Here is a 56,445-nt window from a genome sequence, read left to right as displayed (position 1 = left end):
GTCGATGTGCGCGATGATCGAGAAATTCCGTATATTGCTGATCTCTTTACGGTTTTCGCTATTAGTCATGCATGGAATCCGGTTCATGTACGCACCCATATACCAGCTGGGCAGGTACCCGAGCGAGCGCGAAAATCAAAGTGTTGGCATTGTACAGCGAGGAGACGGGGTTGTCGTCAGACAAGGCCACGCCCATTCTGACCACCGGTCAGAGAACCGCTGACCCAAGCAGTGTCGACCGCAAGCGCGCAGCGGCTGATGCGCAGCATGGGCTTGCCGGCATGGCGCCAGGACAGATGACCGACGGCCGCACCCCGATCACAAGCTCTATCCCTAGCTGCCGCCTGATGTGTCGGTCACGCAACCGAACCGGGTATGGAGCACGAATATGATCTGTCTTCAGCTGGCGACAGCAGCATGCCAAATCCCAGCTAAAGATATTTCTCGGCGGATCAAAAGTTGATCCCGAAGTGAGTCATATAGCTGGTATGCCAATCGTTATCCACCGGTGAACCGAAGTAGTTCAGACCGTTCTTGTTGGTCACGATATCGAACCAGGCATAGTAAGGCCCGGCCGTCAGCTTGAAACCCAAGTCGTTGAGCTGGGGATCACCCATATCGCCAAATCCGCCGTTGATGGGCGAATAGTCGCCATCCGGGCTGATATAGCTGTAATCGTTGTAGAGATAAAGGTTCTTAACCGGGCCCCAATCGACATCCATGCTGTAGGCCAGACTGGCGGAATACATCTGCCCCTTGGCTGGAATCAAGTAGTTAAAATCAAACGCCCCGACCTGGATGGCATTGTTGGAGATACCCGTTTCGGATTCGTCAGGGTTCTGTGCATGGTATGCATATGCCGTGGCCTGCAGCAGGGTGCTCCAGTTGCCATAGTTTCCACTCAGGCCCAGTGCCGTGGCCCAGTTATCGCCGCTGTCATGGGTCTGTTCGTTGTAAAGCTGGCCACCCCTGGCGGAGAAGTTGATCTCGGTGGTGTAATCGGTGTCGTAACCAAAAATGTAAGCGATGCGCGCAGCGAGCTGATTTTCGGACTTATTGCCCTGCTCACCGTAATCGGTGCCGCCAGGCGGGTTGGCACCGTAGCTATTATTGGTGCTTCCCAGCTGGTTATTCTTGAAAAATGCCAGGTCAGTGTTCCAGGCACCCGCATCGTGGTGCCACTTGAGCCCCACATTCTGGTTGTCATTGAAACCCGCCAGATAGGGCAGGTTACCATACCAGCCAAGATAGCCGTAATCCATGTTGCCGAATGGCGCCTGAACCAGACCCAGCTTGAGAGTATTGGCATCGTTGAGCTGGTAACCCAGCCAGCCATGATGCAGGAAGCGGTAGCCATCATAGAAACGATACTGGAACGAGTAGATCAGATTGTCGACCGAACCATCAGCGCCCAGAATCAACTTGCCAAATTCTATGTCACCACCGGTCTCCTTGTCGGTCTCATCCCAATCGTTGATGTTGTGCGCAAATTCAAGCGTCCCGCTGATCTGGGTCTGCTGCATCTTTTCGAGAATCGTTCTGTTCTCTTGCGCCAGGCTCTGCTCATCGCTGGCCGGCCCGCGGCCCTTCTCACCGGCGGTACTCTTGCCAGACGTCGTCTCCCCCTGCTCGACTACCCCGGCATTGCCGCTGGTTAACGGCTGACTGCCCTGCTGACTTTCCAGACGCTGCAGGCGAGCTTGTATCTCGTTGAGCTGCTGTCGCAACTGCTGAATGACCTGCTGCTGCTCGCTGCTGGTCTCCGCGAAGACGTAAGGTGCCGTGAAGGCGGTACTGGAGACACCCAGCACAATGGCCAGTGTCTTGAAGGTGATCCCATTCATGACCGTTCCCTAACATATATTGTATTGTTTAGGTGGGTATTTTTTAAGGCTTTGCGGCGATGACCCGATACCGCACGCGCCTCGGCAATCGACCGCGCGGCGCCAGCAGGCGTGGCTCGGACACGAGCAATGAGGCTCCATGCCGCCGTAGCAGGTGTGCCCACTCGACGCCGTTGCAACGTGCTGCTTCCATGTGCAATCCCCTTGGCTTCATGGACCCTTGAATGAACTGTAACATCCTAGAAGGAGAATAAACGCTCTAAAAGAGACTCTGTCAACGCCTTCGGTCACGCAACTCACGAGCGCATAACCGGCCAGCAAGCGGTGGATATTTCCAGCGACCTGGCGGGCGATTCCCTCATCATAAAGGCCGGCCTCTCCGTCAACACCGCTCGGCTGGAGCAAACAGTTACAGCTGACGCGCCATCCTTCATGCAGCAAGAAGCCAAGTTTCAAGCGGTATAAGTTGAATTGTCAGGGCGGGAAAAACTGAAGGAAGAGATGGTGCGGGAGGGTATTTTTGGCGGGTTATGGCTGGCTGTCGTCGATGGTCAATGGTCGATATGGGCGCCATGCTAGCGGGATGCGACTGCCAGATATAGCGACCCGACGGCAGGTGCCGTTGGGTCGCGCACTACGCGCACTAACAGTCGCCTGGCGCTGCGAGGCAATCAGTCGCTGGAAAGGCGCAGCGCCACGAACAGTGAGTGGCCGTCGCGGTAGAGACGCACCGGAATCGCCCGGTCCTCAGGCAGCTCGGCGACCAGCTCGGCCAGATGCTCCGGGCCCTCTACCGCACGATGGTCGATGCTGACCAGGATATCCCCGGCCCGGATGCCGGCCTCTGCCGCCGTACCGCGGGGATCGATCTCGCGTACCCGAACACCACCCTCGATACCGAGCTTGCGCTGCTCGGCGTCCGACAAGGGGCTCACTGCGATGCCCAACCGTGCCGGCGTGGGTTCTGCGTTCTGGGCGTTCGCCGAAGCATCCGCCGTGTCGGGCCAGTCACCCACGGTGACGGTCAGCTCGCGACGCTCGCCATTGCGCAGCAGCGTCAAGGTCACCTCGCTGCCCGGGCTGACTCGACCGATCAGACGCGGCAGCGTGCTGGAGCTCTCCACCGCCTCACCGTTCACCGCCAGAATGATGTCCCCGGCCTGAAGCCCGGCGCGAGCGGCCGGCCCCTGGGGATCGAGGTCGGCGATCAGCGCCCCCTCGGCAGTGTCCATGCCGAAGGATTCGGCCAGATCACGCGATACCGGCTGGATCATCACCCCCAGCCAGCCACGACGCACCTGGCCGTCACTGCGCAGCTGATCGGCCACGTCCATGGCCACGTTGATCGGGATTGCAAAGGAAAGCCCCATGAAGCCACCGCTGCGGGTGAAGATCTGGGAGTTGATGCCGACCACTTCGCCGTCCAGATTGAACAGCGGACCGCCGGAGTTGCCGGGGTTGATGGCCACATCGGTCTGGATGAAAGGCACGTAGGCGTCGCGCGGCAGGGTACGATCGATGGCACTGACGATGCCGGCCGTCACGGAGTGATCGAAGCCGAAGGGCGAGCCGATCGCGGCGACCCATTCGCCGACACGCAGCTTATCGGAGTCGCCCAAGGTGAGCGTCGACAGGTTGTTGGCGTCCACCTTGAGCAGAGCGATATCTGTCTTGGCATCGGACCCGATCAGCTCGGCCTGAAGCTCGCGCCGGTCGTTGAGGCGCACCAAGATCTCGTCCGCACCGTCCACCACGTGGGCGTTGGTCATGATGTAGCCATCCTCGTCGATGACGAAGCCCGAGCCCAGCGATTGACGCTCCTCACTACGCCCCGGGCCATTGCCAGGTGGCATCGGAATCCGGTCACCGAAGAAGTGACGAAAGATCTCGGGAATCTCCTGACCCCCAAAGTTATGAAAGGGCGACGCTTGGCGCTCCACTATCCGCGAGGTGGAGATGTTCACCACACCGGGCGCAGCCTGCTCAACCAGCTCAGTGAAGTCTGGCAGCTCACGAGCCATGGCGCTCTGCCAGCTGAGCAAGGCCGTGACGACCAGCATCCAGAGGGAAAAGTGTCGGGTCATGCGCTTCATGAAAGGCTCCTGCATCGACAAAAAATGGGAAGGTAAGCTAGGGCGCCCCCTAGATACCGCCTGGGTGACAAAAGGTTCACGGCACCTCGCCTTCACTGCCGGCGCCGTCGCTGCTTTTTCTGCCATCCTGCCACTCCACCGTATCGGCCACGCGCAGCAGAACGCCGGGCGGTAGCTCGCCCATCGCCATCACCTGGCGTAACTGGCCGCCGAGCTCCCTGTGACGAACCGCCGCATGGGAGGCGCCGAGACGATGCAGGCCCGGGATCAGCTGATCGGCGCCCTCCACGGGCTCCACGAACAGGCTGAGAGTCGCCAGGCCGTCACTGTAGACGCGGTGGGTGATGTCATCCCCCTGGCGAGCGCTGTGAGTCTCCACCGGTAGAGGGATGAAGCCGGTAGGCAGCCAGGCGGGTCGCCAGGGGTCATGCGGTCGGGGACGGCGTCGGTCGAGACCGATCTCGCCCTGGTAGAGCTGGGGTTGGTGCAGTTCGGTGATCTGGAAGGTTTCCACCACACGCCCCCGCTCGTCCAGCAGAACCTGCTTGAGCGGCAGCCCCGTGGCGGTATCAAGCCAGAAGCGATGGCCGTAGCGCAAGCCATCCAGGGATTCGATATCGAGACGGATGGTTGTGCGATTGGCCAGGCGCGCCTCACCACTCAACTGCAGGCGATAGAGACCATCAAGGTGTTCGGCGATGCCCGCCGGTGAGGCGGGGACCGGGGCATCACCCTCGGCCCAACTGAGGCGGCCGATACGCCCGCGACGTTCGAAGACTACCGGGGAACCATCCAGGAATTTAGCGACCTCGCGTTCGACCCCCTCCATGACGTCGTGGGAAAGTGCCACGGACCGTACTCCGTCGACACCGATGCGGACCGCCCGCGCCCGGAACTCATAACAGTGGTTGGCCCACAGGCTGCGCTCCAACCAACCCAGGGCGCTCTCCGGTGGCCCTTGCTCTGCGAGGCCCTGGCAGTCGAACCGCTCAGCCGCAGCGGATTGCGACTGAGCCACAGCCGCCACCGAGAGCGGCAACACGGCCGCGACCAGCATCCCGACGAAGGCGCGGGCCGGTCGACCCAGGCCCATCAGCGTTGCCCCAGGGACTCGCTGCCGGATGCACGCAGCAACGGCAACCAGGTATCACCGCTGCGATAAGCCGCACCCTGTGCATGGCGGTCCAGGTAGGATTGCAGCAACTGTGCCTGCTGCAGGTCGTCCCGAGCCGACTGGCGCGGGGAGAGGAACGGCGGTGACCGGAAATCCGCCCCTACCGTCATGGCCCCGCGGGCGTTACCCGGGGGCGTCTGCAAGAATGGCAGTTCCGGCAGGGTGGAGCGTCCCTCGAATCCCGAGGCTGCCAGCCCCGAGCCGCCGAATGCGGAAGGACTGGCGGCCTGCCGCGCATCCGCCGACGGGCCCTGCAAGGCCACCGAGGAAGGTGCCTGCTGCGAATCGAGACTGCCATTATAGAACTGCACACCGCTGATGACCATGAGGGTCACCGCCGCCGCAATGCCGGCACCGCGTGCCAGGGACACCGGCCGACCGGACGCTAGAGCGCCTTCTCCACGACGCGGCAATGGCTCGTCCTGCAGGCGTGCCATGATGCCTGCCGAAAGGTCGCTGGCGACATCGATGCCAGGTTCCCGTCGCAGCACACTACGCATCAAGTGATAGCGGCGCCAGATCTCGGCCACATCCGGAGCATCATCCAGGGACTTAAGCACTCGACGCAGCTCAAGCTCATCCCCTTCGTTATCCATCAGGGCAGAAAGCGATTCCCGTGCGTTGTGACTCATTCTTCACACCCTCATACTCGACAAGGCGACCCGAATCGGGTCATTCGACAGCCTATTGATCCGACATCGGCACTGTCGCCTTGGCCATGTCGGCATGTTGTTATCCGCCGATCGCGGATCGGCTCACCGCATATGACGTCGTGGCGGCCCGACAGTTCAGCAAATCGACAAAAAGCATGAAGATTGGCCACGACGTGTCTCATTCCGTCGTTGACTCCTGGTTGCGCGAAGTGGTCACCAGCGGGCGGATGTGCTGATCCACCGCCTCCCGGGCCCGAAATATCCGCGAGCGAACGGTACCCACCGGGCACTGCATGATGGCAGCGATGTCCTCGTAGGAGAGGCCATCGAGCTCACGCAGGGTGATCGCGGTGCGCAGATCGTCGGGCAGGTTATCGATGGCCTCGAAGATCGCTGCCTCCAACTGGTCGCGGGCCATGGCCGCCTCGGGGGTCTCGGTATCGGCCAGTCGTCCACTGTGGTCGACGATCTCGGCATCGACGATATCCAGGTCGCTGCCCGGGGGGCGGCGGCCCTTGGAGACCAGATGGTTCTTCGCGGTGTTGATGGCAATGCGATACATCCAGGTGTAGAAGGCACTGTCGGCTCGAAACTTTCCCAGCGCACGATAGGCCTTGATGAAGGCCTCCTGGGCGACATCCTGCACCTCGGCGTGGTCATGCACATAGCGGCCGATCAGGCCAATGATCTTGTGCTGATACTTCTTTACCAGCAGATCGAAGGCTCGCGTATCGCCCTGCTGGGCGCGCTCGACGAGCTGCTGATCGGTTTCCCGATTGCCCATTCAGGCCCTCCCCGAACAAAGCGACGCGAGGGGTGACCCGATGGCGAATGGTGAAGGAACTGATATGGCTAGCATGGTGTCAACCTGGGTCTTGGAGCCGCTGAAGGATCAGGATCATCAATCATGAGGGGGTCAAGTGTTCCTGTTTCTTGAACGTCCATCAAGCCACTTGCCATGCCCTGATGCCGCAGAGCCAGGCAAGCGCGGCTCGACAGGCTTTCGTGGCAATTGAATTTGCGCTCCCCGCGCGCGATAGTAGACGCCACTTGCCATCGCCATCCGCGCAGACACGACACAGGAAGCACAATGTCAGATCAGCAGGTCAATAACCTCAATGTTCTTGCCCAGGACGTCCTGATCACTCCCGAGGCCCTGAAGCGAGAGATCCCCCTTACTCAGCCCGCCGAGCGCACGGTGATCGAGGGCCGCGAGACCATCCAGGCCATTCTGGACGGTCGTGACCCTCGCCTGCTGATGGTGGTGGGTCCCTGCTCCATCCATGACGTGGACGCGGCACTCGACTACGCCCGGCGCCTGCGCCGGCTGGCCGATGAGGTCAAGGAGAGCCTGTACATCGTGATGCGCGTCTATTTCGAGAAGCCGCGCACCACCGTGGGCTGGAAGGGCCTGATCAACGACCCTCATCTCAACGGCTCCTTCGAGATCGAGGAGGGCCTGCATATCGCCCGCAGGCTGCTGGTGGAACTCGCCGAGATGGGCCTGCCGCTAGCCACCGAGGCACTGGACCCGATCTCGCCCCAGTACATCCAGGACTGCATCAGCTGGTCAGCCATCGGCGCGCGTACCACCGAGTCCCAGACCCACCGTGAGATGTCCTCGGGCCTCTCCTGCCCGGTGGGCTTCAAGAATGGCACCGATGGCAGCCTGGATGTCGCGGTCAATGCCCTGCAGTCGGTCTCTCACCCCCATAACTTCCTGGGCATCGACCAGGCCGGCCAGGTGGCGATCATTCGCACGCGCGGCAACGCCTATGGCCATGTGGTACTGCGCGGCGGCAACGGCAAGCCCAACTACGACAGCGTCAGCGTGGCGCTGGCCGAACAAGCACTCAAGAAGGCCGGCATCAAGCCCAACATCATGATCGACTGCTCCCATGCCAACTCCAACAAGGATGCGGCCCTGCAGCCGCTGGTAATGGAAAACGTCACCAACCAGATCCTCGACGGCAACCGCTCGATCATCGGCCTGATGGTCGAGTCCAATATCGGTTGGGGCAACCAGAAGATGACCGACGACCCCGCCGATCTCGCCTATGGCGTCTCGATCACCGATGCCTGCATCGACTGGGACACCACCGTCGAAGCCTTCAAGCGCATGAACGAGAAGCTTGCGCCGGTGCTGGCCGAGCGACGCCAGGCCGCTTGACCCTGTCGCCGATCCCCACCCTCACTGGCCCGCCTCTCATGGCGGGCCAGTGCGTTGCGAGCAACAAACAGCGCCGCTGATCGGGCTTCGCCCTCCCTCGTCCCAGGTCTGCCGCTCAGACCTTGCGCACGCCGTCGATCTCGCGCACGAAGGGCGGCAGCGCATCCAGCAGCGCCTGGCCATAGCGGCGGGTCAGTACCCGGCGATCGAGCAGGGTAATGCGCCCACTATCGGCCTCCTGGCGAATCAGCCTGCCACAAGCCTGGACCAGCTTGATCGAGGCGTCCGGCACGCTGATGCGCATGAAGGCATTGCCGCCCCGGCTCTCGATCCATTCGGCCAACGTCGCGCCCACCGGGTCGTCCGGCACCGCGAAGGGCAGTCGCGTGATCACCACATGGTTGAGGTAGTCGCCGGGCAGGTCGATACCCTCGGCGAAGCTCGCCAGGCCGAAGATGATGCTGCCCTCCCCCGCGTCCACCCGCGCCCGGTGGCGACTGATCAGTTCGCGCTTGGGCAGGCGGTCCTGTGCCATCACCCGCTCACGACGCCCTGTCGACAGCGCCTTCTCCACGCCGCGCAGCTGGGCGCGTGACGAGAACAGCATCAGCACCGTCTCCTGCTCACCGAGCGCCTCGACGAAGTCGACGATGGCCCGCTCGTGTCCCTCTCTGTCGGCGGGGTCGACCGCCTCGCGAGGCACGCTGAGCACCGCCCGGGAGTAGTCGAAGGGACTGGGCAGACGCTGGTAGCGATAGCGGTTGGCCAGCCCGGCACGTTCCTGAAGCCGCTCGAAGCGCCCCAGGGCAGTGAGCGTCGCCGAGGTCACCACAGCCCCGAAGGTACTGCCCCACAGAGACTTGGCGAGGGTGTGGGCGGCAGAGACCGGGCTCGCCGAGAAGCTCAGCTCGGGCTCGCCATGCAAGCGTTCCAGAGTCAGCCAGCGCGCATGCGGAGGCTCGCCGTCCGGGTCGGGCTCGGCGAAGGCCTGCCACAAGGCATCTGCCTCCAGGGCACGCCCGTGGAGCAGGGCCACTAAGGGCAGCCAGGCTTCGGCCTGCTCACGCGGCAGTCCGGTATGCTTGTCTGGGTCGAGGCTCTCGCGCAGGATGTCAGCCATCTCTTCCAAGCTGCGGGCGAGATCGGCGAAGGGCACCACCAGGGCACCAGCCTGTTCGCGCAGCGCCACGGGGACTCGTCCCATCTCCAGACGGTGATGCCGGCTCTCCTCGCCCTCGGCCAGCCCTTGGGGGCAGCGCGCCAGCTGGTGGCCCAGGGCGAAGGCCTCGCCGAGCCGGGGCTCGAGGGCATTGATCGCCTTGGGCAGCCCCGCCAGCAACCGCGCCAGGGTGGGCTGAATGGCCAGGGCTTGGTTGAGCTCGCTCAGCGAGCTTTTCAGGGTCTTCAGCCAGCGCAGCGCCCCGCCCACAGCGAAGCGATGAGTAAAGTGCTGAAGGGCCTTGTTGGGCAGGTGATGTCCTTCGTCGAAGATGTGGATGCAGTCACCCGGGGCAGGCAGCACCACGCCGCCGCCTAGTGCCAGGTCAGCCAGCACCAGGTCATGGTTGGCGACGATGATGTCAGCGCTATCGAGATGGCGACGGGCCCGGAAGAAGGCGCAGGCCCCGAAGTGGCCGCAGCGGCGGTTGGTGCATTGGCGATGGTCCACGGTGAGGCGACGCCAGTGGCCGTCCTCGATGGCCTCGGGCCAGCTATCGCGGTCGCCCTCCCAGCGGCCGTTGCCGTAGGCCTCACCCAGCTCCTTGGCCAGCGACTGAAAGTCGTCGCCGCCGCTGGCCAGGGACTGCTCGAACAGCGACAGGGTGGCATTCTCCTCCCCGCCATCCAGCGCCTGGTCGAGGCGCGCCACGCAGACATAGCGCCCGCGCCCCTTGGCCAGGGCATAGTCGAAGTCGATGCCACTATGCGTCTTGAGCGCCGGCAGATCCTGATGGAGCACCTGCTCCTGCAGCGCCACGGTGGCGGTAGCGATGACCAGCCGCTTGCCGCGGGCCTTGGCCACCGGCAGCGCGGCCAGCAGGTAGGCCAGGGTCTTGCCGGTGCCGGTACCGGCCTCGAGCACGCAGACGTGCTCGTCGCTGACGCGCTTGCCGGCCTCGTCGACCTCGATGCCCGCCAGGGTGCGGGCGATCTCGGCGATCATCAGCCGCTGGCCGTAGCGCGGGGTGAGCTTGAGACCCTCCAGCACGCGACGATAGGCGTCCTGGATCTCGGCCTTCAGCGCTTCTTCAAGCATGGGCTGTCAGAGCAGGCCTTCCGGCGGGTGCTCGCAGGGCAACTTGTTGTTGATGTAGCGCTCGATCTCGGGCAGCGAGAAGGCGTCCTCCTCGCCGACGAAGCTGATCGAGACGCCCTTGGCGCCGGCGCGACCGGTGCGCCCGATGCGGTGCACGTAGTCCTCGGGATCTTCCGGCAGGGTGTAGTTGATCACGTGGCTGACATCCTCGATATGGATGCCACGCCCTGCCACGTCGGTGGCGACCAGCACCTGGATCTGACCCTCGCGGAACTTCTCGAGGGTCTCGATGCGCTGGTTCTGTGGCACGTCGCCGGAGAGCATGGCGGCATTGATGCCGGACTTCTTGAGGAGCTCGTCGAGCTTGCGCACCAAGTCGCGACGGTTGCCGAACACCATGACACGATCGAAGCTCTCCTGCTTGAGCAGGTTGACCAGCAGCCGCGGCTTGTCCTCATCGCCAACCAGGTAGACGCGCTGGTCGATGTCGGCGGCGTTGTCGACGGTGACCTCGATCTCCACATGGGCCGGATCAAAGGTCCACTGGCTGGCCAGGTTGAGGATGTCCTGGCTGAAGGTGGCCGAGAACAGGAAGGTCTGGCGCTGCTCCTTGTTCGGCGTGTGGCGGATGATGCGCTTGACGTCAGGAATGAAGCCCATGGAGAGCATACGGTCGGCCTCGTCGAGCACCAGCACTTCCACCTGGGTGAGGTCGACGTCGCGCTTCTCGTGGAAGTCCAGCAGCCGGCCGGGAGTGGCGACTAGGATGTCGAGCTTGCCCCCCAGCGCCTCGCGCTGCTGCTGGTAGTCCATGCCGCCCACGACGCTTGCGACCTTGAGATCCGTGAAGCGGGCCAGGGCCTTGGCATCCTTCTCGATCTGCAGCGCCAGCTCGCGGGTCGGCGCCACCATCAGCGCCCGCGGCGCGCCCGGCTTCTGGGCATTGGGGGCCTGCTCCTCGAGGAAGTAGGCGATGATCGAGATCAGGAAGGCGGCGGTCTTGCCGGTGCCGGTCTGGGCCTTGCCCACCACGTCACCACCCAGCAGGCTGTGGACCAGGGTCTCGGCCTGGATGGGCGTGCAGTATTCGAAGCCCAGGGCATGGATGGCCCGCATCAACGGCAGCGGCAAGTCGAAGTCATGGAAGCGCCACTTGCCCGCCACGGCGGGAACCTGGAACTGGCGCAGATCCCAGTTCGACTGGCGACGACGCGGCTTGCGCCGGCGACGCTTGGGCTTGCGGTTCTGGGCCGGTGCTGTGGTCTGTTCCGACTCGCTCATAGGCTGTGCTGTCTTGTCCGTGTCGGTGGATGGGGTGCATCACGCAAATCGCTATTGTACCAGTCTATGACGCTAAGGGCGCGCTCTGGACACCTGGCGAAGCTTGGCCGCTGTCGGTCGGGCCGCCGCGACTGGTAGAATGGTGGCCATTCATGCTAGGAGTTGTCTCATGACACGCCGAAAGAAGACCCGTTCGCTGGCCGACAAGGTGCAGATCCGCACCGGCAAGCGCAAGGATTTCAAGAAGTGGCGCCACGAGAATCCCGACCAGGTCACCTCGTCGACCCGCTTCACCCAAAAGAAGCGCCAGCAGCGCAAGTTGCAGGCCGCCCGCAAGATGGCCCGCCAGGAGCAGGGGCAACCGATTGCCATCCATCCGCAGCAGACCGGCGACGACACCCTCCAACGAGGGGACGCTTGAAGTGCGCCTGGTCTCCTTCAACATCAATGGTATACGCGCTCGCCAGCACCAGCTCGCCGCGCTGGTCGAGACGCATCGCCCGGCGCTTATCGGCCTGCAGGAAACCAAGGTCCAGGACAGCGAGTTTCCCTCGGCGGCGGTGGAGGGGCTGGGCTATCGTGTCTTCTACCATGGCCAGAAGGGCCACTACGGTGTAGCGCTGCTGGTCGACCCTGCGCAGTGCGGCGAACCGGAGGCGGTCTTCCACGGTTTTCCCGATGACGGCGAGGACGCCCAGCGGCGCATGATCGGGGTGCGCCTGCGCCCGGGCGGCGGCAAGCCGCTGACGGTGTGGAACGGCTACTTTCCGCAGGGCGAGAACGTCGCGCACCCGGTCAAGTTCCCTTACAAGCGCGCCTTCTATGCCCAGCTGCGGCACTTGCTCGAGACCCGGCACCGCCCCGACGAGTGCCTGGCGGTGATGGGCGACTTCAACATCTCGCCCGAGGACATCGACATCGGCATCGGCGAGGCCAATCGCCAGCGCTGGCTACGCGAGGGCAAGACCAGCTTTCAGCCGGAGGAGCGCGAATGGCTCACCGGTATCAAGGCGTGGGGGCTCACCGACAGCTATCGAATCCGCTATCCAGAGGTCGACGACCGCTTCAGCTGGTTCGACTATCGCTCCCGCGGCTTCGAGCGCGAGCCGAAGCGCGGCCTGCGCATCGACCATATCCTGGTCAGCGCGCCGCTGGCCAAGAAGGTAACGGAGGCCGGCATCGACTATGACCTACGTGGCATGGAGAAGCCTTCCGATCACGCGCCAGTGTGGACCGAGCTCGCGCTGTAAGCCGGCCCGGCTGGTCCGCGGCAATGGCAATATAGGCGCCCGGTGCCGGCATGGACACCATCAGCAGCCAGCCGGTGGTGACCCCGAAGACAGGTCATGGGGGCTCCCTGTCGCAGCCTATCTGAGCTGGAACTCCAGCCGCTGCCGCGCCCGACGCAGACGGCCATCTGACTCGAAACGCCACTCCGCTACCGCCGACTCGGCGGCTGCCTCGAAGGCCCTGCGCGGCCGAGCCTCCAGCACCCGAATGCTCGAAGGATCAACGCGACCGTCCGGCTGAATCAGGAATTCCAGCTCCACATAGCCTTCCAACCCGCGTCGCAGGGCTCGCCGCGGGTAGTTTGGCGGCACCCGATTGACCGGAATGGCCTCACCCACTGCCACGGGCACGTCACTGGCCTGACTCCCCTGACTGGCCGGCTCGGCGGTGGAGACAGCCTCCAGCGCAGCATCGGCGGGCTTGCTTGCCTCGGCGGCGAGGGCCAAGGGTTCTGAAGGCGCCGCAGATACTGGCTCAGGCTGCGGTGCAGGTGCCGGATCAGGGATCGATTCCGGTTCTGGGACTGGCGTCGGTTCGGGAGTCGGTTCTGGGACAGGCTCCGGCGCTGCGGTCGGCTCGGGCTGCGGATCAGGCTCAGACAGAGCGATCGCGTCGGGTCGCTCAGACAAGGACTCGGCCTCGGCCTCGGCGAGGGAGGGAGACGGCGCCTCTTGCGGGGCCGGCGAGGCCAGCCGCAGTGGCGCAGAGACGTCCGGCCGCTCAATCGTCTGCTCCGGCGGCGCGACCAGCAATGCCAGCAGCCAGAAGAGTCCCAGCGCCATGGCGCCACCGCCCAGCGCAGCGAGCAGGGAACGAATCATGAGCCGCTCTGGGTAGCGGCTACCGCCAAGTCCTCGACTCCTGCCGCACGCAGCCGGTCCATCACCTCCAGCAGCATGCCGGTGGTAGCGGTGCGGTCGGCCTGGATCACTACCCCGCCCGCATCACCGAGCCGCTCGGCGACGCGTTGCCCGACACGATGAGCATCGACGGGCTCTCCATCTACCCAGACGGCGCCCTTGGCGGTGATTGCCACCATCAGCCGAGCATCGGGCTGGGGGCTGGCGGCGCTGGACGCGGGACGTTCGATCTCCACGCCGCTCTCCTTGACGAAGCTGGTGGTGACGATGAAGAAGATCAGCATGATGAAGACCACGTCGAGCATCGGCGTCAGGTTGACCTCGTCGGCATTGCCTGGCTCGTCGATCCGCTGGCGGCGTCTACGCATGCGACGCCTCCACGGCGCGAGCCAGGCGGTCATGCAGGCGCTGGTCCTCGCGCCGGATGATCTGTTCGAGTCGATTGACGAACAGCAGCCCCACCACCGCCACCGCCATGCCGGCCAGGGTCGGCAGGGTGGCGCGCGCCACCCCGTCGGCCATGCCTCGCGCCTGGCCGCCATCGCCCAGCGCCAGGCTGTCGAACACGGCAATCATGCCGGTGACGGTGCCCAGCAGGCCGAGCAGCGGACAGAGAGCCACCAGCAGCTTCAACCAGGGCAGAGGACGACGCAGCTGGGCGATCAGCTCACCGCTCCAGGCTTCACACAGGGTATGTGCGCTCCAGCTGTGGTGGTCGGTGCGCGCCGTCCAGCGCATGATGAGGGCACGGCGGGCATGACGATAAGTGAGACGCAAGAACAGTATCCGCTCTAGCGCCAGGCTGAACAGCAGCACCGCCACCCCGGCGATGCCGACCAGGACGATTCCGCCCGCATCGACCAGCCGCGCCAGGGGCTCAAGCCAGAGCGCTGGCATGTCGCTCGCTCCCGGCAGATGTCGAAGGAGCCGGGCGATGCTCGAGCCGCTCGGCGAGCGCCGCGCTGGCCTGGCCCTCCATCACGCGGGCCAGGTGCCGGCCATGCCCCACCAGGGCGGTATGGGCGACCAGTAACGGCACCGCGGTGATCAGGCCCAGCACAGTGGTCACCAGCGCCTGGCTGATGCCGCCAGCCATCCGCTGCGGGTCACCGGTGCCGAACACGGTGATCGCCTGGAAGGTGACGATCATGCCGGTGACCGTACCCAGCAGGCCCAGCAGGGGCGCCAACCCGGCGAGCAGCTTGACCAGCGACTGGCCACGCTCGAGGCGCGGCAGTTCGGCCAGTATTGCCTCGTCGAGGCGTGCTTCCAGGGCCTCGGGCATGGGGTCGTCAGCGAGTGCCCAAAAACGCAGCAGCACGCGGCCCAGCGGGTTGTCCTGACGCAGCCGGTTGAGGTCGCGCCGCTGGCGGCGCATTGCCACACTCACCCTGAACAGGTAACCGTACTGCAGCAGCGCCACCAGCAGGCCAATGGCACCCAGCCCCACCACGACGTAGCCCACGGCGCCGCCCTGATGGAAGCGCTCCATAAGACTCGGCCGCCGGGCAAGGGCGTCGAACACCTCGCCGCGGGTGGGATCCAGCGCCAGGCGCTCGCTTTGCCCGGCCTGGAAATCAGCGAGCAGCTTGCTGACCTTCTTCGGGGTCCGAGACATCCTGGAGAGCATGCCCTCCTCGGCACCACGCTCCAGCAACGCTCCCTGGTTGAAGGCCATCAGGTCACCCAGGCGCACTACCTCGCGGGTCGCGATCTCGCCATTGCCATCGGCCACCGGTGCCTCGAAGGCAACCGCCCGTCCGGTCTCGGCGGTCAGCGAAATCAGCGCGTCACCCAGTGCTTCCAGGTGAGCGCTACGCAGCACCTCGGCGTCATCCAAGGATGGCGGCAACTCGGCGCCACCCACCGCGATCCAGCTGTCGGCCAGCGCATCGCGCAGCTCGCGGCTGTGACGCGTCAAGGTGTTCAGCACCGCGGTAAGCGCCTCACCCTGCTCGGCCTGACGTTCATCAAGCGTATCGCGCAGGGCTTGCTGCTGCGCCTGTTGTTCCTGCAATTCCGCGAAACGTGCCTGGGCCTCGGCATGGGCCTCGCGAGCCTCATCGAGGGCCATCTGCAGGGCCTCGCGGTTCTCGACGAGCTCGGCCAGCCGCGTGGCATCGCGGGCCTTCGCCGCCTCGCGCCCGTCACTCAGGGTCGTCAGGAGTGCCTCCTGAGCGTACACGGGCAGCTCGGCGATCATCAGACCTCCCATCACCAGCCCAGCCAGAGCACAACGCACGGCTTGTATCCAGGCATGACTCACCGGCCCATCTCCGTGTCGATAGAAGGGGGTATTCGCTCCAGCGGCAAGGAGATCGGCAGGGTCAGCAGCTCCGCTGCCCGCTGATCACGGGCGATACGAAGGCCGTGACGCAGCTCGACACGTTCGGCCTTATCCAGTGTCTCCCAGTGATCTGTCTCGGCGCGCCACACGCCACCCTCGCGACCGTCGGGGGTCAGATAATAGAGACCGACCCGCCCCAGGCGCAGGAAGTCCACCTCGCGGCGGCGGGCGCTGCCCTCGTCTTTCCCTTCGCCCCCCTCGTTCAGGATGCCGCGCCATGCGTCCAGCTCACGGCCATAGTCGAGCTCGGTACGCCAGGCGGCAAGCAGTCGGTCCAGGCGTTCGGCGATCGAGGCATCGGGATCCTGCAGGCCAACCGCGAGGCCTTCGGCGCGCGCCAGGCGCTCTTGCTTCAGGAATGGCAGGTCGCGCTCCACCCAGGACAACAGGCGTGAGATCAGTGCCTGCTCCAGTCGTGGCAGCGCCTCGCGGCTCTCGGCCAGCGAATCCAGCGCAGCCTCGCGGCTGGCCAGACGCTCACCCTGATATGTCAGACGGCGCGCCAGGGCGTCGCTGCGTGTCTCCAGTTGTCGCGTCTCGGCCTCCAGCCGGCGCAACTCGCGCAGCCGCGTCCGAGTCGCGTCGTCGGCCGCAGCGAGGCGGGCCTGAAGTTCGGCTCCCGGCTCGGCCTGACTCGTCGCCTCAAGCGGAGGCGGCTGAGCCTGGGGTTGAGTGAGCGTCATCAGGCACAGAGTTATGCCAAGCGGCAATCGCAAGCGAAAGATCCTCACCATCTTGCTCCGTCGAGATCACTGACAGATGACTCACCATGCCACCAACAGGGCGATGATCAAAATGGCTACGCTCCTCCTCGCGACGGCAACCACGGCTGCAGGTGGGTTGCCCTGCACGAAGTCGTTGCCCTGCACAAAATTAGTTGCCCTGCACAAAAAAGCCGCACCCTGAGGGTGCGGCCCGTCTCTCAAGAAGAATCACGAGAAGGATCAGCCCTTAGGTCGTGGCGTTGCGATAGCGACGCTCGACGTCTTCCCAGTTGATCACGTTGAAGAAGGCCTTCAAGTAGTCCGGACGCTTGTTCTGGTACTTGAGGTAGTAAGCGTGTTCCCAGACGTCAACACCCAGAATCGGGGTATGGCCGTGGCTGATCGGGCTATCCTGGTTGAGGGTGTTCTCGACCACCAACTTGCCATCCGGCTTGACGCTGAGCCAGGCCCAACCACTGCCGAAACGACCCAAACCGGCCTTGGTCAGGGCATCCTGGAAGGCCTCATAACCACCGAGCTCATTGTCGATGGCCTGAGCCACCTGCCCCTGGGGTTGACCGCCTCCCTGGGGCGACATCATCTGCCAGAACATGCTGTGATTCGAGTGGCCACCCCCGTTGTTGATCACGGCCTGGCGCTTGTCCTCGGGCACGCGGTCCAGGTTAGCCAGCAGCTCGTCGACCGGTACATCCTCCAGACCGGTGCCTTCCAGGGCGCCGTTCAGGTTGTTGACATAGGTCTGGTGGTGCTTGGAATGGTGGATCTCCATGGTCATCGCATCGATATGCGGTTCCAGGGCATCGTAGGCGTAGGGAAGTTCTGGAAGCGTGTGTGCCATGATCGTTCCTCCTTGTTGATGTCCGATGGGAATAGTGTCCCGGTTCACTCCCATAGGATGGCAGGGAGTAGCCCGAGTTGCCAACAACAGCGCTAATTCCTTGTATAGAAGATGTTAATTGACATCTCCACACCGGCCAGCCGCCTGCCCCCCGGCCGACCAGCAGGCCCGAGGGGATAGCGCTTTGACCTATAGCTTCTGCTCGAGCTCGGGCAGCGCCTCGAAGAGGTCCGCGACGAGGCCATAGTCAGCGACCTGGAAGATCGGCGCCTCCTCGTCCTTGTTGATGGCGACGATCACCTTGGAGTCCTTCATACCCGCGAGGTGCTGGATGGCGCCACTGATACCCACAGCGATATAGAGTTCTGGCGCGACGATCTTGCCGGTTTGACCGACCTGCATGTCATTGGGCACGAAGCCGGCGTCCACCGCAGCGCGGGAGGCGCCGATGGCCGCCCCCAGCTTATCGGCGATGCCCTCGAGCAATTTGAAGTTGTCACCATTGCCCATGCCACGTCCGCCGGAGATCACCACCTTGGCTGCGCCCAGCTCGGGGCGGTCGGACTGCGCCAGCTCCTCCTTGATAAAGGTGGACTGACTGTTGTCGGCGACGAAATCGACTGCCTCGATGGACGCACTACCGTCTTCGCTGACGGCATCAAAGCCGGTGGCGCGCACGGTAATCACCTTCAGCGCATCTTCACTCTGCACGGTGGCGATGGCATTGCCGGCATAGATCGGCCGCTTGAAGGTGTCGGCACTCTCCACGGCGATGATCTCGGAGATCTGTGCCACGTCCTTGATCGCGGCGACGCGCGGCAACACGTTCTTGCCGGTGGTGGAGGCACAGGCCAGCACGTGGCTGTAGTCATCGGAAAGCTCTGCGATCAGTGCCGCGGTGGGCTCGGCGAGCAGATGGGCATAGGCGGCGTGATCGGCCACCCGAACCCTGGCGACGCCGTCGAGCTTGGCCGCGGCCTCGGCGATGGCGGAAACGCCCTCGCCCGCCACCAGCACGTCGATATCACCGCCACTCTCCTTGACGATCTGTTGGGCAGCGGCCACCACGTGGGCGGTGGCGCCGACCAGGGCGCCATCATGATGTTCGGCCAGAACCAGGGTACTCATGGAATCAGCTCCTTTCAAAGCACTGTCAAAGCGCTGTGTTCAACGTACTGTGTTCAAAGTACTTTGGCTTCGTTCTTGAGTTTGTCGATCAGCTCATCCACCGAGTCCACCTTGACGCCACCCTGGCGCTCGGCCGGCGGCTCGACCTTGAGCCGCTTGACCTTGGAGGCCACGTCGATACCCAGCTCGTCGGGGGTCTTCACGTCCATCGGCTTCTTCTTGGCCTTCATGATGTCGGGCAGCTTGGCGTAACGCGGCTCGTTAAGGCGCAGGTCGGTGGTGATGACCGCCGGCAAGGTGAGCTCCACGGTCTGCAGGCCGCCGTCGATCTCGCGGGTCACCTGCACCTTTTCACCGTCCACCACCACCTCCGAGGCGAAGGTGCCCTGGGGCAGCCCGCTCAGCGCAGCGAGCATCTGGCCGGTCTGGTTGTTGTCGGTATCGATGGCCTGCTTACCCAGGATCACCAGGCCCGGCTGCTCCTCCTCGACCAGCTTGGCCAGCGCCTTGGCGGCCCCCAGCGACTCTACGCGCTCGTCGGTCTGCACGTGAATGGCGCGGTCGGCGCCCAACGCCAAGGCGGTGCGCAGCTGCTCCTGGGCGGCCTTGGGGCCGATGGTGACGGCGACGATCTCACTGGCCACGCCGCGCTCCTTCAGGCGCACCGCCTCTTCCACGGCAATCTCGCAGAAGGGGTTCATGGCCATCTTGACGTTGGTGAGGTCGACATCGCTGTGGTCCGGCTTAACGCGGATCTTGACGTTGTAATCGATGACGCGCTTGACCGCGACGAGTACCTTCATAGTGTCCTCGCTTGGTTCACGTAGCGAACCTGATGGTGGAAGAAATGACCTCTGCCCCGGCTCGATGCATGACACGAAACATGATAGGCGGGCGCGAAAACCGGCCAGCCTATTGCCATGCGTTTAATGCATGCGTTTGATAGATGAGGCATCGCAAAACCCTTTCACTGTGCCATAGCCGCATCCTGGTCAACAATCGATGGGCTGCCCAGGTGGAGCAAGCCTCCCATCGCAAGAGTGACCCTTTGTCGATATTATGTCTATCATGAGACGCAAGTAGAAGCAAACGACCGTTTTAAATCTTTCCGGCGTGGCTCGTGCCCTGCGGCCGCGTTCCCGGGACAGCTAGGAGCGAACAGGTGGAAGAACAAATCGAACGCGATTCCATGGATGTCGATGTGGTCATTGTCGGCGCCGGTCCCTCGGGCCTCGCCGCGGCATGCCGCTTGATGCAACAGGCCAACGAGGCGGAACAGGAGCTCACGGTCTGCGTGGTAGAGAAGGGCTCCGAGGTGGGCGCCCATATCCTCTCCGGGGCGATATTCGAGCCTCGGGCCCTGGGGGAGCTGTTCCCCGACTGGCAGGAGCGCGGCGCCCCGCTGACCACGCCGGTGACCCGCGACGAGGTCTACCTGCTCAAGGATGCCGATAAGGCCCAGAAGCTGCCGGGCGCCCTGGTGCCGCCCTCCATGCACAACACCGGGGGCGACTTGACGCGCTACCTGATCAGTGCCGGCAACCTTTGTCGCTGGCTGGCCGAGCAGGCCGAGGCGTTGGGCGTGGAAATCTTCCCCGGCTTCGCGGCACAGGAGGCGATCATCGAGGAGGAGGTGGTCAAGGGGATCCTGATCGGCGACATGGGGGTGGGCGCCGATGGCCAACCCAAGGACAGCTACACGCCGGGGATGGAGTTGCGCGCCAAGTATACCTTGTTTGCCGAGGGCTCCCGCGGGCACCTGGGCAAGCGGCTGATCGAGCGCTTCAGCCTCGATGCGGGCAAGGATCCGCAGCACTACGGCATCGGCCTGAAGGAGCTGTGGGATATTCCCGCCGAGCAGCATGAACCCGGCCTGGTGCTGCATGGCTCCGGCTGGCCGCTGGACAAGCATACCCAAGGTGGCTGGTTTCTCTATCACGGCGATAACCAGCAGGTGATGGTCGGCCTGATCATGGACCTCTCCTACCAGAACCCCTGGCTGTCGCCCTTCGACGAGTTCCAGCGCATGAAGCACCACCCGACGATCGCCCGACATCTCGAAGGTGGCCAGCGCGTGGCCTATGGCGCCCGGGCCATCACCAAGGGGGGGCTGAACTGCCTGCCGAAGATGACCTTCCCCGGCGGCTTGCTGATCGGCTGCGACGCCGGCACGCTGAATTTCGCCAAGATCAAGGGCCTGCACACCGCTATGAAGTCCGGCCTGGTGGCCGCCGAGGCGGTGTTCGAGGCGGTGGCCAAGGGCGACGAGGGCGGCAGCGAACTCACCTCGTTCACCGAGAAGTGGCAGGCGAGCTGGGGCCATGCAGAACTCGAGAAGAGCGCCAGCTTCGGTCCGGCGATCCACAAGTACGGCACCGTGATGGGCGGCGCCTACAACTTCGCCGACCAGCTGCTCGGCGGCAAGCTGCCCAATATCCATGACACCACCCCCGACCATGCCACGCTCAAGCCGGCCAGTGAGTGCGAGAAGATCGATTACCCCAGGCCGGACGGCAAGCTCTCCTTCGACAAGCCCTCCTCGGTGTTCCTGTCGAACACCAACCACGAAGAGGACCAGCCCTGCCACCTGAAGCTCGACGATCCGGAATTGCCGATCCGCGACAACCTGCCCGAGTACGCCGAACCGGCCCAGCGCTACTGCCCGGCCGGGGTCTATGAGGTGATCGAGGATGACGCAGGCCAGCCCAGATTCCAGATCAATTTCCAGAACTGTGTGCACTGCAAGACCTGCGACATCAAGGACCCGGCCCAGAACATCACCTGGGTGGCCCCGGAAGGCGGCGGCGGGCCAAATTATCCGAATATGTGAGCGTCGCACCTCGAGCTCGACGCGTAAGCCGTACTCAGTCCCCGGTGGCAATGGGCCTCGCCGGGTCGCGAATCCACTCGCTCCAGGAGCCAGGGTAGAGACTCGGCAGGGGCTAGCCGGCCTCGGCCAGCGCGCTGGCCGATATCAGCGGGTGGGTCATGCGTTGACTCCCTCAAGCAATTCGATGGGGGCCCGGCGGGCGATCAGGCGACGCCGCCCGGCATGGTGGAAGCGTACCTCGATCACCGGGTTGTCCGGGTCGCCCTCCACCACGCTGATCCGGCCCTCGCCGAACACCGCATGGCGCAGGGCCTGGCCGACGCGGAAACTGGTTGACGGCGTCTCCGCGACACCCGCTTTCGCGGCAGCAGGTTGTGCCGCCACCAGCGGCAGCGTGTGGCCCAGCGCGTCCAGGTAACGCTGTACCAGGCTGGGGTCGGACACCGCCAGAGGACGCTGCTCCTCTACCGCCTGGGCGCCGTCGAGCCGGTGAGCCACCTGCTGGCCATCCTCCCATGCGGACTCGCCGATGAAGCGGCTGGGGCGGTGGTCACCGCCGTCGTGAATCAGCACCAGGCGTTCGCGCGCGCGGGTGATAGCCACATAGAAGAGCCGTCGCTCCTCCTCCAGGCGCCCCGTCGTCAGGGGATTGTCGCGGGTATAGTGGGGAAAGTCCTCCTCGTTGACGCCGGCCACCAGCACCAGCGGCCACTCCAGCCCCTTGGCCCCGTGTACCGTGCTGATCAGCACCCCGTCGTCGCGGTTCTCCACCGGTCGCGAGAGCAGCTCGATGAAGGCCTCGGTGTCGTTGCCCAGTTCGCCGGCCTGTTCGACCAGCACGTCGAGCAGACGCACGTCCTCCTCGCCCTTGTCGCGCCGGGCGGCGGCACGCTTGAGCACCTTCTCGGCGTCAACCTCGGACACCACATGCTCGAGCAGACGCGCCGGCGGCCAGGCCGATAAACGCGGCAGCTCGCAAAGCAGTGCCCAGCGCTTCTTGAGGGTGCGCCGCTGGTGGGGCCTGAGCCCATCGAGCAGCGGATCGTGGCGCTCCGGCCAGCGTTGGGTCTCGGCCAGCCGGCCGGCCAGGACAAGCAGCCGCTCGCGGGCCACGAAGGGGGTGGGCTGTGCCAGCAGCATCGCCAGGTGGCCCGGGTTCTGGAGCCGATGGGGCTCGATGGCCAGACGCAGGTAGCCGGCCAACGCCTCGACCAGCGGCAGGCGAAAGACGAAGCGATCCTCGCGGGACAGGCGGAAGGGGATGCCCTCGCGCAGCAGCGCCAGCTGCAGCGGTACCGACAGCGCCCAGCTGCGCACCAGCAGGCAGGCCTCCTCCAGCCCGCGCCCGCCGCGCCGCCAGTCGGTGAGCTCGGCCAGCAGCCCCGGGCTGCCCTGCCCCACGGCCAGGCCAGTGGCGGGGTTGCCCGGCGCGGCCAGGCAGAGCTGGTCGGGCCGCCGCCGATTGGCGGCGATGGCATGATTGGCGGTCAGCGCCAGGGCGTGGCCGTGGCGGAAGGTGGTCGAGAGCGGATAGTCACGGGCCGCCCCGAAGGTGGCGGTGAAGGTCTCCAGCATGGTGTCGGGGTGGGCCCCCCGCCACTCGTAGATGCACTGGTTGGCATCGCCTACCGCCATGACCTCGGCCTGGTTGCCAACCAGCAGCGCCAGCAGCCGCTGCTGGGCGGTATTGACGTCCTGGTACTCGTCGATAACCACGTGGTCGAGAAACCCCTGGACCCGGCCTCGCAGGCCCTCATTCGCCTCCAGCGCCCGCAGAGGCCGATAAAGCAGGTCGGCAAAGGTCATCAGTCCCTGGTCAGCCAGCAGCCACTCGGCATGCTCGAAGGCGGCCACGAAGTGGTCCGTCTCCTCGCCAAAGTCGAGCTGGCGGTGCAGCTCGGCAGGCGAGGCCATCTCCGCCTTCACCAGGCCGCAGAAGTGGGCCAGCGCCTCGAGGCGCTCGGCCTCCAGGGCCGTCTCGCGCGCCTCGGGGGCCTCGCTCAGGGCGGCCAGGGTAGCCTGGCGCAGCAATCGCTCAAGTTGCCAGTCGGCGGTGAGCAGCTGACGCGGCGCGAGCGCCCCCCAGCGGGCCAGGCTACCGGTCAGCCGGTGACCAAGGGAGTGGAAGGTGCGCACGTCGGGCAGCGCCTGGCCAGGGGGGGCCATCTGCGCCAGACGAGCCTGGAAGTCCTCCCGGGCCGAGCGGTTGAACATCAGCACTAGAATCCGCTCCGGGGGCACCCCCTGCGCGAGCAGGTGCAGCACCCGGGCAACCATGGTCGTGGTCTTGCCGGCACCGGCCACCGCCGTCACCCGGGCATGGCCATGTTCGTGGGTGACCACGGCGCGCTGCTCGGGGGTCAGCTCGCGGATCAGTGTCATGTCGACTCGCTGTCACGCCGCGCCTCGGCGTCCAGCCTCCCCAGGGGCTGCCAGCTGCCCTGGCTGGTCAGGCCCAGCTCGAGGCTGCCGTCACCGAGCTCCCGCGTTTCGGCCTGCTCTACGAGACGATAGTAGACGTTGCGGCCCAGCCGGGCGTTGAGGCCGAAACGCACCGCCACCTCCGGTACCGTCTCGCCGGACGGGGTTTCGCTGAGTTCCAGCCGACGCTCCTCGCCAAGTGCCAGGCGATCGCCGACGTTGGTGGTCAACCACCAGGTGCCGTCCTGCTCGTGCTCGGCATCCACTACCAGGAAGGGTCGATCCTCGACTCGGATCCGCTGCCACTCGGCCGGTGTCACCAGCAGGTAGCTCCCGTCGGGCTCGCGGCGCAGGATGGTCGAAAGCAGGCGCACCAGCCGCGGTCGGGCGATGGGCGTGCCTTCATGAATCCAGCGACCATCGGCAGCAATGGTGAGGTCCATCTCACCTCCATGTTCGGGATGCCAGCGATCGACGGGGGGAATTTCGCCGTCGGGATCGATCTGGGCCAGCAATGGATCGAGTTGCATGGTGCGCCCTCCCCCGGGCCATGAATGACAAGGTGATGACGATAGCCTAGACCAGTCCGGCGGAGCGCAGCGCCTCGCGCACTTCGGCGGGCGCGTCGGGGGCCGCGGCACGAAACAGCCGGTAGAAGTTGGCCGTGGTCTGGGCCGCGACTTCCTCGAGACTGATGCCGCGCTCGGCGGCGATACATTCGGCGACCTCGACTACCCAGGCCGGCTCGTTGGGCTTGCCACGATGCGGAACCGGCGCCAGATAGGGGCTGTCGGTCTCGATCAGCAGCCGGTCCAGCGGCAACCGCCGAGCCAGCTCGCGCAGCGATTGGGCATTGCGGAAGGTCACGATGCCGGACAGCGAGATATACAAGCCATGGCGCACCGCCTCGCGGGCCATGTCCAGGTCCCCGGTGAAGCAGTGCAGCACCCCGCCCACCGCCGGGTCACTATGTTCGCGGATCAGCGCCAGAGTGTCCTCGCGGGCCTCGCGGGTGTGGATGACCACCGGCAGCCCGAGCTCGCGGGCGGCGATCAGCTGGCGGCGGAACCGCTCACGCTGCACCTCCCGGGAGGGTGGCGTCTCGGCTGCCTTGTCGAGGTGGTGGTTGTCGAGGTGGTGGTAGTCCAGACCGCACTCGCCGATGGCCACGGCAGCGACGCGTTCGGCCGCCTCCTTGATCGCTGCAACGCTCGGCTCCTCGGCGAGGCGGTGCAGCGGATGGATGCCGGCGGAGATCACCACGTCGTCATGGGTCCGCGCAAGCTCGACCAGGGCGGGCAGATCCTCCAGGGTCACGGCGATGGCCAGGAACTGGCGCACGTTGCGGGCGCGAGCGGCATCGAGGACGGCGGCCAGGTCCCCGCCGTGGGTTGCCGGATCGAGGCGGTCGAGATGGCAGTGGGAATCGACAAACATGGGGCACCGGTTGTCAGGTGTGAGGGAAGGGGTGAGATGAGTCATCAGGGCCTTGCTGCTTAGAGCGTATAGGTCGGGACACCCTTGTCGAGGTGGCCGGCCAGCAGGGTCTCGATGCGATCCCGCACGGCCTGGTCCTCGGCACTGAAATGGATACCGATGCCCGGGATGCGACGCCCGGCCACCCCCTCGGGCGAGACCCAGACCACCTGGCCGGTGACCGGGACGCGATCGACGTCCCTCGGCAGCATCAGCAGCACAAAGACCTCCTGCCCCAATTCATAGCGCTCGCGAGTGGGCACGAAAATGCCGCCACGCTCCAGCACTGGCATATAGGCCGAGAGCAGGGTCGGAACATCGTGGATCGTCAGCGAGAGCGCTTTTTGTGGGGCCATGGAGACGCCTCAGTCAAGGGCACAAGAGGTCAAGAGCGCAGCAGCGTGGACCAGCGAACCAGCCAAGCCTCGAGGGCCAGCTGGGGGTTGGGGTTGCCTCCCTCGGCCAACAGCCGGCGCTGCTCTCGGGCGAAGTCCAGCAGACGGAACCAGTCACGTACTCGAGCATTCTTGACCGCCTGGCGATAGAGCGCCAACAAGTCGGTGTTGCGTAGCTCGCGAGTGTCGCCCGACAGCCCCAGGCGAATCAGATCCTCAAGCCAGGCGATACCGTACCACAGGATGGCATCGAGGGACTGGCGTTCCAGGCGAGCCGCCTCGGCCACCGGTTCGGCACCCCTGACCAGCGCCTCGAAGGTCTCCAGCAATTGCTGGCGCAGTGCCCGGGACTGCGGCTCGGCGAGCTCCAGGGCCCGTAGCGGCAGCCCCCCCGCAACCCGGAACCAAAAGCGTGCATCCTGCTCATCGCCGAGGCGTTCGGCCAGCCAATCGCGGCAGTCGGCTTCGGCCGGCACCGCCAGGTTCCAGTGTTGGCAGCGCGAACGAATGGTGGGCAGCAGTCGCGAGGGGATGTCAGCGAGCAGCACGAACAGCGTTCGCTCGCCGGGCTCCTCCAGGCTCTTGAGCAGCGCATTGGACGCCGCTACGTTCATGGCCTCGGCCGGCGAGATCACGATGACGCGAAAGCCCCCCTGCTGGGCGGTCTTGGCGACGAAGGCATTGACCTCGCGGATCGGGCCGATGCGGATCTGCCGCTTGCCCTCCTCCGGGGCCACGCGCAGGAGATCCGGGTGATAGCCCGAGGCCAGCATGTGGCACGCATGGCAGCGGCCGCAGGCGTGCTCTCCCGGCGAGGCACAGAGGGTGCGTGCCACCAGCGCCTCGGCCAGGGAGTGCTTGCCGAGGCCATGGGCAGCGGAGATCAGCAGCGCGTGGGGCAGACGCCCGGCATCGGCCAGGCGCACCAGTTCCTGCCACCGCGCCTGCAGCCAGGGCAAGGGACGAGGGACCTCGGCCTCGCTCATGACCAGGCCTCCAGCCGCTCGTCCAGCCGTGCCAGCAGTTCGGCCTGGACCTCGGCCAGGCCGGCCCCGGCATCGATCACCACCATGCGGCCGGGTGCCGCCTCGGCACGCGCGAGGTAGGCCTGGCGCACCGCCTCGAAGAAGCTGACGCGCTCCCGCTCGAAGCGGTCGCGCTCGCCGCCCTGCCCCTGCAGTCGCCCATCGAGCCGCTGCTGGGCCAGGCCCACGGGCATGTCCAGCAGCAGCGTCAGGTCGGGCGTGAAACCCTGCTGGACGAAGTGCTCGAGCTCGGCGATGCGGGAGGCCGCGATGCCGCGCCCGCCTCCCTGATAGGCATAGGTGGCATCGGTGAAGCGGTCGCAGACCACCCAGGCACCGCGCTCGAGCGCCGGGCGGATCACCCGGGCCAGGTGCTGGGCCCGGGCGGCGAACACCAGTAGCAGTTCAGCATCCGGGTCGAGGGGCTCCTCGCCGGCGGGGTCAAGCAGCAGGCGGCGCATCACCTCGGCCCGCGGTGTGCCACCGGGCTCGCGGGTGGCCACCACCTCGTGGCCACGGGACCGCAGATGGTCGACCACCAGCGCCAGGTTGGTGGACTTGCCCACTCCTTCCCCGCCTTCCAGGGTAATGAAGCGCCCCTTTCCTTGATTGCCTTGATTGCCCTGGCGCTCGAGACTTTCCCGGCAACCGGCCCCGGGGTGTCGGACCATCGAGGAGGCGCTGTGAATACCTTGGTGTACGCTACCGACGCCATTCCTGGCGTAGGATATCCTCCGCGGCCTGTCCCCGGCGTCTCTCGCAGGCCAATCCGGGTCGTTATGGCACATGCCTGCTCCCGTCAGCGATGGCGGATATAGCGGTTCACCGCGTTGTTGTGCTCGCGCAGGGTGCGCGAGAAATGATGGGTACCGTCGCCCTTGGCGACGAAGTAGAGCGTCTCGCCCGCCTGGGGATGTACCGCCGCTTCCAGCGCGGCCCGACCGGGCAGGGCGATCGGCGTGGGCGGCAGGCCCTCGATCACGTAGGTGTTATAGGGCGTGGGCTCGCGCAGGTCGGCGCGGGTGATGTTGCCCGCATAGCGCTCGGCCATGCCGTAGATCACGGCGGGGTCGGTCTGCAGCCGCATGCCTCGCTCCAGTCGGCGAATAAAGACGCCGGCGATCGCGGGGCGCTCCTCGGCAACGCCGGTCTCGCGCTCGATCAGCGAAGCCAGGATCAGCGCCTCGTAGGGGCTCTCCAGGGGCAGGTCGTCATCACGCCCGGCCCAGACCTCATCGAGGGTGGCCTCCATGCGCTCCAGGGCCTGGCGCAGGATCTCCAGATCACTAAGCCCCTTGTGGTACTGGTAGGTATCCGGGAAGAACCAGCCTTCGGGGTGACGCCCGTCACGGTCAAGATGCGCCATCACTTCCGCGTCGCTAAGGCCACGGGTGTGGTGTACCAGCTTCGGCGCGGCATCGAGCAGCTCGCGCATCTGGCTGAACGTCCAGCCTTCGGGGACGGTCAACGAGTAGCTCACCAGCTGGTTGCTGCCCAGCAGGGCGAGCAGCTCGCGCCCGCTCATGCCGGGTATCAGGCGATACTCACCGGGGCGCAGACGTGGCAAGGCCTCGGGGTCCAGGCGGGCGAGCAGCCGGAAGGCCCAGGCATCGGCGAGAATCCCGCGCGCAGCCAGTTCGCTCACTACGCGGTGGTAGCCGGCACCGGCCGGCACCTCGTAGAGGGCCGGCTCCTGGAGGGCGATAGGGGCTACCAGGCGCGATTGCCAGTAGCGATACCCGGCGAACGCCGCCAGGGCCGCCAGGAGGGCCAGAACCAGCAGAATCTTCAACACACGCCCCATGCGGGTCGTCCTCGTTCAGTCGTCCAGTCGTGTCGGATAGCCCAGTAGGTCATGGGCTATCGCCTGCAGGCGGCGATGCTCCGTGCCGATGGTCCAATGGTGCAGGGGCTCTCCGTCGGGGCTGTCCAGCCGGGCCACCGGCCAGACCCCCTGCACCGAGTTGCCCAGCCAGACCGCCTCGGCACTTGCCAGCACATCGGGATCGGCATCGACCTCGGCGATGGGCAGGCACTCGAGCAGCACTGAGCGCAGCGTGCCGGCCACCCCACAGCGGTCAAGGCGTGGGGTCTCGAGCCGCCCCTCGCGCTGCCAGAAGAGGTTCATGCAGCTCGCCTCCACCAGCCGGCCGTCGCTGTCGCAGAGCAGCCCCTCGGCGGTGTCGGCATCCGACCATTCGCCCCGCGCCAGCACGTTCTCCAGGCGATTGAGGTGCTTGAGCCCGGCGAGCACTGGCTGTAACCCCAGCCGCAGGCGACAGTAACGGACGCGCACGCCCGCCTGCCAACGGGCGGCGTCTGGGGTGAAGGGCGATAGTTGCCAGCGCAACCGTGGCGTGGGCGAGGCGGGAGGGGCATAGCCGCGCCCACCACTACCACGGGTCAGGATCAGCTTGAGCACCGCGAGCTCCTGGCCAGCCTGGGTCAGCGGATGCTCCAGGGCGCTGCGAGGCGGCAAGGGGAAATCCAGCACCTTACAGCCTCGGGCCAGGCGTGCCAGGTGGGCCTCCCACAGCTGCGGAGTCCCCTCACGCACCAGCACGGTCTCAAACAGACCATCCCCATAGGCAACGCCACGCTCATCCAGCGGCCAGCCCGCTGCAGAGGCCATGGTATGTACCTGTCGCGCGTCGGACTTCACACCCTAGCGAAGACCAGGGTGCCGTTAGTGCCGCCGAAACCGAAGGAGTTCGACAGGCTGACGTCGATCCGCATCTCGCGCGCGACATGCGGCACGTAATCGAGGTTGCAGCCTTGCTGAGGGTTGTCCAGGTTGATGGTCGGTGGAGCCACCTGGTCGCGGATGGCCAGCACACTGAAGATCGCCTCCACGGCGCCGGCAGCCCCCAACAGGTGTCCGATCATCGACTTGGTGGAACTGACGGCCACCGACTTGGCGGCTTCCCCCAGCACCTGCTCGACGGCCCGGCTTTCGGCCAGGTCGCCATGGGCGGTCGAGGTACCGTGGGCATTGATGTAGTCGACAGCCGAGGGAGCGATGCCGGCATCGCGGATGGCATTGCGCATGGAACGGGCAGCACCGTGGCCATCTTCCGGTGGCGCGGTCATGTGGTAGGCATCATCGCTCATTCCGAAACCGGTGAGCTCGGCATAGAGGGTCGCCCCGCGGGCCTTGGCCTGCTCGTACTCCTCGAGCACCACCACGCCGGCGCCATCGGAGAGCACGAAGCCATCGCGGTCACGGTCCCAGGGGCGACTTGCCGCGGTGGGGTTGTCGTTGCGGGTAGAGAGCGCCCGCGCCGCCGAGAAGCCGCCCAGCCCCAGCGGCGTGGTCGCCATCTCGGCGCCGCCGCAGACCATCACATCGGCATCGCCATAGGCGATGGTTCGGGCACTGTAGCCGATGTTGTGGGTGCCGGTGGTGCAGGCCGTACTGATGGCGATGTTAGGACCGCGAAAGCCGTGCTGGATCGCCAGGTTGCCGGAGATCATGTTGATGATCGACCCCGGAACGAAGAATGGCGAGATTCGCCTGGCCCCACCCTTGAGCAACGCATGGTGGTTGTGTTCGATCATCGGCAGGCCGCCGATTCCCGAGCCGATGGCCACGCCGATACGATCGGCATTGCCCTCGTGACACTCGATTCCGGCATCCTCAATGGCCTGGGCACCGGCGGCCATCCCATACTGGATGAAGAGGTCCATCTTGCGGGCCTCCTTGGGATTGAGGTACGGGCTGATGTCGAAGTTCTTCACCGATCCGCCGAAGCGCGTGTTAAAGCCACTGACATCGAAGTGTTCGATGGGTGCGACACCGCTCTTGCCGGCCAGGATGCTGGCCCAGCTCTCCCTTACGGTGTTTCCCACCGGCGTGACCAGGCCAAGCCCGGTCACCACAACCCTTCTACGCGCCATCAGCCTTCCTCCCGACAACCTTGGTGACATGACCCCGCCGCGGGGCCATCGTTGCGCACATTATACCCGAGTCTCCATGAGCTCGGCGGACACGGCAAGTCCCTGTTGTTGCAGGTTCCTGTCATGCCAACTGGCTGTCACCCATAGTGCATACCCATAGTTCATAACCATAAGTTCACACCCATAGTACAAGAGCCGCCCTACCATGGCAGGGCGGCTCTCTCCGTGGGCCCATCATTGACCCAGGATGCCTCAGTAACAGAATGCCTCAGCAAGCGGTATCGACCGTCACCTTGCTGGTGTGCTGGTGGGCATTACTGATGGGTGTTGACGTAATCGATGGCTTCCTGAACGGTCGTGATCTTTTCGGCTTCTTCGTCGGGAATTTCGGTGTCGAACTCCTCTTCAAGCGCCATCACCAGCTCGACGGTATCCAGGGAATCGGCGCCGAGATCCTCGGTGAAGGAAGAGGAGTTCTGGATGTCTTCTTCCTTGACGTTCAGACGCTCGGCCACAACCTTCTTCACGCGCTCTTCGATGGTGCTCATTATGACGTACTCCAGTCGTTCACATTGGCCGTTCGTGGAATCAGCCGTTAAAGATCCAGATCCGTTAGCCGGAAGCTGCGGGGTAGTTTATAGACGCCCCCAGGTCGGCGCAACAGCCAGCCTGTTGAGGCTTCAACGCATGTTCATGCCACCGTTGACATGCAGGGTCTCACCGGAGATATAGCCTGCCATGTCACCGGTCAAAAAGCCCACCGCCGCAGCGATCTCCTCGGGCTTACCGAGTCGCGCCAGCGGAATCTGGCCGAGCAGCGCCTTGTGCTGCTGCTCCGGCAAGGATTCAGTCATGTCGGTGGCAATCAAGCCAGGCGCCACCGCATTAACAGTGATGGCACGCGAGCCTACCTCACGCGCCAGGGCCCGTGTAAAGCCTTCCATGCCCGCCTTGGCGGCAGCATAGTTGGTCTGCCCAATGTTGCCCATGGTAGCCACCACCGAACTGATCGAGACGATGCGGCCGAAGCGCGCCCGGGTCATGCCACGCAGACAGGCCTTGCTGACGCGATAGACCGACTTGAGGTTGGTGTCGATCACCGCGTCCCACTCATCTTCCTTCATGCGCATTAGCAGATTATCGCGCGAGATGCCGGCATTGTTGACCAGGATGGTGGGGGCACCGAAAGCCTCGCTGACCGCCTTGACCAGTGCATTGACGCTGGCCGGGTCAGTGACGTCCAGCTGGCGGCCGGCGCCCTCTATTCCCGCTCGTGTCAGCTCCTTGCCGATGCGCTCGGCACCGGCATCGGTGGTGGCGGTGCCGATCACGATACGCCCCTGGCGGCCTAGTTCGTGGGCGATGGCGCGACCAATGCCGCGACTGGCCCCGGTGATCAGGGCGACTCTACGCTCGGTTGTCATGGTCTCTATCCGTTCACATCCGGGAGTTGGATCAGCCATTGGCCGTCGGCGACTGGCCGGCGACGTCCCTGGCCAGTTCGAGGGCCGCGGAGAGGCTGTCTGGATCATTGACCGCCAGCCCCTTGCTGCTTCGGGCGATACGTTTGTTGAGCCCGGTGAGCACCTTGCCCGGACCGCACTCGATGAACACCTCGGCCCCCTTGGCGGTCATCGCCTCGATGCAAGCAGTCCAGCGCACCGGCTGGTAGAGCTGCTCAATCAGCCGAGTGCGCAGGGTCGCCACGTCGGCATGCGCCTGGGCATCGACGTTCTGGAAGACCGTGTAGCGCGGTGGGCGCAGTTCGACATCCTCCATGGCCGATGCCAGGCGCTCGGCCGCAGGACGCATCAGCTCGCAATGCGACGGTACCGAGACCGGCAATGGCATCGCACGCCTGGCCCCGGCTTCCTGGCAGGCAACAATAGCCCGTTCCACGGCGGCCTTGCGACCGGCGATCACCACCTGCCCCGGGGCATTGTAGTTGACGGCGGCGACCACGTCGCCGTCAGCAGCCCGTCCGCAGGCCTGCTCTACCGCCTGCTCATCGAGGCCGAGAATCGCCGCCATGGCCCCTTCCCCGGCGGGGACGGCGGCCTGCATCGCCTCGCCGCGCAGCTTCACCAGCCGCACGCCCTGGGCGAAGGGCAGTGCCCCGGCACACACTAGGGCGCTGTACTCGCCCAGGCTGTGGCCGGCCATGGCCCCGGGACGCGGCCCTTCGAGCTCCTGCCACACGCGCCACACCGCTACGCTGGCGGTGAGCAGTGCCGGCTGGGTGCAGGCGGTATCATTGAGCGCCTCGGCAGGCCCTTCCTGCACCACCTGCCAGAGGTCATAGCCCAGGGCCTCGGCCGCTTCCTCGAAGGTCGTGCGCACCACACTGTAGCGCTCAGCCAGCTCACGCAGCATGCCGATCTGCTGAGAGCCCTGCCCGGGGAAGATAAGGGCAAGGGATTGGGTCATGTCGATCACCTTTGCGCTTGTTGACTGTTGTCGATACCGGGAGCCCCCGGCATGATCGGCCCGCTGGACCTGGATCCACTCTCGGCTTGGCCGCGAACGGTCGAGTCGACAGGGGACCGAGCATGGTCAAGTTCCGCAGCCAGCCGGCTCGGTAGATCATGCTTGACCTCATTCACCGCGCGTTGCACTGCATGTTGAAATCCCGTGGCGTCAGCGCTGCCGTGGCTCTTGATGACGATCCCCGCCAGCCCCAGCAGGCTGGCACCGTTGTAACGCACGGGATCAAGCTCACCCTTGAGGCGCCGTAGCGCCGGACGCGCCAGCAGCCCCACCAGCCGGCTGCTCCAGTGGGCGTCGAAGGTCGCCTGGACACGCTCGACCAACAACCTCGCCATGCCCTCGCTGGCCTTGAGCACGGCATTGCCGACGAAACCGTCGCAGACCACCACGTCGGCGTCACCACTGAAGATCCCGTCGCCCTCCACATACCCCAGATAGGCAATAGGGAGATACCGGCGCAGCCAGGCATCGGCATCGCGAACGCTGGTCGTGCCCTTGGTACCCTCGACACCGACATTGAGCAGCGCCACCCGCGGCGCCACGAGAGCATCCACATGGCGCGCCATCACCTCGCCCATCAGAGCGAAATCGACCAGCCGCGCGGCACTGGCCTCCACGTTGGCGCCCAGATCGAGCAGATAGCAGCGACCCAGGTTACGGGTGGGAATGGCGGTACTGATGGCCGGCCGGGGAATCCCCGCCACCGTGCCCAAGGCACGCCGCGCGAGCGCCATCAGTGCCCCGGTGTTGCCGGCGCTGACCCCCGCCGTGGCCTCATCGCTGGCCACGCAGTCGAGCATCCGCGCCATACTGGTATCGCTTCCGTGACGCAGCACCTCGCTGGGTCGTTGCCATTGCTGGACGACTGTCGGTGCATTCAAGACTCGCAGACGCGCCGCTGCCGCGGCAAGCTGCCGCGGCAGACGGGCTATCTCGTCCGCCAGCAGGCCGGCGGGACCGAACAGGCAGAGCTCGAGATCGGGGTTGGCATGAGCGACGGCGGCGGCACCCATGACAGCAGGGCGGGGACCGAGATCTCCGCCCATCGCATCGATGGCGATCCGCACGTTAAGGTCCGGTCAACACCCTGCGGATTGGCGTCGCGTCAAACGTCAACGACCTTGCGGCCACGGTAATACCCATCCGGCGCCACATGGTGGCGCAGGTGGGTGGTACCGGTCTCCTTGTCCTGGGACAGGGCCGCTGAGCTGAGGGCGTCGTGGCTACGACGCATGCCGCGCTTGGAACGGGTCTTGCGGTTCTGTTGAACTGCCATGGGTTGTCACTCCAGAGTAAAAAACAAGGATGTATCAGAGCTTTCCCTTGATCTGCCGCAGCACATCGAAAGGGCTCACCGGGGAGTCGATCGAGGCATCGCTCGCCTCCCCACTGTGCAGCTGGTCGCGCGAGACCGGACACTCGGCCTCGTCGTGGTAAACCACCTGGGGGAGGCTGAGGATGAGTTCATCCTCGAGCACAGCCAGCAGGTTTAGCTGTTCGTTTTCCACCAGCACCGGCTCGTGAGTGCCAGGCAGCTCAGCGGCCAAGGCGTCGCTGGTGACCATGCCCAGCCGGAAGTCGCTGTCGATTCGCTGCGCCACGGGTTCGAGGCAGCGTCGGCACGACAGCTGAAGCTCGGCCTCGAGGTGGCCGCAAATCTCCCGGCACCCCTGAGCATCGATGCCGAAATCCAACCATACCCGGGCATCGCCAGACTGGGCACCGGCTTGCTCGGCCAGCCGCGCCATGTCGGCGAGCGCCACCAGGCCTTCCAGGTGTTCGGCACGGGCCACGAGCTTGTAGGGCTCGACCCTGCCAGGGAGTCTTGAGGTCAACATAGGCGCGCAATGATAGGCACTCCCCCCACCTCTGTCAAAAGGCCGGAGGTCGCTCGATGGCAGTGCTCGCCAGCCTGCTCGGCACGGGGCGCTCTCAAGGCAGCTGGTAGCGCAGCGGCGAGTCGGCGTGCGACACCCCCAACCACTCCGCGGCGACCCGACCGAACTGACGAGAGATCCGTTCGAAGGGGTCGAGGCTCGGCGTATAGTCGCGTAGACGCGCCTCGCCGAGCCGGGCTCGCGCCACACCGTCGAGGCTGTCGAGCCGATCCACCAGACCCAACGCCAGGGCCTGCTCGCCGCTCCAGATGAGCCCGCTGAAGAGGCGCTCGTCATCAACCAGACGATCGCCGCGTCCCTGGCGCACGTCGTCGATGAATTGCTGGTGGGTGGTGACCAGCACCTTCTGCCAGAAATCGCGCTGTGCCGGGGTGATCTCCGAGAAGGGATCAAGAAATGCCTTGTTCTCGCCGGCGGTAAACAGCCGCCGCTCGATACCCAGACGATTAATGGCCTCCTGCAAGCCGAAACCGGCGTGAATGACGCCGATCGAGCCGACCAGGCTGGCCGGGGCGGCGATAATCTCGTCGGCCGCGGCAGCCACATAGTAGGCGCCACTGGCGCCGATATCCTCGATCACCGCCAGCACTGGCTTGTCGCCGGATTCGCGCAACCGCATTATCGCCGCGAAGATACGCTGCGACTGTACAGGGCTGCCACCGGGGCTGTTGATATGCAGCACCACCGCCTTAGTTTCCTTCGCCTGCCAGGCCCGCTCCAGCCCCTCGATGACGCGTTCGGCGCTGGCCGGCGAGTCGCTGTCGATCACCCCCTTGACCTCCACCACCCCAAGGTGCGGCTGATCCAGCCCGTTGCCTCCCGAGGCACCCAGAACTGCATAGGCGCTTAGCGCGAGCAAGGCCAGGATCAGCAGCACAAAGAAGAAGCGAAAGAACAGCTTCCAGCGCCTCGAGCGGCGCTGCTCCACCAGCACGCCGTCGATCCAGCGTCCCATCATCTCCAGCTGGGCCAGGCGCTGACGCTCGCGCAGCGTCTCGGCATCCTCGGCAGGAGGCGGGGCGGCATCGGCCCGCTGCGCCTCGCGCTCACGGCGCGCCTGCTCCGGGGTCAACTCGGGGCCACTCGTCCAGCGGTCGTCACGCTTGTCATCGTCGCTCATGCTTGTCCTGTCCCTTGGTCAGCTAGTCGTGCAGCCAGTCGAAGAGCTCGGGTACCGCTTCGGCGGTGAAGGTCGGCCGACTGGCGGCGAGGCGCTCCGGCGAATGCACCCCCCAGCTCACCGCCACCCGATCCATGCCCAACGCCCGGGCCATCTCGAGATCGTATTCGGTATCACCGATCATCACCGCCTCATCCCTCTGGACATCGAGCTCGACGAGAAGCTCTTCGAGCATCCGCGGGTGGGGCTTTGAGCGCGTCTCGTCGGCCGTTCGGCTGGCATGGAACCAGCCGCGACTGCCGCTCTCGCAAAAGACGCGATCCAGACCGCGGCGGCTCTTGCCAGTGGCCACGGCCAGGCGCTGCTCCGCCCTGTTCCGCAGTCGCGCCAGCCCGGCCTCGACCCCGGGATAGAAGCGCATTGAGCCAGTATCGCCCTTGACAAAATGGTAGGCATAGCGCGACTTGAGCAGTTCGGCACGCTCGGCGTCGATGCCGGGACAGAGGGTGGCAATGGCCTCGGGCAATCCCAGGCCGATGATATTGCGAACCGCCTCGGCATCGAGTTCGCCCCAGCCGGATTCCCGGGAGGCCACCTGCATGCTGGCGACGATCCGGGCGATGGAGTCCATCAAGGTGCCATCCCAGTCGAAGATGGCCAAGCGGTAGCGCATGAAGCCTCCTGTCAGCGAGATTGGCGAGCCCGGCAAAGCACCGCCTCGAGGTCGTCGGGCAGCGGGGCCTTGATCTGCACGGGGCGGCCACTGGTAGGTTCAGGAAAGGTCAGGGCCGCGGCATGCAGGAAGAGCCGCGACAGCCCCAGCGTGGCGGAGAGACGCTGGCTTTCGCGGCTGCCGTACTTGTCATCGCCGAGCAACGGATGGCCGGCATGGGCCGCATGCACGCGTATCTGGTGGGTGCGCCCGGTAACCGGCTCCGCCTCGACCAGGGTGAGCCTCTCGAAGGCCTCGCGGACCGCGAAGCGGGTCCGGGCCACCTTGCCCCCCGCCTCGACCCGCACCCGTCGCTCACCGTTGGGAAGCTCGAAGCGCTCGAGCCGAGCACTGACGAAGTCGCGGCGCGCCGACCAGTGTCCAGCCACCAGCGCCAGGTACTGCTTATCCATCCGGCGCTCCTTGAGCGAGGCATTGAGGGCCAGCAGCGCCGGGCGCGACTTAGCCAGCAGCAGGCAGCCAGAGGTGTCGCGATCCAGGCGGTGGACCAGTTCCAGGAAATCGAGATCTTCACGCACCTGGCGCAGAGCCTCGATCAGGCCGATCTTCACCCCGCTTCCCCCATGCACGGCCAGCCCCGAGGGCTTATTGATCACCAGCCAGTCGCGGCCTTCCAGCAGCACGCTGCCGGCGAGCAAGTTACGCAGGTTGTCGCTCACCTCGCGGACCGCCTCGCGGGGAGTCAGGCGCAGCGGCGGGATGCGGACGAGATCGCCCAGCGCCAGGCGCGTATCGGCCTTGACCCGTTTCTTGTTCACCCGCACTTCGCCCTTGCGCACGATGCGATAGACCAGAGCCCGGGGCGCCCCTTTCATGCGCGTCAACAGGAAGTTGTCGACCCGCTGGCCGACCTGGCCCTCGGTCACCTCCACCCACTGCACGTCGCGCCCTTCGGCCATGCCGCCACTCCACTGGAAAACTGCTCGAAAGACGCATTCTATCGCAGTACGGGCTATCCTGCGCCAATTGCTGGACACCCGCTTTACTGGTATATTGCCGGCTCGCTTCAACGGGCTGTCAAGACCCCCAGAGCGCCTGCACGACAGACACGCAGGCCGCAGCGAAAAGATCAGGCCGCGATGATCCTCGCCAATCCGAGGTCCCGCCGCCGACAAGCAAGCGATACAACGCCACGCCCCGCTTCGGTCACGCTCCCTGCACGACCGGAGTTCACGGGATACGTACAACAACGTGCCGGAGGCCGGCGTTGGCGAATCGATGAATGCCAGGTGTTGGCGGTGACCGCAGGGCCGGATGGGCGATGCCCCACCGAGACATGTCCTGCCTCCGCCGTGTACTCAACATGATCACGCCGTGTCGGAGCCATCGTGCAAGGATGCCCCGGGGCGGCCGGGCGCACTACCGCATCCACGACATGCACTGAGCACAGGCACGCAGCAACCAGCGGTTCGCCTCCGTCGTAGACCGCCGTCCGGCGCGTCCCTACTTGCGAGACGACATGAAACGGATGCTCATCAATGCGACCCAGCCCGAAGAGCTGCGCGTCGCACTGGTCGATGGACAACGCCTCTACGACCTGGATATCGAGTCCGGTGCCCGCGAACAAAAGAAAGCCAACATCTACCGCGGCAAGATTACCCGGGTAGAACCCTCCCTCGAAGCCGCCTTCGTCGACTTCGGTGCCGACCGCCACGGCTTCCTGCCCCTCAAGGAAGTGTCCCGTGACTACTTCGTGAAGGAGCCTTCCGGCCGCCCCAGCATCAAGGAGGTGCTCAAGGAGGGTCAGGAAGTCATCGTCCAGGTGGACAAGGAGGAGCGCGGCAACAAGGGCGCCGCCCTGACCACCTTCATCAGCCTCGCCGGACGCTTTCTGGTGCTGATGCCCAACAACCCCCGAGCCGGCGGCATCTCGCGGCGCATCGAGGGCGAGGAGCGCAGCCAGCTCAAGGAGGCCATGAACCAGCTCACCGTCCCCGACAACATGGGCCTAATCGTGCGCACGGCTGGTATCGGCCGCTCCCCCGAGGAGCTGCAGTGGGATCTGGACTACCTGGTGCATGTCTGGGAGTCGATCACCGAAGAGGCTGGCAAGCACCCGGCGCCCTTCCTGATCTATCGCGAATCCAACGTCATCATCCGCGCCATGCGCGACTACCTGCGCCAGGACATCGGCGAGGTGCTGATCGACAGCGAACAGGTCCACCAGGAGGCGCTGGCCTTCATCCGCCAGGTGATGCCCTCCTACCAACAGAAGATCAAGCTCTACGTCGACGAAGTCCCGCTCTTCTCGCGTTTCCAGATCGAGTCGCAGATCGAAACCGCCTACGAGCGTGAGGTCAAGCTGCCGTTAGGCGGCTCCATCGTCATCGACCATACCGAGGCGCTGGTTTCCATCGACATCAACTCGGCGCGCGCCACTCGCGGCAGCGACATCGAGGAGACGGCGCTGCAGACTAACCTTGAGGCGGCCGACGAGATCGCCCGCCAGCTGCGCCTGCGCGACATCGGCGGCCTGGTGGTGATCGACTTCATCGACATGAGCCCGGCGCGCAATCAGCGCGAGGTCGAGAACCGCATGCGCGACGCCCTCAAGCTCGACCGCGCCCGGGTGCAGATCGGGCGCATCTCGCGCTTCGGCCTGATGGAGATGTCCCGCCAGCGCCTGCGCCCTTCGCTGGGCGAGACCAGCGGCGTGGTCTGCCCGCGCTGCGACGGCCAGGGCACCATCCGCGACGTGCGTTCCATCTCGCTCTCCATCATGCGCCTCATTGAGGAAGAGGCGATGAAGGAGCACAGCGCCCAGATCCGCGCCATCCTGCCGGTGCCAGTGGCCACCTACCTGCTCAACGAGAAGCGCGCCGTGCTGGCCGAGATCGAGCGACGCCAGGGCGTACGCGTGGTAATGCTGCCCAACCCGGAGATGGACACGCCCCACTACGACGTCCAACGCCTGCGCGACGACCATGTCGACGAGGAGGGCACCGCTACCCTCTCCAGCTTCGAACTCTCCACCGATACCGAGGTCGGCAAGGAACCCGAGGCCGCCTTCGGCAAGCCGGTCCAGCGTGCCGAGGCGGCGGTGAAGACGGTGATCCATCACGAGCCGGCGCCGGACTCTCTCCAGCAGGAGGAAAAAGCGCCTGCGGCGGTCGTGACGCCGCCCCGGACCGACGCCAGGGCAGCGCCGACGCCTCCCCTCCCCGGGCCTCAGGCCGGCGTGCTGGGCCGGCTGGTCAAAGGACTGGCCAAGCTGCTCGGCAGCGATGAAGCCCCTGCCACCACTACCGGGCAGAAGCCATCCGCCCGCTCAGGCGAGTCGCATGGCGACCAGCGTGGCCGCAAGCCCGCCCGAGGCAACGATGAGCGCGGCGGTCGCGATGGCCGCCAGCGCAGCGATGAACGTCGCAGTGCCTCCCGCCAGGAAGACGAGCGCAACGACAGCAAGCCCGCCGGCACCGAGGGCCGCGGCAGCCGCCGCGGGCGAGGACGCGGCTCCCGCTCCGACGAGAGCCGCCAGACGCGCCCACAACAGACGCCGATATCACATGACGACAAGGCCCGTGACGACAAGCCTCGCGATGAAAAGGGCCGCGATGAAAGGGGCCGCGATGAAAGGGGCCGCGAGCAGAAGCCCCGCGACGACGCCCGCCGCCAAAAAGGCAGCGACAAGCCCGCCGAGAAGCCGGTCGAGAAGCGTGCCGAGACGCCGACAACCGCCGAAGCGCCGGTGGATGATGGCAAGCCCAAGCGCACGCGCAACAACCCGCGCCAACGTAGCCGCAAGCATGCCATCAATCCCCAGGCCGAAGCCGAACAGCAGCGCCTGCAGGCCGAGGCCGCCAAGGCGCAATCCCAGCCCAGCGAAGTGACCGCCGATGCCAAGTCGGCCAAGGCCGAGCCGGAAGGGGCCAAGCAGCCAGGCGATCAGGCGACCCAGGCCAAGCAGGAAGCAAAAGGCGAGGCCAAGCCGACATCGTCGAAGAGCGAGCAGAAGCCAACCGAGCAGCCTGCCGAGGCGAAGGCCGAATCAGCGCCAGCCAAGCAACCAAACCGTCAAGCAGCCAAAGCCGACGCCAAGCCGGAGCCAGCGAAGGCGGAGCACAAGCCCGCCGAAGTAAAAGCCGAGCCTAAATCAGAGGCCAAGCCGGAGGCAGCAAAGACTCAGCAGAAGCCGGTCGAGACACCTTCCGAGGGTAGCGAAGAAAACGCCAAGGCCAGGTCCGAGATGCCCGAAGCCGAGCAGAAGCCAACCGAGCAGCCTGTCGAGCCGAAGGCAGCGCCCGAGGCTCCCACTCAACCAGACGAACAGGAGGCCAAGCCGTTAGATAAGCCCGCCGAAGCGAAGGCCAACACCGCGTCAGCCAAGCAGCCAAGCGGCCAGCCGGCTGCCAAGGCCGAACCCCAGGCGGAGCAGCAGCCCGCGCAAGCCAAGGCCGAGCACAAGTCGACCGAGGCCCAGCCGGATGTACCCAAGGCCGAGCGCAAGCCGGCCAAGCCCGAGGCCGAGCCCCAGCCGGACGCAGCGACGGTGCAGCAAAAAGCGCCCGAAACACCTGCCAAGGCCGAGGCAGCGAAATCCGAGCACACGTCTCCCGAACCGGAAGCCGAAGCCGAGCCGGAAGCGAAGGCCGAGGAGCAGGCGGCAGAGAGCCGCGCAAGCCGCCGTCGCCGCGCTCACAACGACCCGCGGGAGATCCGCCGTCGCGAGCAGGAGGCCAAGGCCCAGGAGGGCAAGCAGGGCTGAGGCTCCGCTTCACTCCGGCACGACTGACAGCGCCCACCGCCATGGCGGTGGGCGCTGTCGTATCGAGGACGGAAAGACGCGGGCAGGGTCAGGCCGGCACGGCCAGGCGCGGCTCGCGCTCCAGGGACACGCCGAAGCGCTCGCGCACGGCATCGGCCACCTGCGCGGCGAAGTCGAGCAGTTCCACCGCATTGCCTCCACCGAAATGCACCAGCACCAGCGCCTGGCGCTCATGCACGCCGAAATGGCCCCGGCGCCAGCCCTTGAGGCCGCAATGGTCGATCAGCCAGCCGGCCGCCAGCTTCACGCGACCCTCGGGCTGGGGGAAGTGCGGCATCGTCGGATACTCGTCCAGCAGCCGCCCGGCCACGTCGGCCGATACCACGGGATTCTTGAAGAAGCTTCCGGCATTGCCCAGCACGGCCGGGTCGGGCAGCTTCTCGCGGCGGATCGCGCAGACCGCCTCGGCCACCTCCAGGGCCGTGGGCTCGGCACCGAGCCGGCCCACCAGGTCAGCGTAGCCGAGACGGGGTCTCGGCACGCACGACAGGCGCAGCACTAGCCGACTAATCACCACGCGCCCCTCGAGGGAACCCTTGAAGACGCTGTCGCGATAGCCGAAGGCACACGCCGCCGGCGAGAGTACCTCCTCGCAGCCCGTGTCAAGATGGATCAGATGCACCGACTCGACGATGTCACTGAGTTCCACGCCGTAGGCGCCGATGTTCTGGATCGGCGCGGCCCCGCAGTAGCCGGGAATCAGTGCCAGGTTCTCGGTGCCCCACAGGCCCCGGGCGGCCAGCCGCATCACCAGCTCATGCCACACCACCGCGGCCTCGGCATGGACCAGGACCTCCCTGCCTCGCGCTTCCAGCCACCACGCCTGCATGGCGGGTCGGATCACCAGGCCCGGTAGCCATGGCGGCAGGATCAGGTTGCTGCCGCCGCCCAGCAGGGTCAGCGGCATCCCCTCGCGCTGGACCAGGTCGAGCGCCACGCGAAGCTCATCAACGCCGAGCGGCTCAAAGAAGCGCTCGGCCCGGCAGGGCAGGCCCAGGGTATTGGCCCGGGAGAGGTCGTGGTGGGCCCGGAGCGTCAGGCTCAAGGCCGTCGCTCCCGGCGCACCTCGAGTAGACGATGGAACACGCCCTCGGCGGTGGGCGAGCGACAGAGCTGGCCGAGAGAGACGCAAAGCACGCGCATCAGTGACCTTCCGGCGGCGGCATCAGCTTGCGGACCCGTGCCAGGTCCTCGGCGGTATCCACGCCCGCCGGATGCGGCACTCGAGCCAGCGCTACCTGTATGGCATGGCCATGGTGCAGGGCACGCAGCTGCTCGAGCTGCTCCAGGCGCTCCAGCGGCGAGGGGGGCCAGTCGCGATATTCGGCGAGAAAGCTCGCCCGATAGGCGTAGAGGCCGATGTGGCGCAGCCAGGCATCGGTCTCCAGCAGTTTGGGGCGATGTACCAAGGCCTCCCTGTCCCAGGCCTCTCTATTCCAGGGAACAGGCGCCCGCGAGAAGTAGAGGGCGCGACCGGAAAGCGCACGCACCACCTTGACCGCATGGGGATTGAAGAGTGTCTCGATGTCACGGATCGGTTCGGCCAGGGTGGCGATGGAGGCGTCGGGATCGGCGAAGAGCCGCGCCGCCACCTGGTCGATGAGCCGCGGGGGGATCAGCGGCTCGTCGCCCTGGACATTGACCAGCACGGCATCGTCCGCCAGCGCCAGCCGCTCGGCCACCTCGGCGAGCCGGTCGGTACCCGAGGGATGATCGGCGGCGGTCAGCAGCACCTCGGCGCCACAGGGCGCCAGCGCCTCGGCGACGCGCCGGTCGTCGGTAGCGACCAGCACCCGGGCGGCAGCGCTCTCCCGTGCCCGCCGCCAGACGTGGGCCACCATCGGCTCGCCGGCGATCTCGGCCAGCGGCTTGCCGGGCAGCCGCGAAGAGGCGAAGCGTGCCGGAATGACAACGATGAACTCCTGCATGGGACCTCCTCAGGAGTCGCCGACGCGACCGGGCGAGGCATGCAGCTTCTCGTCGACGTCCATGACCCGGGCCTCCTCGGGCAGCATCACCGGGATGCCGTCGCGAATCGGGTAGGCGAGGCCATCGTAGCGACACGCCAGCTCAGCGGCCTCGCGGTGGTACTTCAGCTTACCCTTGCACAGCGGGCAGATCAGCATCGCCAGCAGTTCCTTATCCATGACTCCCCCTCGGATGGGTTTCATTGGGTTGAGAGTGACACTAGCCGCGCCTGCAGCCAGTCGATGAAGGCGGCGTCGGGGCGAGCCGCCACCTCGAGGACCCAGCTGTCGACGGGTGCCAGCTCGCGACACTTGACCGCGTCCTTGGCCGTCATCACTACCGGGCGACCGTCGGCGAAGGCCAGGTCGGCCGCCGTGAAGCGATGGTGATCGGCGAACGCGTGAGGAATCGATTCCACCCCCAGCGCCTCCAGGGTAGCGAAGAAGCGCGCCGGGTGACCGATTCCGGCGACGGCATGCACCGGCCCGGCGAAGGGTTGCGGCGAGGGCGGCACTCGCGCACCGTCGGCGAGACGACGCCAGGCCGACGGTTCCAGCAGCATGCCATACGCCCCGCTCGGCGCCTCGAAGGCCATCTCGCCGTTGATCACCACGGCGTCCACCTTCTCGAGGCGTGCCAGCGGCTCGCGCAGCGGCCCCGCCGGCAGGCAGTGCCCGTTGCCGACGCCACGCCGGCCATCCACGACCACCAGTTCCAGATCACGCCCTAGCGCCAGGTGCTGCAGGCCATCGTCGCCGATCAGGATATCGCACCCGGCCGCCAGCAGTCGCCTTGCGCCCCGGGGGCGGTCGGGGTCGACCACCACCGGCAAGCCCGTCTGGTCGGCCAGCATGCGCGGCTCGTCGCCGCAGGCTGCCACCGGTGTCTCGGCGTCAAGCAGCAGCGGGTAGCGCTCACTGCGCCCGCCATAGCCCCGCGAAAGAATACCCGGCGACCAGCCCCGCTCGACAAGAAAGCGTGCCAACCAGGCGACCAGCGGCGACTTGCCGGTGCCACCCAGGGTGATGTTGCCCACCACGATGACCGGCACCGGGGCCTGCCAGACGCACCGCCTGCCCGCGGCAAAGGCCGCGGCGCGACGCCGCACGGCTAGGCGATAGAGAGCCTCGAGCGGTCGCAGGGCCACCAGCCAGCTATCGCCACGATAGGCGGCGGCCAGCCAGCAATCGCCGAAACGGCCCGCCATGCTCAGGCTGGCTCCTGGAACTGCAGCCGATGCAGGGCCGCATAGGCGCCGTTCAGGGCGAGCAGCTCGGCATGGTTGCCCTGTTCGACCACCTCGCCCTGCTCAAGCACCAGGATGCGGTCGGCGCGCTCGATGGTCGAGAGGCGGTGAGCGATGACGAAGGTGGTGCGCCCCCGGCAGACCTCCTCCAGGGCCGCCTGAATGTGGCGCTCCGACTCGCTATCCAGCGCGGAGGTTGCCTCGTCGAGCACCAGCAGCGGTGCATCCTTGAAGATCGCCCGCGCGATGGCCAGGCGCTGGCGCTGGCCGCCGGAGAGCATCACGCCGTTCTCGCCTACCACGGCGTCGTAGCCTTCCGGCATGCGCTCGATGAACTCGTGAGCGTGGGCAGCCCGGGCCGCGGCCTCGATCGCTGCTCGATCGGGAGCATCAATCCCGTAGGCGATGTTGTCGGCGATGCTGGCATTGAACAGGGTGACCTGCTGGGAGACCAGGGCGATCTGGCGGCGCAACGGTCGCAGACGAAATGCCTCCAGCGGCACCTCATCGATCAGGATACGCCCCGCGGTAGGTTGATAGAAGCGCGGCAGCAGGCCCACCAGGGTCGACTTGCCACTACCGGAGCGGCCGACGATGGCAATCATCTCGCCGGGGGCTACCGACAGGTCGATACCCTTGAGCACCTCGGGCTGGTCCTCGCCGTAGGCGAAGCGCACCCCCTCGAAGCGCACTCGGCCGACAAGGCGACCGGGATCACGGCGTCCCTCGTCGCGCTCGGGTGGCTCCTCGAGCAGGCCGAAGAGTTCCCCGGCGGCAGCGATGCCCTTCTGGATCTCGCTGTTGATCTCGGTAAGCTGGCGCACCGGCTTGGCCATCAGTGCGGCGGCGGTGACAAAGGCCACGAACTCACCGGGGGTCATGGCGTTCAGCAGGGTCGGCGACATCGCCAGCCATACCAGCAGCGCCAGCGACAGCGCCACCAGCAGCTGGATCACTGGGGTACTGGTCGCCTTGGTCAAGGCCTCCTTCATGCTCTGTCGACGGTTGACCTCGCTGGCCGCGGCGAAGCGCGCCTTCTCGTAGGACTCGGCGCCATGGGTGCGCACCACCCGGTAGCCGGAGAGCGCCTCTGAGGCCACATGGGTGACGTCGCCCATGGAGCGTTGGATACGTCGCGAAATAAGACGGAAGCGCTTGCTGGCATAATTGACCACCACGCCGATCAGCGGCGTCACGGCCAGGAACAGCAGGGTCAGCATCCAGTTGGTCCACAGCAGGTAGATCACCAGGCCGATCACGAACAGCCCCTCGCGCAACAGGATGGTGACCGCCTTGGTGGCGGCCCCGGTGACCTGCTCGACATGGTAGGTGACCCGCGAGATCAGCTGGCCCGTGGAGTGGCCATCGAAGAAGCGCCCGGGCAGGTGCAGCATGTGGTTGAAGACATCACAGCGCAGCACATGCACCAGATTGCGGGCTACGCTGCTCATGAAGTAGGTGCCAAGGAAGGTACCGAGACCACGGGCCGCGAACATGCCCACCACGAACAGCGGCAGAAACAGGCGAAAGGCAGCATCGGGGTTCTGAATGCCATCGATGAGCCGCTTCATCATCTCCGCCAGGGCGGTGCTCGAGGCGGCATAGATGACATAGCCGAGAATCGCCAGGGCGAAGGCCTGCCAGTAGGGTTTGACGTAGCTCAGCAGACGCGTGTAGAGGTTCCAGCCGGAATGTTCGATCACGGTGTCTCCGCTTGGGGGGTAGAGGCTGCTGCGGTGGCGATGCGCACGTGGCGGATACCCAAGCCCGCGGCTCGGTCAAGGGCCTGCACCACATCGGCATGGCTGGCACGCCCATCGGCCTCCACCACCAGGCCGAATTCGCGGGCCTGCTCGGCCTCAGCGGACAGCGCCTCGCCGAGCATCGCGGCGCTTAGCACCCGCCCATCCAGCCGGTATTCGCCGCTGGCCGTCACCACCAGGGTCACCGGCGATGTCTCCATCTGCTGGCCACTCTGGCTCTCGGGAAGCTCGAGCTCGAGCGCCTGACGGGTTTCGAAGGTGGTCGAGACCATGAAGAAGATCAGCAGCAGGAAGACCACATCGATCAGCGGGGTCAGGTTGACCTCCACCGGATCATGGCGGCGCCGGGGAAATCTCACGGCAGGTTTTCCCTGGGCGCGAAGTGGCAATCGGCCTCTGGCCTATCGCCCTGCGTCTCTGGCGATGTCTCGCCGGCATGACGCTCGGCCAGCACCAGCTCGCCCGGGTAGTGGGCGAGGTACTCGACCACCTGGCCGGCCTGCTCCTCCATGCGCACCGTGATATCCTCGATGCGACGTTGGAAGTAGCGATGGAACATCAGCGAAGGGATCGCCACGGTAAGACCGGCCGCGGTAGTGACCAGGGCCCGCGAGATGCCGCCGGCCAGGTCAGCGGTGCGGCTGACCCCGTCCGTGGAGACGATCACCGCGAAGACGTCGATCATCCCCACCACGGTCCCCAGCAGGCCGATCAGGGGCGTGATGGCGGCGATGGTGCCCAGCGGGCTCAGGAAGCGCTCCATGTCATGAATCACGGCAGTGGCCGCCTCCTGCAGCCGCGCGCGCACCTGCTCGTGGCCAAGTCGGGCATTGCGCAGCCCGGCGGCGAGCACGCCGCCCAGCGGGGAGTGACCTTCCAGCCAGTAGAGGTTGACCTGCCCGCGTGCCGCCAGCCGGCAGACCTCTTGGCCCAGCCCGTAGGGCGCGATGCGACGCGTCCTCAGGGTCCAGAGGCGTTCGATGATGATCACCGTGGCCACCAGTGAGCAGCCCAGCAGCGGCACCATCAGCCAGCCGCCGGCGATCAGGGCGTCCATCATGTCCATGCCGTTTCCTCTTACGGATGACCGGCCCGGAACCGGAAGTCAGAGGGGCGATTCTAACCCAAGGCAGCCCCCTCCGACACCGCCTCGCCGCCAGGCGGCCGGTCGCTCGGTATGCACCGTGCGCTGCGCGTGCCCACCGAGCCACAGGGTCACGGCACCGTCCTGGGCGGTACTCCACAGACAGCTGCCGACATCGCGGAAGTGGCGCACCACAGGGCTCGCCGGATGGCCGAAGGGATTGTATCGCCCCGCACTGAAGACCACATGACGAGGCGTCAGGTGGCGCACCAGCAAAAGGCCGGAACTGGTGGTGCTGCCGTGGTGCCCCGCCACCAGCAAGGTCACCGGCGCGGGAAGCTCGGCGAGCAAGCGCCGTTCAACATCACGCCCCGCATCGCCGGTGATCAACAGATGCTGGTCGCCGACACTCGCCAGCAGCACGCAGGAACGGTCGTTGGATGATAGCTCGCCGCTCTCGGCGGGTGGCCAAAGCAGGCGAAAGGTCACGCCGTCACGTTGCCATTCGCGTCCGGCGATGCAGGGTTGAGCCGGCACCTCGAGGGGCTCGTCGGGGGGCACCAGGAAGCGCCCCACTCGGTGCTGTTCGCGCAGCGCCGGCAGGCCACCGGCGTGATCCTGGTCGGCATGGCTGATCAACACATCGTCGAAGTGTTGCCCCGGCGGCCACAACGAGCCGAGCGGCATGAAGCCGGAACCGAAACGCGGACCGCTGTCGTAGAGCGCGCGATAACCGATGGTGCGCAGTTCGACCAGCTGGCCCTGGCCTACGTCATGGACCCGAACCCGCAACACGCCTTCGGCGGGCACCGGGGACGAGGTGACGAGGCCGAACGGCACCACTAGCAGCACGCCGGTGCCCACCAGCCGCAGGCGTGGCACCAGGCCGGGCAGCACCCACAACAAGGCGGCGAGCCCCAGCGCCAGCCCCAGTGGGACGACCTGCAGCGGGGACGGTCGCCACAAGGGCAGCCAGCCGGCCACCAGCTCCAGCAGCCACATCAGGATGTCGGCCAGCAGGCCAAACAGCGCCCAGCACAGCGCCGAGAGTCCCGGCAGCCAGGCCGTCAGCCAACCGAGCAGCCCCAGCGGCACCAGCAGGCTGCTGACCAGCGGGACAGCCACCAGATTGACCAGCGGGGCTGCCGGGGCCAGACGGTCGAAGGCCAGCAATACCGCCGCCGCCATGAAGGGGGCCAACAGCAGCTGAGTGCGACACAGCGCCCATAGCCAACCGCTGACCCCGCGGGGCTGTGCCCGCCCCTGCCAGATCAAGATCAGTAGCGCCACGGCGGCGAATGATAGCCAGAGGCCAGGACGCCAGGCCGACAGCGGGTCGACCAGCAGCACCAGCGCCAGAGCCAGCCACCAGGCTTGCCAGCGGCCGGGGGCATGACGCCCGCTGGCCACCCACAACCCCACCACGGCCATGATCATGGCGCGCAGTGCCGGTGGCTCCAGGCCGGCCAGGCTGGCATATGCCACTGCCGCCACACCCGCCAGCCACCAGGGCCATACCGCCAGTCGCCAGGCGCCGGGGCTCACCACCCAGGCCACTCCCCGGGCCAGCCACAAGGCAAAGGCGGCCACCAGCCCTACATGCAGCCCGGAGATCACCATCAGGTGGGTGGCGCCGCTGGCATTGAGTAGATCCCAGTCGCGCGACTCCAGCCGCTCGCTCGCCCCCAGGGTCAGGGCCGCCAGCCAGCGCTGGTGACGTGGTGCCAGCGCCTGCTCGTCAAGGAAGGCCAGCGCTCGCTGACGAAGCGAGAAGGGAGCCAAGGCCAGCCGATGAGGCGGCGGCTCGCGGCGCACATAACCACTGGCCTGAATGCCCTCCCGCCACAACCAGCCGCGGTAGTCGAAGGTGCCGGGGTTGGCGAAGCCCGACGGTGGACGCAGACGAGCCGTCAATCGCCAGCGCTCGCCGGGCACCATGGGCGGAGCGCCGAAGAAGGAGAGCCGGACCCGCCCGAGACTGTCACAATCCGGTAACGCCTCTTCAAGAGGGCGGCAGTGGGCGACATCCATCACCAGCCTAGCTAGCCGCGCGTCGCGGCTCATCGAGACCAGCCGTCCCTCGAGCCGAAGATCCTGCCGGGTCAGCCCCGGCGCCAGCTCGCCGGCGCGCACCATCCACAGCTGGCCAGCAACCAGCGCCGCCACGCACAGCACCACGGCGAGACGCCAGCGGCGCCCGGCCAGCACGACCAGCAGGCCAATGGCCAGGAGCTCGATGGCTCCCGGCATGACAAGATGCCCCCCCAGCACGCCAACCAGCACGGCGAATGCCAGGGGAATGGCCAGCCCCAGCTGCATGACAGCGTCCCTAAACGGCAAACAAGGCAACCTTTCCATGCGGCGGCGGCCTCACGTTGAGGGGCAGCATGGCGAGGCAGTCGACATGTATGGATAATAGCTCGGGATTCGAAGTTGCGAGTTCCACGTCAATGCCGCGCCGACTGCTGCAGCGCTACCTGCCCCACCCGGATGCCCTCAGGCGGCGACGTTCACTGCGCTTCGTCAGTCATCTGATCGGCAACCCTTCGCTGTGGATGCTGACGCGTCGCAGCGTGGCCAATGCCTTTTCGGTAGGGCTGTTCTGCGCCCTGTTGCCGATCCCCTTCCAGATGTTGCTAGCCGCCCTGGGCGCCTGGCTAGTGCGTTGCAACCTGCCGCTCTCCATCGGCCTGGTATGGCTCACCAACCCCCTGACCATACCGTTGATCTTCTATGGCAATTATCGGTTGGGGGCCTGGCTGCTGGACATTCAGGTCCGCCAGGCGCCGGAGCATCTCTCCACCCGCTGGATCGCCGAACAGCTGGTGGAGATCCTGCCGCCGCTGGCCCTGGGTTCCCTGGTCGCCTCGGTGGTCATCGCTGCATGGGCCAACCTGGTGGTTCGCCTGGTATGGCGCTGGCAGGTCTCGCGCCATTGGAAGGCACGTGCATGGCGACGGCGGCGGCATCCACCAGCCGCCAGAGAGAAATGAGGTCACCCCCTCATGAGGCGTGGAGGCGTGGAGGCGTGGAGGCTTAGTCGCCCGCTGTTTGCTCGATCAGGCGTCCACCGTCGAGGCGAAGGACGCGATCCTGATGGGCGGCAAGACCAGGATCATGGGTCACGATCACGAAGGCACAGGCCGCACTGCTCGCCAGCTCGTCCATCAGCGCCAGGATGCTCGCCGCAGTGGTCTGATCCAGGTTGCCGGTGGGCTCGTCCATCAACACCAGGCTGGGGTCGGTGACCAGCGCCCGGGCAATGGCCACCCGCTGGCGCTCGCCGCCCGACAGCTCGCCGGGCTTGTGGTCGGCCCGTTCGGCCATGCCGACCCTGGCCAGTAGCAAAGCGGCGCGATCCTCGGCGGCCGTCTTGCGCTGGCCACGCACGATCAGCGGCAGGGCGGCATTCTCCAGGGCAGTGAACTCCGCCAGCAGGTGGTGGAACTGGTAGACGAAGCCGATGTGGCGATTGCGGAAACGGCCAAGCTCGGCATCATTGAGCGCCAGCAGCGACGCATCGGCGATGCGCACCTCGCCGGCGCTGGGACGGTCCAGCCCACCCAGCAGGTTGAGCAGGGTCGTCTTGCCGGAGCCGGAACTGCCGACCACGGCCACCCGCTCCCCGGCCAGTACCCGCATCGCCAAGCCATCCAGCACGGTGAGATCCCGCGGCCCCTCGCGATAGACGCGGGTCAGGTCGCGACATTCGAGCATCACTCGCCCCGCCCGGTCATCCGTGGCCTGTGCAGACGTCATGGCTATCTCACTCATAGCGCAGCACCTCGGCAGGCTGCACCCGGGCGGCGCGCCAGGCCGGATACAGGGTGGAAAGGAAGGTCAGCCCGAAGGCCGCCGACACGATATTGCGCACATCGCTCCAGATCAGGCGCGACGGCAGCTCGCTGATGAAGTAGACCCCGGCGTCGAGGAAGTGGATGCCGAAGGTGCTCTCCACCCAGCCGATAAGGTCCGACACGGTCAAGGCCAGCAGCACGCCCAGGGTCACGCCCACCAGGATGCCGATCACGCCGATCGCCAGCCCCTGGACGATGAAGATCCCCATGATCGAGCGGGGCGTGGCGCCGATGGTACGCAGGATGGCGATATCGGCCCGCTTGTCAGTCACCACCATCACCAGGGTAGAGACGATATTGAAGGCCGCCACGGCGACGATCACCGTCAGCAGCAGGGCGATCATGCGCTTCTCCATCTGGATCGCCTGAAAGAGATTGCCATGCGAGTAGGTCCAGTCGAGCCCGCGGTAGCCAGGGCCCAGTTCATTGATGATCGCCCGGGTCTCGCTGCCGGCGGCGAAGAGGTCGTCCAGTTCGAGACGCAGGCCGCCGACCGCGTCGCCCAGCCGCGCCAGGGTCTGCATGTCCTCGATGTGGGCATAGGCCAGCGAGGCGTCCAGGTCGGCGCCGACACTGAAGATGCCGCTGACGGTGAAGCGCTTGAGCCGCGGAAAGACACCCGCCGGGGTAATCGAGGCCTCGGGCACCAGCAGCGTCACGCGATCTCCCACGCCCACGCCCAGCCGTCGAGCGAGGATCGAGCCAAGCACGATGTGCCACTCGCCGGGAACGAGGTCATCGAGGCGTCCGTTACGCATGTGTTCATCGATGATCGAGACCCGGCTTTCCCACTCGGGCTGGATGCCGATGACCATGGCACCCTCGTTGCGCCCGCCCACCGCGAACATACCCTGCTGTTCGACATAGGGAGCGGCGCCGATCACCCGCTCGCGCGCCATGAGGCGCTCGGCCAGCGATTGCCAGTCGGTCAGCCCGCCCGGCGCCTCGATCTTGGTATGTGGGACCATGCCCAGCACCCGGGTACGCAGCTCATGATCGAAGCCATTCATCACCGAGAGCACCAGGATCAGCACCGCCACCCCCAACATCAGGCCCAGCATGGAGGTCAACGAGATGAAGGAGATAAAGTGATTGCGACGCTTGGCGCGCACATAGCGCAGCCCGATCAGGAAGGGGAGACGGTCGAACATGGGCACATTCCTTGTCGGCGGGCGCCCATGGTACGGTTTTTCGACAGCCACTGCATCGCCGGTGCCCACCGTTTGCGTGATCATTGCATCATTGCCGGCTTCGGCCTACATTGCGCCGTCACGACTCTGCACGAGACCCGCCCATGGCCCTTCGCCTGCTCCCCGAATGGCACCCCCAGGATGCCGTGCAACTCACCTGGCCCGCCCCGGACAGCGACTGGGGGCCGTTGCTCGAGCGCATCGAGGCAACGCTGGAGGCCATGGTGGTGGCCATCGCCCGCTACCAGGCCGTGCTGGTCGCCGTGCCAGATGCCGTGACCCGCAGCCATCTGGGCCACCGCTTCGCCTGCCTGGGCGTCGACCCCGCACGCTTGAGCCTGGTGATCGCCGCCGCTGACGACACCTGGGCCCGTGATCATGGTCCCATCGGCGTGACGCGCGACGACGAACCGCTATTGCTCGACTACATATTCACCGGTTGGGGGGGCAAGTTCGAGGCTGCCCGCGACAACACTCTGACCCGCCGCCTGGCGGACGTCGGTACCTTCGCCTGCCCGGTGGAAGCCCGCGACCTGGTGCTCGAGGGAGGCGCCATCGACACCGATGGCGAGGGCACCCTGCTGACCACCGAGGCCTGCCTGCTCAATCCCAACCGCAACCCCGGCCTCGACAGACCAGCCATCGAGGCGCGGCTCAAGGCGGAGCTCGGGATCACGCGGGTGCTGTGGCTGGCCAACGGCCATCTGCAAGGTGACGATACCGACGGCCACGTGGATACCCTGGTGCGCTTCTGCGACCCGGCCACGCTGGCCTATGTGCGCTGCGACGACCCGCACGACCCTCATTACCCGGCACTGGCCGCCATGGAGGACGAAGTGCGCAACCTGCGACGCGCCGATGGCGTGCCCTACCGGCTGGTCCCGCTGCCCTGGCCGCGGGCTCGTCATGATCCGGTGGATGGCCATCGACTGCCGGCGACCTATGCCAACTTCTTGATCATCAACGGCGCCGTGCTGGTGCCGGTGTATGGCGACGCGGCCGACAGCCGGGCCCTGGCCACCTTAGGCGAGGCCTTTCCCGGCCACGACGTCATCCCCATCGACTGCCTGAGCGTGATCCGCCAGCATGGCAGCCTGCACTGCCTGACCATGCAGCTGCCCCAGGGCAGCCTGGCAGCATTCAACTGAGACCAAGAGGCGCCGGAGACAGTCCACAGAGGGGGTTCTACGCCAGGGATGGCGTCGGTAGCGCCCAGGGAAGGGTTTACAGCGCCCCCTCGAAGGACTGTTCCCGGATCAGTCTCGAGTTTCGAACATTCGAGGAGAACTCATCGTGTCCCGACCCCTGAAGGTGGGCCTGGTCCAGCAGCCCGCCTGGCCCGACAAGGCCAAGAGCCTCACCGAGAGCGAGGCCGGCATTCGCGAGCTGGCCACTGCCGGCGCCCAGCTGGTGCTGCTCCAGGAACTGCATGCCACCCACTACTTCTGCCAGAGCGAGGATACCGAAGTCTTCGACCTGGCCGAGCCCCTCGATGGGCCGACCGGCACGCGGCTGGCGACCCTGGCGAAGGAACTCGACATCGTGCTGGTAGGCTCGCTGTTCGAGCGCCGCGCACCGGGCCTTTATCACAATACCGCGGTGGTCTACGACCGAGAGCGTGGCCGCGTGGGCCACTACCGCAAGATGCATATCCCCGACGATCCGGGCTTCTACGAGAAGTTCTACTTCACCCCCGGGGACCAGGACGATAGCCGCGGCCAGGGCTTTCAGCCCATCGACACCTCGCTTGGCCGTCTGGGCGTGCTGGTGTGCTGGGACCAGTGGTACCCGGAAGCGGCACGGTTGATGGCCCTGGCCGGCGCGGAGCTGCTGCTCTACCCCACCGCCATCGGCTGGCATCCGCCCGACGACACCCCGGAGAAGCGGCGACAGAAGGAGGCCTGGACCCTGATCCAGCGCAGCCACGGCGTGGCCAATGGCCTGCCGGTGATCGTCGCCAACCGGGTCGGCCACGAAGCGGACCCGTCCGCGGCGACGCCGGGCATCGACTTCTGGGGTGGCAGCTTCATCTGCGGCCCCCAGGGCGAGCTGCTTGCCCACGGCGGCCAGCAGGCACAGCGCCTGCTGGTGACGCTGGACATGGCACGCAGCGAGGAAGTGCGGCGCATCTGGCCCTACCTGCGAGACCGCCGGGTCGACGCCTATGGCGATCTGACACGGCGCTATCGGGACTGACCGCGCTGCGCGCGAAGCCGTAAGCCGTAAGCCGTAAGCCGTAAGCTAGGCTGACCTGAGCCTGGAAAACACCACACCCCCACAAGCCTAGGCCGATGGGAGTGTCTTACAGCTTAAAGCTTACAGCGCTAAGCTGGGGTTATTTCCAGAAATCGCGAATCGAGGCGATGCCCTGGGCGCCCACCGCCCGGGCATGGTGGGCATCGAAGCGGGTCATGCCACCCAGAGCAAAGACCGGCATGCCGGCGTGCTCTACCAGTTGCTGAAAGTCATGCCAGCCGATCGGCGCCACCTTTGGATGCGAAGGCGTGGTACGCAGCGGCGAGAGCGTCACGAAGTCACAGCCGATGCGCCGCGCCTGGTCCAATTGGCGGCGATCATGGGTCGAGGCCGAGAGCCACTTGCTCTCGGGCAGAGGGCGCCGCTTCAGGCTCATCAGCCGATCGCTGGTCAGGTGGATACCATCGGCGGCCACCACCTCGAGCAGCGACGGCTCGCCATTGAGCACCAGGCGTGCCCCCCGCGCCTGGCATAGCGCCAGGGCCTGCTCGGCGCGCCGCAAAAAGCCCGCCTCATCCAGCGACTTGGCACGCAACTGGACCAGGCGCACCCCGTCCTCGTCGAGGGCACGGACCAGGCGCTCGCTGAATCGCCCCTCATCGGTCTCCTCGCCGGTGATCAGGAACTCGGTGGGCAGCATGACCGCGCGCAGGATCGGCAGGTTGGCCGCCGGGAAGGGGTAGTTCACCAGCTCGCTCATGGGCACCCAGCGCACCGCCTGTCCCTCGCGTCCGAACGGCTCCCCGGCGAAGTCGTGGACTTGCCACACATCCAGCAGGATGTGCTTGTCGGAGTATTCGTGGTGGATGCGAATCAGCGGCTGTGCCCGGCGGATCTCCACACCGAGCTCCTCGTGAAGCTCGCGCTTGAGGGCCTCAAGTCCCGTCTCATAGGGTGCCAGCTTGCCGCCGGGAAACTCCCAGAGCCCTCCATGATCGACGTTGGAGGGGCGGCGGGCGAGCAGCACCTCGCGGCCGTCGGCACTGATGATGGCGGCGGCCGCCACATGCACCCTTCTCTTTACCATTGTGTTCATTGACTCCGGTCCGCTGGCCCACGCGTTCTCGCCGCCGCGCGGGATGATGGCTGTCTGACTGCCGAGCGTTTGCACCGCTTAGCTGCGATAATCGGCATTGATGGTCACGTAATCGTGGGACAGATCTGAGGTCCACACCGTAGCGCTCTGCTCGCCACGCCCCAGCGCGATGCGAATGACGATCTCCTCGCGAGCCATCACCGCGCTGCCGGCCTCCTCGGTATAGCCTGCCGCGCGTCCGCCATGCTCGACCAGGCGCACCTCACCGAGGTCGATGGTGACCCGGTCCACAGCAAAATCCTCGACCGGTGCCCGCCCTACCGCAGCCAGGATCCGGC

General features: G+C 66.0%; 54 protein-coding genes (2 of these 54 cut by a window edge). 8 read left to right on the top strand and 46 right to left on the bottom strand.

The annotated features are described in order from the left end of the window. The 6 genes from lepA to rpoE all read right to left on the bottom strand — a co-directional run. Positions 1-69, bottom strand: partial view of a translation elongation factor 4 gene (gene lepA, locus DFO68_RS05070; protein ID WP_133482592.1) — the 5' portion only. It extends 1,749 nt beyond the left edge of the window; only the first 69 of its 1,818 coding nucleotides appear in the window; its start codon is at positions 67-69; its stop codon lies beyond the left edge, outside the window. Positions 70-452: 383 nt separating this feature from the next. Beyond that, complete coding sequence (locus tag DFO68_RS05065) at positions 453-1,844, bottom strand: hypothetical protein (RefSeq protein ID WP_133482591.1); 1,392 nt, start codon at positions 1,842-1,844, stop codon at positions 453-455. A 671-nt stretch (positions 1,845-2,515) separates the two neighbouring features. Next, on the bottom strand, positions 2,516-3,937 hold the full coding sequence (locus tag DFO68_RS05060) for a DegQ family serine endoprotease (protein ID WP_133482590.1): 1,422 nt from the start codon (positions 3,935-3,937) through the stop codon (positions 2,516-2,518). 76 nt (positions 3,938-4,013) lie between these two features. Continuing rightward, positions 4,014-5,030 carry a MucB/RseB C-terminal domain-containing protein gene (locus DFO68_RS05055; RefSeq protein WP_133482589.1) on the bottom strand — a complete coding sequence of 339 codons (1,017 nt, stop codon included), beginning with the start codon at positions 5,028-5,030 and terminating at the stop codon, positions 4,014-4,016. Next, positions 5,030-5,743 (bottom strand): sigma-E factor negative regulatory protein, encoded by a 714-nt coding sequence (locus DFO68_RS05050; protein WP_133482588.1) that lies wholly within the window; start codon positions 5,741-5,743, stop codon positions 5,030-5,032. The genes DFO68_RS05055 and DFO68_RS05050 overlap by 1 nt, the downstream gene beginning before the upstream one ends. A 199-nt stretch (positions 5,744-5,942) precedes the next feature. Then, the gene (gene rpoE / locus DFO68_RS05045; protein ID WP_133482587.1) at positions 5,943-6,548 is read right to left on the bottom strand and encodes an RNA polymerase sigma factor RpoE; all 606 of its coding nucleotides are present in this window, start codon (positions 6,546-6,548) and stop codon (positions 5,943-5,945) included. 306 nt (positions 6,549-6,854) lie between these two features. Here rpoE and DFO68_RS05040 point away from each other — a divergent pair, with 306 nt between their 5' ends. Continuing rightward, entirely contained in the window at positions 6,855-7,934 is a 1,080-nt protein-coding gene (locus DFO68_RS05040) for a 3-deoxy-7-phosphoheptulonate synthase (protein WP_133482586.1), read from the top strand. A 115-nt stretch (positions 7,935-8,049) separates the two neighbouring features. On the opposite strand, the gene dinG is transcribed toward DFO68_RS05040, so the two are convergent. Together dinG and rhlB are read right to left on the bottom strand one after the other, a co-directional pair. After that, positions 8,050-10,191: an ATP-dependent DNA helicase DinG gene (dinG, locus tag DFO68_RS05035; RefSeq protein ID WP_133482585.1), complete on the bottom strand. Its 2,142-nt coding sequence runs from the start codon at positions 10,189-10,191 to the stop codon at positions 8,050-8,052. 6 nt (positions 10,192-10,197) lie between these two features. Then, positions 10,198-11,472: an ATP-dependent RNA helicase RhlB gene (gene rhlB / locus DFO68_RS05030; protein ID WP_133482584.1), complete on the bottom strand. Its 1,275-nt coding sequence runs from the start codon at positions 11,470-11,472 to the stop codon at positions 10,198-10,200. A gap of 169 nt (positions 11,473-11,641) precedes the next feature. Here rhlB and DFO68_RS05025 point away from each other — a divergent pair, with 169 nt between their 5' ends. Both DFO68_RS05025 and xthA read left to right on the top strand, forming a co-directional pair. Next, positions 11,642-11,893, top strand: coding sequence for a hypothetical protein (locus DFO68_RS05025; protein ID WP_133482583.1), 252 nt, complete (start codon positions 11,642-11,644; stop codon positions 11,891-11,893). Position 11,894: 1 nt separating this feature from the next. After that, on the top strand, positions 11,895-12,722 hold the full coding sequence (gene xthA / locus DFO68_RS05020) for an exodeoxyribonuclease III (protein WP_133482582.1): 828 nt from the start codon (positions 11,895-11,897) through the stop codon (positions 12,720-12,722). A gap of 117 nt (positions 12,723-12,839) precedes the next feature. On the opposite strand, the gene DFO68_RS05015 is transcribed toward xthA, so the two are convergent. The 8 genes from DFO68_RS05015 to DFO68_RS04980 all read right to left on the bottom strand — a co-directional run bounded on the left by DFO68_RS05015 (position 12,840) and on the right by DFO68_RS04980 (position 19,463). Then, positions 12,840-13,583: a TonB family protein gene (locus tag DFO68_RS05015; RefSeq protein WP_133482581.1), complete on the bottom strand. Its 744-nt coding sequence runs from the start codon at positions 13,581-13,583 to the stop codon at positions 12,840-12,842. Next, positions 13,580-13,990, bottom strand: coding sequence for an ExbD/TolR family protein (locus DFO68_RS05010; protein ID WP_133482580.1), 411 nt, complete (start codon positions 13,988-13,990; stop codon positions 13,580-13,582). Before DFO68_RS05010 ends, DFO68_RS05015 begins: the two co-directional genes overlap by 4 nt. Next, the gene (locus DFO68_RS05005; protein ID WP_133482579.1) at positions 13,983-14,519 is read right to left on the bottom strand and encodes a MotA/TolQ/ExbB proton channel family protein; all 537 of its coding nucleotides are present in this window, start codon (positions 14,517-14,519) and stop codon (positions 13,983-13,985) included. The genes DFO68_RS05010 and DFO68_RS05005 overlap by 8 nt, the downstream gene beginning before the upstream one ends. Then, positions 14,500-15,864, bottom strand: coding sequence for a MotA/TolQ/ExbB proton channel family protein (locus DFO68_RS05000; protein ID WP_243726417.1), 1,365 nt, complete (start codon positions 15,862-15,864; stop codon positions 14,500-14,502). Before DFO68_RS05000 ends, DFO68_RS05005 begins: the two co-directional genes overlap by 20 nt. A gap of 20 nt (positions 15,865-15,884) precedes the next feature. Next, positions 15,885-16,685 carry a DUF3450 domain-containing protein gene (locus tag DFO68_RS04995; RefSeq protein WP_243726416.1) on the bottom strand — a complete coding sequence of 267 codons (801 nt, stop codon included), beginning with the start codon at positions 16,683-16,685 and terminating at the stop codon, positions 15,885-15,887. A 235-nt stretch (positions 16,686-16,920) separates the two neighbouring features. Then, positions 16,921-17,532 carry a superoxide dismutase gene (locus DFO68_RS04990; RefSeq protein WP_133482577.1) on the bottom strand — a complete coding sequence of 204 codons (612 nt, stop codon included), beginning with the start codon at positions 17,530-17,532 and terminating at the stop codon, positions 16,921-16,923. 189 nt (positions 17,533-17,721) lie between these two features. After that, complete coding sequence (locus DFO68_RS04985) at positions 17,722-18,660, bottom strand: electron transfer flavoprotein subunit alpha/FixB family protein (protein ID WP_133482576.1); 939 nt, start codon at positions 18,658-18,660, stop codon at positions 17,722-17,724. 53 nt (positions 18,661-18,713) lie between these two features. Then, positions 18,714-19,463, bottom strand: coding sequence for an electron transfer flavoprotein subunit beta/FixA family protein (locus DFO68_RS04980; protein WP_133482575.1), 750 nt, complete (start codon positions 19,461-19,463; stop codon positions 18,714-18,716). A 386-nt stretch (positions 19,464-19,849) separates the two neighbouring features. Between DFO68_RS04980 and DFO68_RS04975 the strand changes: the two genes are divergently transcribed. After that, a complete protein-coding gene (locus DFO68_RS04975) occupies positions 19,850-21,490 on the top strand; it encodes an electron transfer flavoprotein-ubiquinone oxidoreductase (RefSeq protein WP_133482640.1) in 1,641 nt (546 codons plus the stop codon). Positions 21,491-21,646: 156 nt separating this feature from the next. Here DFO68_RS04975 and DFO68_RS04965 read toward each other — a convergent pair whose 3' ends face one another. From DFO68_RS04965 to DFO68_RS04880, 18 genes are all read right to left on the bottom strand, one after another. Continuing rightward, complete coding sequence (locus DFO68_RS04965; RefSeq protein ID WP_133482574.1) at positions 21,647-23,872, bottom strand: ATP-dependent helicase; 2,226 nt, start codon at positions 23,870-23,872, stop codon at positions 21,647-21,649. Beyond that, entirely contained in the window at positions 23,869-24,441 is a 573-nt protein-coding gene (locus DFO68_RS04960; RefSeq protein ID WP_133482573.1) for a DUF1285 domain-containing protein, read from the bottom strand. The genes DFO68_RS04965 and DFO68_RS04960 overlap by 4 nt, the downstream gene beginning before the upstream one ends. 46 nt (positions 24,442-24,487) lie before the next feature. Further along, the gene (locus DFO68_RS04955; protein ID WP_133482572.1) at positions 24,488-25,348 is read right to left on the bottom strand and encodes a TatD family hydrolase; all 861 of its coding nucleotides are present in this window, start codon (positions 25,346-25,348) and stop codon (positions 24,488-24,490) included. Between the two features lie 59 nt (positions 25,349-25,407). Beyond that, positions 25,408-25,743, bottom strand: a complete 336-nt coding sequence (locus DFO68_RS04950; protein WP_133482571.1) for a PilZ domain-containing protein — start codon at positions 25,741-25,743, stop codon at positions 25,408-25,410. 29 nt (positions 25,744-25,772) lie between these two features. Then, positions 25,773-26,768, bottom strand: coding sequence for a DNA polymerase III subunit delta' (locus DFO68_RS04945; RefSeq protein ID WP_133482570.1), 996 nt, complete (start codon positions 26,766-26,768; stop codon positions 25,773-25,775). After that, positions 26,765-27,478 carry a dTMP kinase gene (gene tmk / locus DFO68_RS04940; protein ID WP_133482569.1) on the bottom strand — a complete coding sequence of 238 codons (714 nt, stop codon included), beginning with the start codon at positions 27,476-27,478 and terminating at the stop codon, positions 26,765-26,767. Before tmk ends, DFO68_RS04945 begins: the two co-directional genes overlap by 4 nt. A gap of 128 nt (positions 27,479-27,606) precedes the next feature. Continuing rightward, the gene (gene mltG / locus DFO68_RS04935) at positions 27,607-28,611 is read right to left on the bottom strand and encodes an endolytic transglycosylase MltG (RefSeq protein WP_133482568.1); all 1,005 of its coding nucleotides are present in this window, start codon (positions 28,609-28,611) and stop codon (positions 27,607-27,609) included. Positions 28,612-28,626: 15 nt separating this feature from the next. Next, positions 28,627-29,439: an aminodeoxychorismate lyase gene (gene pabC, locus DFO68_RS04930; RefSeq protein WP_133482567.1), complete on the bottom strand. Its 813-nt coding sequence runs from the start codon at positions 29,437-29,439 to the stop codon at positions 28,627-28,629. A 26-nt stretch (positions 29,440-29,465) separates the two neighbouring features. Next, entirely contained in the window at positions 29,466-30,704 is a 1,239-nt protein-coding gene (gene fabF, locus DFO68_RS04925; protein ID WP_133482566.1) for a beta-ketoacyl-ACP synthase II, read from the bottom strand. Positions 30,705-31,018: 314 nt separating this feature from the next. Next, complete coding sequence (acpP, locus tag DFO68_RS04920; protein ID WP_083005609.1) at positions 31,019-31,252, bottom strand: acyl carrier protein; 234 nt, start codon at positions 31,250-31,252, stop codon at positions 31,019-31,021. 132 nt (positions 31,253-31,384) lie between these two features. Then, positions 31,385-32,128: a 3-oxoacyl-ACP reductase FabG gene (fabG, locus tag DFO68_RS04915; protein ID WP_133482565.1), complete on the bottom strand. Its 744-nt coding sequence runs from the start codon at positions 32,126-32,128 to the stop codon at positions 31,385-31,387. Positions 32,129-32,159: 31 nt separating this feature from the next. Further along, positions 32,160-33,131: an ACP S-malonyltransferase gene (gene fabD / locus DFO68_RS04910; RefSeq protein ID WP_133482564.1), complete on the bottom strand. Its 972-nt coding sequence runs from the start codon at positions 33,129-33,131 to the stop codon at positions 32,160-32,162. 5 nt (positions 33,132-33,136) lie between these two features. Further along, on the bottom strand, positions 33,137-34,258 hold the full coding sequence (gene plsX / locus DFO68_RS04905; RefSeq protein ID WP_133482563.1) for a phosphate acyltransferase PlsX: 1,122 nt from the start codon (positions 34,256-34,258) through the stop codon (positions 33,137-33,139). Positions 34,259-34,296: 38 nt separating this feature from the next. After that, the gene (gene rpmF / locus DFO68_RS04900; protein ID WP_133482562.1) at positions 34,297-34,467 is read right to left on the bottom strand and encodes a 50S ribosomal protein L32; all 171 of its coding nucleotides are present in this window, start codon (positions 34,465-34,467) and stop codon (positions 34,297-34,299) included. Positions 34,468-34,501: 34 nt separating this feature from the next. Then, positions 34,502-35,029, bottom strand: a complete 528-nt coding sequence (locus DFO68_RS04895) for a YceD family protein (RefSeq protein ID WP_133482561.1) — start codon at positions 35,027-35,029, stop codon at positions 34,502-34,504. Positions 35,030-35,123: 94 nt separating this feature from the next. Continuing rightward, positions 35,124-36,209 (bottom strand): signal peptide peptidase SppA, encoded by a 1,086-nt coding sequence (gene sppA / locus DFO68_RS04890; RefSeq protein WP_133482560.1) that lies wholly within the window; start codon positions 36,207-36,209, stop codon positions 35,124-35,126. A 22-nt stretch (positions 36,210-36,231) separates the two neighbouring features. Continuing rightward, positions 36,232-36,882, bottom strand: a complete 651-nt coding sequence (locus DFO68_RS04885) for an HAD-IA family hydrolase (RefSeq protein WP_133482559.1) — start codon at positions 36,880-36,882, stop codon at positions 36,232-36,234. 11 nt (positions 36,883-36,893) lie between these two features. After that, the gene (locus tag DFO68_RS04880; protein ID WP_133482558.1) at positions 36,894-37,841 is read right to left on the bottom strand and encodes an RluA family pseudouridine synthase; all 948 of its coding nucleotides are present in this window, start codon (positions 37,839-37,841) and stop codon (positions 36,894-36,896) included. Positions 37,842-38,401: 560 nt separating this feature from the next. On the opposite strand from DFO68_RS04880, the gene rne reads away from it, so the two are divergent. Continuing rightward, complete coding sequence (rne, locus tag DFO68_RS04875) at positions 38,402-41,647, top strand: ribonuclease E (protein ID WP_133482557.1); 3,246 nt, start codon at positions 38,402-38,404, stop codon at positions 41,645-41,647. 88 nt (positions 41,648-41,735) lie between these two features. Here the strand turns inward: rne and murB are convergent, their stop codons facing one another. From murB to DFO68_RS04830, 8 genes are all read right to left on the bottom strand, one after another. Continuing rightward, positions 41,736-42,752 carry a UDP-N-acetylmuramate dehydrogenase gene (gene murB, locus DFO68_RS04870; RefSeq protein WP_133482556.1) on the bottom strand — a complete coding sequence of 339 codons (1,017 nt, stop codon included), beginning with the start codon at positions 42,750-42,752 and terminating at the stop codon, positions 41,736-41,738. Positions 42,753-42,849: 97 nt separating this feature from the next. Then, positions 42,850-43,635, bottom strand: coding sequence for a 3-deoxy-manno-octulosonate cytidylyltransferase (gene kdsB, locus DFO68_RS04860; protein ID WP_133482555.1), 786 nt, complete (start codon positions 43,633-43,635; stop codon positions 42,850-42,852). A 9-nt stretch (positions 43,636-43,644) separates the two neighbouring features. Next, positions 43,645-43,854, bottom strand: coding sequence for a Trm112 family protein (locus tag DFO68_RS04855; RefSeq protein WP_133482554.1), 210 nt, complete (start codon positions 43,852-43,854; stop codon positions 43,645-43,647). A gap of 20 nt (positions 43,855-43,874) precedes the next feature. Further along, complete coding sequence (lpxK, locus tag DFO68_RS04850; RefSeq protein ID WP_133482553.1) at positions 43,875-44,882, bottom strand: tetraacyldisaccharide 4'-kinase; 1,008 nt, start codon at positions 44,880-44,882, stop codon at positions 43,875-43,877. Between the two features lie 2 nt (positions 44,883-44,884). Then, a complete protein-coding gene (gene msbA, locus DFO68_RS04845) occupies positions 44,885-46,621 on the bottom strand; it encodes a lipid A export permease/ATP-binding protein MsbA (RefSeq protein WP_133482639.1) in 1,737 nt (578 codons plus the stop codon). Beyond that, positions 46,621-47,043 carry an ExbD/TolR family protein gene (locus tag DFO68_RS04840; RefSeq protein WP_133482552.1) on the bottom strand — a complete coding sequence of 141 codons (423 nt, stop codon included), beginning with the start codon at positions 47,041-47,043 and terminating at the stop codon, positions 46,621-46,623. Before DFO68_RS04840 ends, msbA begins: the two co-directional genes overlap by 1 nt. Next, positions 47,040-47,750: a MotA/TolQ/ExbB proton channel family protein gene (locus DFO68_RS04835; protein WP_243726415.1), complete on the bottom strand. Its 711-nt coding sequence runs from the start codon at positions 47,748-47,750 to the stop codon at positions 47,040-47,042. Before DFO68_RS04835 ends, DFO68_RS04840 begins: the two co-directional genes overlap by 4 nt. Before the next feature lie 39 nt (positions 47,751-47,789). Then, positions 47,790-50,087: a DNA internalization-related competence protein ComEC/Rec2 gene (locus tag DFO68_RS04830; protein WP_133482551.1), complete on the bottom strand. Its 2,298-nt coding sequence runs from the start codon at positions 50,085-50,087 to the stop codon at positions 47,790-47,792. A gap of 131 nt (positions 50,088-50,218) precedes the next feature. Here DFO68_RS04830 and DFO68_RS04825 point away from each other — a divergent pair, with 131 nt between their 5' ends. Continuing rightward, entirely contained in the window at positions 50,219-50,761 is a 543-nt protein-coding gene (locus DFO68_RS04825; RefSeq protein WP_133482550.1) for a DUF2062 domain-containing protein, read from the top strand. Positions 50,762-50,804: 43 nt separating this feature from the next. On the opposite strand, the gene DFO68_RS04820 is transcribed toward DFO68_RS04825, so the two are convergent. After that, positions 50,805-51,527: an ABC transporter ATP-binding protein gene (locus DFO68_RS04820; RefSeq protein WP_243726414.1), complete on the bottom strand. Its 723-nt coding sequence runs from the start codon at positions 51,525-51,527 to the stop codon at positions 50,805-50,807. Positions 51,528-51,534: 7 nt separating this feature from the next. Beyond that, complete coding sequence (locus tag DFO68_RS04815; protein WP_133482548.1) at positions 51,535-52,776, bottom strand: lipoprotein-releasing ABC transporter permease subunit; 1,242 nt, start codon at positions 52,774-52,776, stop codon at positions 51,535-51,537. 143 nt (positions 52,777-52,919) lie between these two features. On the opposite strand from DFO68_RS04815, the gene DFO68_RS04810 reads away from it, so the two are divergent. Together DFO68_RS04810 and DFO68_RS04805 are read left to right on the top strand one after the other, a co-directional pair. After that, positions 52,920-53,963, top strand: a complete 1,044-nt coding sequence (locus DFO68_RS04810; RefSeq protein ID WP_133482547.1) for an agmatine deiminase family protein — start codon at positions 52,920-52,922, stop codon at positions 53,961-53,963. Positions 53,964-54,108: 145 nt separating this feature from the next. Further along, on the top strand, positions 54,109-55,011 hold the full coding sequence (locus DFO68_RS04805) for a carbon-nitrogen hydrolase (protein ID WP_133482546.1): 903 nt from the start codon (positions 54,109-54,111) through the stop codon (positions 55,009-55,011). A 139-nt stretch (positions 55,012-55,150) separates the two neighbouring features. Here the strand turns inward: DFO68_RS04805 and DFO68_RS04800 are convergent, their stop codons facing one another. Further along, the gene (locus tag DFO68_RS04800; protein ID WP_133482638.1) at positions 55,151-56,098 is read right to left on the bottom strand and encodes a Nudix family hydrolase; all 948 of its coding nucleotides are present in this window, start codon (positions 56,096-56,098) and stop codon (positions 55,151-55,153) included. A gap of 87 nt (positions 56,099-56,185) precedes the next feature. After that, positions 56,186-56,445 carry the 3' portion of a bifunctional glutamate N-acetyltransferase/amino-acid acetyltransferase ArgJ gene (gene argJ, locus DFO68_RS04795; protein ID WP_133482545.1) on the bottom strand. Its footprint extends 970 nt past the window's final position, so the window shows 260 of its 1,230 coding nt (coding positions 971-1,230); the start codon falls outside the window, past its right edge; the stop codon is at positions 56,186-56,188.

This window comes from Halomonas ventosae (assembly GCF_004361885.1).
In the GTDB taxonomy this organism is placed as follows: Bacteria; Pseudomonadota; Gammaproteobacteria; order Pseudomonadales; family Halomonadaceae; genus Halomonas; species Halomonas ventosae_C.
The sequence above is the reverse complement of the archived record's forward strand: the minus strand, read 5'-3'. Positions and strand labels throughout refer to the sequence as shown.

Excerpts from the sequence above, each read along its gene's own strand:
- DFO68_RS04800 (WP_133482638.1), bottom strand. The coding sequence starts at position 56,098 with ATGGTAAAGAGAAGGGTGCATGTGGCGGCCGCCGCCATCATCAGTGCC.
- DFO68_RS04880 (WP_133482558.1), bottom strand. The coding sequence starts at position 37,841 with ATGGCCGAAGGGCGCGACGTGCAGTGGGTGGAGGTGACCGAGGGCCAG.
- kdsB (WP_133482555.1), bottom strand. The coding sequence starts at position 43,635 with ATGCAGGAGTTCATCGTTGTCATTCCGGCACGCTTCGCCTCTTCGCGG.
- DFO68_RS04810 (WP_133482547.1), top strand. The coding sequence starts at position 52,920 with ATGGCCCTTCGCCTGCTCCCCGAATGGCACCCCCAGGATGCCGTGCAA.
- fabG (WP_133482565.1), bottom strand. The coding sequence starts at position 32,128 with ATGACAACCGAGCGTAGAGTCGCCCTGATCACCGGGGCCAGTCGCGGC.
- dinG (WP_133482585.1), bottom strand. The coding sequence starts at position 10,191 with ATGCTTGAAGAAGCGCTGAAGGCCGAGATCCAGGACGCCTATCGTCGC.
- DFO68_RS04945 (WP_133482570.1), bottom strand. The coding sequence starts at position 26,768 with ATGAGCGAGGCCGAGGTCCCTCGTCCCTTGCCCTGGCTGCAGGCGCGG.
- DFO68_RS04895 (WP_133482561.1), bottom strand. The coding sequence starts at position 35,029 with ATGTTGACCTCAAGACTCCCTGGCAGGGTCGAGCCCTACAAGCTCGTG.
- rne (WP_133482557.1), top strand. The coding sequence starts at position 38,402 with ATGAAACGGATGCTCATCAATGCGACCCAGCCCGAAGAGCTGCGCGTC.
- sppA (WP_133482560.1), bottom strand. The coding sequence starts at position 36,209 with ATGAGCGACGATGACAAGCGTGACGACCGCTGGACGAGTGGCCCCGAG.
- DFO68_RS05065 (WP_133482591.1), bottom strand. The coding sequence starts at position 1,844 with ATGAATGGGATCACCTTCAAGACACTGGCCATTGTGCTGGGTGTCTCC.
- DFO68_RS04825 (WP_133482550.1), top strand. The coding sequence starts at position 50,219 with ATGCCGCGCCGACTGCTGCAGCGCTACCTGCCCCACCCGGATGCCCTC.
- DFO68_RS05025 (WP_133482583.1), top strand. The coding sequence starts at position 11,642 with ATGACACGCCGAAAGAAGACCCGTTCGCTGGCCGACAAGGTGCAGATC.
- fabF (WP_133482566.1), bottom strand. The coding sequence starts at position 30,704 with ATGGCGCGTAGAAGGGTTGTGGTGACCGGGCTTGGCCTGGTCACGCCG.
- DFO68_RS05015 (WP_133482581.1), bottom strand. The coding sequence starts at position 13,583 with ATGATTCGTTCCCTGCTCGCTGCGCTGGGCGGTGGCGCCATGGCGCTG.
- DFO68_RS04955 (WP_133482572.1), bottom strand. The coding sequence starts at position 25,348 with ATGTTTGTCGATTCCCACTGCCATCTCGACCGCCTCGATCCGGCAACC.
- DFO68_RS04960 (WP_133482573.1), bottom strand. The coding sequence starts at position 24,441 with ATGCAACTCGATCCATTGCTGGCCCAGATCGATCCCGACGGCGAAATT.
- DFO68_RS04980 (WP_133482575.1), bottom strand. The coding sequence starts at position 19,463 with ATGAAGGTACTCGTCGCGGTCAAGCGCGTCATCGATTACAACGTCAAG.
- DFO68_RS04950 (WP_133482571.1), bottom strand. The coding sequence starts at position 25,743 with ATGGCCCCACAAAAAGCGCTCTCGCTGACGATCCACGATGTTCCGACC.
- DFO68_RS05005 (WP_133482579.1), bottom strand. The coding sequence starts at position 14,519 with ATGCCAGCGCTCTGGCTTGAGCCCCTGGCGCGGCTGGTCGATGCGGGC.
- DFO68_RS05010 (WP_133482580.1), bottom strand. The coding sequence starts at position 13,990 with ATGCGTAGACGCCGCCAGCGGATCGACGAGCCAGGCAATGCCGACGAG.
- DFO68_RS04820 (WP_243726414.1), bottom strand. The coding sequence starts at position 51,527 with ATGACGTCTGCACAGGCCACGGATGACCGGGCGGGGCGAGTGATGCTC.
- DFO68_RS04885 (WP_133482559.1), bottom strand. The coding sequence starts at position 36,882 with ATGCGCTACCGCTTGGCCATCTTCGACTGGGATGGCACCTTGATGGAC.
- rpoE (WP_133482587.1), bottom strand. The coding sequence starts at position 6,548 with ATGGGCAATCGGGAAACCGATCAGCAGCTCGTCGAGCGCGCCCAGCAG.
- DFO68_RS04855 (WP_133482554.1), bottom strand. The coding sequence starts at position 43,854 with ATGGATAAGGAACTGCTGGCGATGCTGATCTGCCCGCTGTGCAAGGGT.
- lpxK (WP_133482553.1), bottom strand. The coding sequence starts at position 44,882 with ATGGCGGGCCGTTTCGGCGATTGCTGGCTGGCCGCCGCCTATCGTGGC.
- DFO68_RS04815 (WP_133482548.1), bottom strand. The coding sequence starts at position 52,776 with ATGTTCGACCGTCTCCCCTTCCTGATCGGGCTGCGCTATGTGCGCGCC.
- rhlB (WP_133482584.1), bottom strand. The coding sequence starts at position 11,472 with ATGAGCGAGTCGGAACAGACCACAGCACCGGCCCAGAACCGCAAGCCC.
- DFO68_RS04830 (WP_133482551.1), bottom strand. The coding sequence starts at position 50,087 with ATGCAGCTGGGGCTGGCCATTCCCCTGGCATTCGCCGTGCTGGTTGGC.
- fabD (WP_133482564.1), bottom strand. The coding sequence starts at position 33,131 with ATGACCCAATCCCTTGCCCTTATCTTCCCCGGGCAGGGCTCTCAGCAG.
- mltG (WP_133482568.1), bottom strand. The coding sequence starts at position 28,611 with ATGGGGCGTGTGTTGAAGATTCTGCTGGTTCTGGCCCTCCTGGCGGCC.
- DFO68_RS04835 (WP_243726415.1), bottom strand. The coding sequence starts at position 47,750 with ATGGACATGATGGACGCCCTGATCGCCGGCGGCTGGCTGATGGTGCCG.
- DFO68_RS05050 (WP_133482588.1), bottom strand. The coding sequence starts at position 5,743 with ATGAGTCACAACGCACGGGAATCGCTTTCTGCCCTGATGGATAACGAA.
- DFO68_RS04975 (WP_133482640.1), top strand. The coding sequence starts at position 19,850 with ATGGATGTCGATGTGGTCATTGTCGGCGCCGGTCCCTCGGGCCTCGCC.
- DFO68_RS05060 (WP_133482590.1), bottom strand. The coding sequence starts at position 3,937 with ATGAAGCGCATGACCCGACACTTTTCCCTCTGGATGCTGGTCGTCACG.
- tmk (WP_133482569.1), bottom strand. The coding sequence starts at position 27,478 with ATGGTCCGACACCCCGGGGCCGGTTGCCGGGAAAGTCTCGAGCGCCAG.
- DFO68_RS04965 (WP_133482574.1), bottom strand. The coding sequence starts at position 23,872 with ATGACACTGATCCGCGAGCTGACCCCCGAGCAGCGCGCCGTGGTCACC.
- rpmF (WP_133482562.1), bottom strand. The coding sequence starts at position 34,467 with ATGGCAGTTCAACAGAACCGCAAGACCCGTTCCAAGCGCGGCATGCGT.
- pabC (WP_133482567.1), bottom strand. The coding sequence starts at position 29,439 with ATGGCCTCTGCAGCGGGCTGGCCGCTGGATGAGCGTGGCGTTGCCTAT.
- DFO68_RS04985 (WP_133482576.1), bottom strand. The coding sequence starts at position 18,660 with ATGAGTACCCTGGTTCTGGCCGAACATCATGATGGCGCCCTGGTCGGC.
- DFO68_RS05040 (WP_133482586.1), top strand. The coding sequence starts at position 6,855 with ATGTCAGATCAGCAGGTCAATAACCTCAATGTTCTTGCCCAGGACGTC.
- DFO68_RS05055 (WP_133482589.1), bottom strand. The coding sequence starts at position 5,030 with ATGGGCCTGGGTCGACCGGCCCGCGCCTTCGTCGGGATGCTGGTCGCG.
- DFO68_RS04990 (WP_133482577.1), bottom strand. The coding sequence starts at position 17,532 with ATGGCACACACGCTTCCAGAACTTCCCTACGCCTACGATGCCCTGGAA.
- acpP (WP_083005609.1), bottom strand. The coding sequence starts at position 31,252 with ATGAGCACCATCGAAGAGCGCGTGAAGAAGGTTGTGGCCGAGCGTCTG.